We start from the raw sequence: 55463 nt of genomic DNA on the forward strand, positions 1-55463 counted from the left end.
CTTCGACATGTACCACCGGATCACCGACGAGGATCCGTACGAGGTGCCGATGCGGATCTACCCGGCCGTGCACTACACGATGGGCGGCCTGTGGGTCGACTACGACCTCCAGACCACCGTCCCCGGCCTGTTCGCGATCGGCGAGGCCAACTTCTCCGACCACGGCGCCAACCGGCTCGGCGCCTCCGCGCTGATGCAGGGCCTGGCCGACGGATACTTCGTGCTGCCGGCGACCATCAACGACTACCTGGCCCGCAACCCGCACCAGGAGGCCGTGACCGCCGAACACCCCGCCGTCCAGGAGGTGCTGGCCGAGACCGAGGACCGCATCAACCTGCTGCTGGCCGTGGACGGCGACCGTACGCCGGACTCCTTCCACCGTGAACTCGGCGAGCTGATGTGGGAGTTCTGCGGCATGGCCCGCACCGACTCCGGGCTGCGCAAGGCCCTGGAGCGCATCCCGCAGATCCGCGACGAGTTCTGGCGGCGGATCAAGGTGCCCGGCACCGGCGAGGAGTTCAACCAGTCGCTGGAGAAGGCCAACCGCATCGTCGACTACCTGGAACTCGCCGAGCTGATGTGCCTCGACGCGCTGCACCGCACCGAGTCCTGCGGCGGCCACTTCCGCGAGGAGTCCCAGACCCCGGACGGCGAAGCGGCCCGCCGCGACGAGGAGTTCGCCTACGCGGCCGCCTGGGAGTTCTCCGGCACCGGCGAGGCCCCCGTCCTGCACAAGGAAGACCTGGTCTTCGAGTACGTCCACCCCACCCAGCGGAGCTACGCATGAAGCTCACCCTGCGCGTCTGGCGGCAGAAGAACGCCGGCGCCGAAGGAGCGATGTCCACCTACGAGGTGGACGACATCTCGCCCGACATGTCCTTCCTGGAGATGCTGGACGTCCTCAACGAACAGCTCATCCTCTCCGGCGAGGAGCCGGTCGCCTTCGACCACGACTGCCGCGAGGGCATCTGCGGCGCCTGCTCGCTGGTCATCAACGGCGACGCGCACGGGCCGGAGCGCACCACCACCTGCCAGCTGCACATGCGGTCCTTCCGGGACGGCGACACGATCGACATCGAGCCGTGGCGGGCGTCCGCGTTCCCGGTGATCAAGGACCTCGTGGTGGACCGGTCGGCGTTCGACCGGATCATCCAGGCCGGCGGCTACGTCACCGCGCCGACCGGGTCCGCGCCGGAGGCCCACGCCACGCCGGTACCGAAGGCCGACGCCGACTTCGCGTTCGAGCACGCGGAGTGCATCGGATGCGGTGCGTGCGTGGCCGCCTGCCCCAACGGGGCGGCGATGCTCTTCACCTCCGCCAAGGTCAACCACCTGAACGTGCTGCCCCAGGGTGCGCCCGAGCGGGAGACGCGGGTGCTGGACATGGTGGCGCAGATGGACGCGGAGGGCTTCGGCGGCTGCACGCTGGCCGGTGAGTGCGCGACCGCCTGCCCGAAGGGGATCCCGCTGGTGTCGATCACCGGAATGAACAAGGAGTGGCTGCGGGCCACCCGCAAGGCGGGGAAGCGCTGATCGCCGCACGCGATCGCGAGAGCGCGGTGGTCGCTCGCGCCGTTCCCGGCACCCCCACGGGGTGCCGCGACTGAGCGTTCGTCCGTGAAGGGGCGGGCGGGCGGGGCCGGGAGTGGTGCTCATCCCCGGCCCCGTCTGGTTTCCCGGCCCCGTCCGGTTTCCCGCCGCTGTGGTATCCGCCCGTGATCTTCGGTCGGGTGGGCCGGGCGGCGGCCGTGGCCTGGCTCACCCTGCCCCGGTGGGAGCGGGCCGGCGTCGCCATGCTCAACCGCGCCGCCGTCCGCACCACCCTCGACCCGGACAGCGGCGTACGGCTGCTCGCCGGGTGCGTGACCGAGGACGGCTGATCCCGCCGTTCAGCATCCCCACATCCGCTCTCCTGGCACAGGTCACGCACCGGCCAACCGGCGTCGGAAGAACTGGAGCGGCGGGCCGTGGCACCGGGCCCGCCGCCCCCGCCGAACCGGCCCGTGACCAGGAGAGAGCCATGACCGGCGTTTCCACCCTCGACCGTCCACCGCAGCCCGCGGCACCCACTCGCTACACCGTCACCCTCGCCCGGGACGAGGCCGACGTGCGGGCCGCGCAGCGGCTGCGGCACGATGTCTTCGCCGGGGAGATGGGCGCCCTGCTGGCCACCGCGGAGCCGGGACACGACGTCGACGCCTTCGACGCGTACTGCGACCACCTCCTCGTGCACGACACGGCGACCGGACAGGTCGTCGGCACCTACCGGCTGCTCCCGCCGGAGCGGGCCGCGGTCGCCGGCCGCCTCTACTCGGAGAGCGAGTTCGACCTCGGCGCGCTCGACGCGATCCGGCCCGGCCTGGTCGAGGTCGGCCGCTCCTGCGTCCACCCCGACCACCGCGACGGCGCCGTCATCGGCCTGATCTGGGCCGGCATCGCCCGCTACATGACCGACCGGGGCCACGAGTGGCTGGCGGGCTGCTGCTCCGTGCCGCTCGCCGACGGCGGCGCCCTCGCCACCGGCACCTGGGAGCGGGTCCGCGCCAGGCACCTGGCTCCGGAGGAGTTCCGGGTCCGGCCGCTGCTGCCGTGGGTCCCGGCCGCCGAGGCCCCGGCCGACCGCACCGAGCTGCCCGCCCTGCTGCGCGGCTATCTCCGGCTCGGTGCCTGGGTCTGCGGCGAACCCGCGCACGACCCCGGCTTCGGGGTCGCCGACCTGTACGTGCTGCTGTCGATGCGCCGGGTCGACCCGCGCTATCTGCGGCACTTCCTCTCCCTCGTCCCGGCCTGATGAGCGTCTGGCTGCCCACGGCGCCCTGCACCCCGGGCGGCTGCGTGGAACCTGCCCGGGCCGCCGCGGCCGTACCCCGTGCCGTGCTGCGGCTGACCGCGGTCACGGTCCTGTTGCTGGCCGGGACCATGCTGTCCCCACTCGGCGGGTCGATCCCCGCCGAGTGGGTCAGGCGGTGGTGCCGGACGATCGTCCGGGCGATGGGGGTCCGGGTCCGCGTCACCGGCGCCGCCGCGCCGGCCGGCGGGCTGCTGCTGGTCGCTAACCACGTCTCCTGGCTCGACATCCCGCTGCTCGCCGCCGTCCGCCCCGCCCGCATGCTCGCCAAGACCGAGGTCCGGCAGTGGCCCGTGGCGGGCGCGCTCGCCGCGCGCGGCGGGGCCCTGTTCATCGAACGGGACCGGCTGCGCGCCCTGCCCGGCACGGTCGCCCGGATCGCCGACGCCCTGCGCGCGGGCGCGGCCGTGACCGCCTTCCCCGAGGGCAGTACCTGGTGCGGGCGTGCGCAGGGCAGGTTCCGCCGGGCCGTCTTCCAGGCCGCGCTGGACGCGGGCGTGCCCGTCCAGCCGGTCGCCCTGCGCTACCGGCAGGAGGGCGGCGGCTCCGGCACCGCGGCGGCCTTCGTCGGTGAGGACACCCTGCTGGCCTCGCTGTGGCGGGTCGCCCGGGCCCGGGGGCTGGTCGTCGAGGTGGAGATCCGGCCGGTGATCCCGCCGGGCACCCACCCCGACCGCCGCGCCCTCGCCCACGCGGCCCAGCCGGCCGCGCCCGAGCCCACGTGGACCCACGCGGCCCTGGTCGGTCAGGGCAGCACCCGGGCCAGATAGGGGGCCGTGGCACTGGCCTGCGCACGGGCGACCCGGTCCGGCGGGCCCGCCGCCACGATCCGGCCGCCGCGGTCGCCGCCGCCCGGGCCCAGGTCGATCACCCAGTCGGCGCCGGCGACCACCGTCATGTCGTGCTCGACCACCACGACCGTGTGCCCGGCGTCGACCAGCCCGTGCAGCCGGTCCATCAGCACCTCCACATCGGCCGGGTGCAGTCCGGTCGTCGGCTCGTCCAGCAGGTAGAGGGTGTGGCCACGGCGCCCGCGCTGGAGTTCGCTCGCCAGCTTGATCCGCTGCGCCTCCCCGCCGGACAGCTCGGTCGCGGGCTGTCCGAGCCGCAGATAGCCGAGGCCCACGTCGAGCAGGGTGCCCAGGCTCCGGGCGGCGGCCGGGGTGTCCGCGAAGAAGTCCCCGGCGGCCTCCACGGTCAGGTCGAGGACCTCGGCGATGCTCCGCCCCCGGTACGTCACCCGGAGCGTCTCGGGGTTGTAGCGGGCGCCCCCGCAGTCCGGGCAGGGCGCGTAGGTGCTGGGCAGGAACAGCAGCTCCACACTGACGAACCCCTCGCCCTGGCAGGTCTCGCAGCGTCCGCCCGCCACGTTGAAGGAGAACCGCCCGACGCCGTACCCGCGCGCCCGCGCCTCTTCCGTGCCGGCGAACACCTTCCGTACGACGTCGAACAGGCCCGTGTAGGTGGCGAGGTTGGACCGCGGGGTGCGCCCGATGGGCCTCTGGTCGACCCGGACCAGCCGTTCCACCCCTTCCAGTTCCTCCGTCAGCTCGCCGATGAGCGTGGACTTCCCGGAGCCGGAGACACCGGTGACGGCGGTGAACGCACCGAGCGGGAACCCGGCCGTCACCGCACGCAGGTTGTGCCGGGTGACCGGGCCCACCGTCAGCCAGCCGCGTGGCTCGCGGACCTCGCGGGCCGGACCGGGCGACTCGTCGAAGAGGTACACGGCCGTCGCCGACTCCTCCACCGACGCCAGCTCGGCCACCGGCCCGCTGTACAGCACCCGCCCGCCGTGCTCCCCGGCCCCGGGGCCCACGTCGACCAGCCAGTCCGCCCCGCGCACCACCTCCAGGTGATGCTCGACGACGAACACCGAGTTGCCCGCGGCCTTCAGCCGGTCCAGCACGGTCAGCAGCGCCTCGGTGTCCGCGGGGTGCAGGCCGGCCGACGGCTCGTCCAGCACGTACACCACGCCGAACAACCCCGAGCGCAACTGGGTGGCGAGCCGCAGCCGTTGCAGCTCGCCCGCCGACAGGGTGGGGGTGGCCCGGTCCAGGCTGAGGTAGCCGAGGCCCAGCTCGACCACCGGTGCGATCCGGGACTTCAGGTCGGCCGTGAGCACCCGGGCGGTCTCGGTGCCGCCGTCGAGCAGCCCCACGAGATCGGTCAGCGGCAGCGCGGCCAGCTCGGCGATGGTCCGGTCGCCGAAGGTCACCGCGAGCGCCTCGGGACGCAGCCGGCCGCCGCCGCACACCGGGCACGGAGCGGCGGCCAGGAACCGCTCCGCCTTCGCCCGCAGGGTGGCCGACTTGGTGTCGGAGAACGTCTTCAGCACATACCGGCGGGCGCTCATGTACGTGCCCTGGTAGGGCCGTTGGATGCGGTCCGCGTCCCGTACCGGGTGCACGGTGACGACCGGCTGCTCGTCGGTGAACAGGATCCACTCGCGCTGCCCGGCGGGCAGTTCGCGCCAGGGCCGGTCCACGTCGTACCCGAGCGTGTCCAGGATGTCCCGCAGGTTCTTGCCCTGCCAGGCCCCCGGCCAGGCCGCGACGGCGCCCTCGCGGACGCTCAGCGACGGGTCTGGAACCAGCAGTTCCTCGGTGGTCTCGTGCACCTGCCCGAGACCGTGGCAGCCGGGACAGGCGCCGGCCGCCGTGTTCGGCGAAAACGCGTCCGAATCGAGCCGCTGCGCGCCGGGCGGGTAGGTGCCGGCACGCGAGAAGAGCATGCGCAGCGAGTTGGAGAGGTTGGTGACCGTGCCCACCGAGGAGCGAGCGGTGGGGGCCGCGCGGCGCTGCTGGAGCGAGACCGCGGGCGGCAGCCCGGTGATCTCACCGACCTTGGGTGCCCCGACCTGGTGGATCAGCCTGCGCGCGTACGGGGCGACCGACTCGAAGTACCGCCGCTGCGCCTCGGCGTAGACGGTGCCGAACGCCAGGGACGACTTGCCCGAGCCGGAGACGCCGGTGAACACGGCCAGCACGTCCCGCGGGATGTCCACGTCGACGCCCTTGAGGTTGTGCTCGCGGGCGCCACGGACGCGGACGTACGGGTCATGGGGGTGGTGCATCCGTGGAACTCTAGCCGCCCCCGGGTCCTACGACTGCGGAGGGTTGCCCCGGTCCTGCCGGGTTCCGAACTCGTCCCTCAGCTTGTCCTGACCGGTGTCGACCTGCGACCGGTACTTGTTCCCGGTGTGCTGGTCGAGGTAGTCACCGCCCTTGTCGATGCCCTTGTCGGCCGCGCCCTCGTGGCCCTTGAGCATGCCCTTGATCTTGTCCATGAAGGACATGGCAGCCCTCCTCGTCGGTTCCAGGCTTGCCTTCCCAGGGTCACCGGCCGGGACGGGGTTCGCATCTTGATCAGCTCACCGGCCCGGGGCGAAGAGCGCGGCGAGCCGCCGGTAGGAGTCCAGCAGGGCCGGGCGGTCGTAGCTGCTGGTGGTGACGAGGACCTCCTCGGCGCCCGTCTCCTTCAGGACGGTCTCCAGCTCGTGGGCGACCTGGTCCCCGGTGCCGGCGAGGTTCCCGGTGAGGCCCGACTCGTAGAAGCCGCGCTCCTTCGCGGTCATCGGGCGGGCCTCGACCGACTCTGCGGGGGCGAGGGGCGGGAAGGTGCCGTGGGTGCGGGAGTACGCCATCGACCAGGCCTCGGGAACCAGCAGGCGCCGCGCCTCGGCCTCGGTGCCGGCGACGGCGATCGTGCCGGAGATCACGACGTACGGCTCGGCCGCCCAGGGCGAGGGCCGGAACAGGGTGCGGTACCGGTCGACGCCGCGCAGCAGCCTCTCGCGGTTGCGCAGGTCACCGATGACCATGGGCAGGCCGGCGCGGGCGGCGATCTCCGCGCCCTCGCCCATGGCCAGCACGAACGGCGGCACCGTCAGCCCCTCCGACGGGCGCGCGTGCACCCCGGTCGGTGAGCTGCCCGTGAACCAGTCCAGCAGCTCGCCGAGCTGCGCCGCGAAGTCCTCGGCGTCGCCCTTGTCCCGGCCGAGGGCCCTGCGCACCCCGTCCGTGAAGCCCACCGAGCGTCCGAGCCCCATGTCGACACGCCCCGGAAACAGTGCCTCCAGAACCCCGAACTGCTCGGCGACGACCAGCGGCCGGTGGTTGGGCAGCATGACCCCGCCGGTGCCGACCCGGATGGTGCGGGTGGCCGAGGCGACCGCGGCGGCGAGCACGGTCGGTGCGGAGCCGGCGACCCCCGGTACGCCGTGGTGCTCGGACACCCAGAACCGGTGGTAGCCGAGCGCCTCGGCCTCCCGGGCCAGCGCGACGGTGTCCCGCAGCGCCTCCGCGGGCGGGTGGCCCTCCCGGGTCCGGGAGCGGTCCAGGACGGAGAACCGGGTTTGGGCGATCACTGTGCTGCTCACGCACGGTTCAACACCCTCACGGGCCGGGCATTCCCGCGGTCCGTCCGGCGGCGCGCGAACGGGGCGCGCCTGCCGGGGGTGTGGGAGCCGCGGTGGCCTGCCGGTGTGGCCGTGGACGTGGCCGAGACGGCGAGGCGGTATGGCCGAGACGGCGAGGCGGTATGGCCGGGGTGGACGGGTGGGCTGGCTAGGGTGGCCGGGTGACCGACAGCAGCCGATCTCCGATCGCCGTGTTCGACCTCGACAACACACTCGCCGACACCGCCCACCGCCAGCACTTCCTGGAGGGCCGGCCGCGGAACTGGGCGGCGTTCTTCGCCGCCGCGCCCCACGACCCGCCGATCGCCGAGGGTGTCACGCTTGCCGTGGAGAGCGCCCGCACGTGCGAGGTCGTCTACCTCACCGGCCGCCCCGAGCGGTGCCGCCGCGACACGCTGGAGTGGCTCGCGGCCCACGGCCTCCCCGAGGGGCGGGTGTACATGCGGAGCAACGCCGACCGCAGGCCGGCCCGGTTCACCAAGCTGGAGATCCTGCGCCGACTCGCCCAGAACCGTGAGGTCCGGATGCTCGTGGACGACGACGAGCTGGTGTGCGACGACGCCGAGCGCGCCGGGTTCACCGTCGTACGGGCCCGCTGGGCCGCGAAGTCGGCCGCACTGGAGGAGGCGCAGGAGCGGGAGGGGCGTACCTGACGCCGAACGGAGGACCGGTGCGGGGCGGCCGGCTCAGTCGCCGTCCTCGATGCGGAAGCCGACCTTCAGACCTACCTGGTAGTGCTCGATCCGGCCGTTCTCGATCTGGCCGCGGACCTGGGTCACCTCGAACCAGTCCAGATTGCGCAGAGTCTGGCCGGCCCGGGCGATGCCGTTGCGGATGGCCTGGTCGACACCCTCGTGCGAGGTGCCGACGATCTCGGTGACCCGGTAGGTGTGGTTCGACATGCGGGTGCTCCTCTCGTCTCACGCCGAACTCCACCGTGCCGTATGAGCGCTCCGTCCGCACGCCGTCACACATCCGTGGCCCGGAGCGCTTGACCTCCGCATTGGTCCATACCAAAATCCCAGGACACCCGTACGAGCCGCGCGCTCGTCCCCCCACGTCGGGCCCCCACCCCCTGTCCCAGCACCTTTGCCAGACAGAACAGGACCCCTCGTGAGACGTCGTCTGCTCGCCCTCATCTGCGTCACCGGCTCCCTCGTCACCGGCTGCGGGATGCTCCCCGGCGACCACGAGCGCAAGACCGTCACCGTGTGGCTGATGAAGGACAGCGCCTCCCGGGAGTTCGTACAGCGCTTCACCGAGGACTTCGAGCGCACCCACGAGGACCTGCGCCTCGACATCCGCGTCCAGCAGTGGACCGGCATCGTGGAGAAGGTCCGCGCCGCGCTCGCGGCGGACTCCGGCGACGGCCCGGACGTCATCGAGGTCGGCAACACCCAGGTTCCGCTGTACGCCGACGGCGGCCGGCTCGTGGACCTCTCCCTGGAGTCCATGCGGGACTGGGACGAGGACAAGTGGCTGCCCGGCCTCGCCCAGCCCGGCAAGGACGGCAACCAGCAGTACGGCATCCCCTGGTACGCGGCCAGCCGCGTCGTCATCTACCGCAAGGACCTGTTCGAGCAGGCCGGTATCAGCCGCCCGCCGAAGACCCGCGACGAATGGCTCGCCGACACGGAGAAGCTGAACTCCGGCGGCAACCAGGGCATTTACCTCGCCGGGCAGGACTGGTACACGCTCTCCGGCTTCATCTGGGACGAGGGCGGTGAACTCGCCGAGGAGGAGGACCACGAGTGGCGGGGCACCCTGGACAGCCCCGCCGCGCTGCGCGGCATGGACTTCTACCGGCGGCTCCAGGCGCTGGGGGAGGGGCCCGTCGACGCCGACGAGGAACACCCGCCCCAGGCCGGGGTGTTCGCCGGCGGCAAGGTCGCGCAGATCATCGCCGTACCCGGGCTCGCTCGTTCGATCCTCCAGAAGAACCCGGGCCTGAAGGACAAGCTCGGCTACTTCCCCGTGCCCGGCCGCACCGCCGGGCGGCCCGGCGCCGTCTTCACCGGCGGCTCCGACCTGGTCATCCCGGAGAACACCGACGACCAGTTCGCCGCGGCCACCGTCGTCGGGGCGCTCGCCGGGGCCAAGTGGGACACCGAGCTGGCCCGCACGATGAACTACGTGCCCAACAAGACCACGCTGGCCGGCGCGGTCGCGGGCGAGGAGGGGGTCGCCGCCATGGCCGCGGGCGCGGCGCACGGCCGGGCGACCCCCAGCACCCCTCAGTGGGCCGACGTCGAGGCCGACAACCCGATCAAGGAGTACATGACCCGGGTGCTGGGCGGTGCGGACCCGGCGGCCGAGGCGCGCCGCGCGTCCCGGAAGATCACCGAGGCGCTCGCCCCGGACGTCGGCTGAGCCGCCGTGCCCGGGTCACCGCGCCACGCTCGACGACGGTGCGGACCGGCCCTGTTCGTGTGCCCAGGTCACCGCGCCACGCTCAACGACAGCGCGAACCGGCCCTGTTCGTCCGTCCACCAGTGGGACAGTTCGAGTCCGGCCGCGGCCAGTTCGGTGGTCACCCCCTCCCGCCGGAACTTGGCCGACACCTCGGTGCGCAGGTCCTCGCCCGCCGCGAAGTCCACGGCGAGGTTCAGCGCGGGCACCTTCACGGTCTGGGCCGTACGGGAGCGCAGCCGCATCTCGATCCACTCCCGCTCGGCGTCCCACACGGCCACGTGGTCGAACGCGTCCGGGTCGAAGTCCGCGCCCAGTTCGCGGTCGACCACGGCCAGCACGTTCTTGTTGAACGCGGCCGTCACCCCGGCCGCGTCGTCGTACGCCCGGACCAGCACCCGCTCGTCCTTGACCAGGTCGGTGCCGAGCAGGAGCCCGTCGCCGGGGGCGAGCAGGGAGCGCACGGAGGCCAGGAACCGGGCACGCTCGGCGGGCAGCAGGTTGCCGAGCGTGCCGCCGAGGAACGCCACCAGCCGGGGCCCGGGCGTGGCGGGCAGGGTCAGCGGGGCGGTGAAGTCGGCGATCAGGGCGTGCACGTCGAGGTCCGGGCGCTCCTCCACGAGGGCCCGTCCGGCCTGGACCAGGGCGCTCTCGCTGACGTCCACCGGGATGTAGGCCTCGAGCGAGCCGAGCGCCTCGATCAGATATCGCGTCTTCTCCGAGGAACCCGAGCCCAGTTCCACCAGCGTGCGGGCGCCGCTGGCGGCGGCGATCTCACCGGACCGGGTGGCGAGGATCTCCCGCTCGGCACGCGTGGGGTAGTACTCGGGCAGCTCGGTGATCTGCTCGAACAGCTCGCTGCCACGGGCGTCGTAGAACCACTTGGGCGGCAGCCACTTGGGTGTGACGGTGAGGCCGTTCAGGACGTCGGCGCGCAGCGCGGCGTCCGTGGCGTCCTCGGGGAGGGTGCGGGTGACGTGGAGGGGGCTCAACGGCAGGGCTCCTTCGGGGGTACGGCCGCCGGATCCTCCAGCGGGTCGAGCAGCACACCGGCGCGGCTCGCGGTCAGCACGGTGCGGTCGGGAACCTCCTGCCAGAGCGGGTCGTCGTCGTACGGTTCGGAGGCGACGACCGTGCTGCGGCCGGGTTCCGTGCGGTACCACAGAGAGTCGCCCCAGGCGGTGGCGGCGATCGTGTCCCCGTCGGTCAGCAGCAGATTGAGGCGGGAGGCGGGCGCCGCCCGCGCCAGCAGGCGCACCGGTTCGGCCAGGGCCTGGTCCAGCGCGTCGCCCTCGCGCAGCCGGTGCAGGACCAGCGCCCAGATGAACGCCGAGTCGTTGCGGGCCTGGAGCGAGAGCAGTTCGACCGGTGGCAGCGCGGACACCAGGGGTGCCGCCGAGTCGGGCCAGCCCGCGATCACACCGTTGTGGCTGAACAGCCACCGCCCGGCCGCGAACGGCGCCGCCGCGGCCTCGGCGTCCGCCCCCGCGAGGGTGGCGTCCCGGACCGCCGCGAGCACGGTGCCCGAGCGCACCACCCGGGCCAGGTCGGCGAAGGACAGGTCGGCCCAGATCGGCCCGGCCCGCCGGTAGCGGGCCGGCGCCGGATCCTCCGGCGCGTACCAGCCGACCCCGAAGCCGTCGGCGTTGACCGTGCCGTACCGCTGCCGGCGCGGCGCCCACGACTGGCGGAACAGACTGTGCGGGGGCTCCACGAGGATCCGGCCCAGCGGTTCCTGCGGCCCCGTGTAGGCGAGGTGACGGCACATCAGACGGCCTCCGAGCGGGCGGTGCGGAACCCGGAGAAGATCTGCCGGCGGATCGGGTAGTCCCAGTTGCGGAACGTCCCCCGGCAGGCCACCTGGTCCACGGCGAACGAGCCGCCGCGCAGCACCTTGTACTCGGAACCGAAGAACACCTCGGAGTACTCCTTGTACGGGAAGGCCCTGAAGCCCGGGTAGGGCAGGAAGTCGCTCGCCGTCCACTCCCACACGTCACCGATCAACTGCCGCACCCCGAGCGGTGACTCGCCCGCCGGGTAGCTGCCGGCCGGGGCGGGACCGAGGTGCCGCTGACCCAGGTTGGCGTGTTCGGGCGCCGGATCGGCGTCACCCCACGGGTAGCGCCGCGAACGGCCGGTGACCGGGTCGAAACGGGCCGCCTTCTCCCACTCCGTCTCGGTGGGCAGCCGCCGCCCGGCCCAGCGGGCGTACGCGTCCGCCTCGTACCAGCACACGTGCAGCACCGGCTCGTCGGGCGGTACCGGCTCCGTGGCGCCGAACCGGCGCCGGAGCCACTGGCCGCCGTCCCGCCGCCAGAACAGCGGGGCGGTGACGGCGTGCTGCCTGATGTGCGCCCAGCCCTCCGGCGCCCACCAGCGCTCGGTGTCGTAGCCGCCGTCCTCGATGAACGCCTGGTACGCCGCGTTCGTCACCGGGGTCGTGTCGATCCAGAACGGCTCCACCTCCCGCGGGTGCGCCGGGCGTTCGTTGTCCAGCGCCCAGGGCTCCTCGGAGGTGCCCATCGTGAACGGCCCGCCGGGGACCAGTACTTCGGGCGGTCCGGTGAACGGCGGGGCGGCCTCCGGGTCCGGGGCGGTCAGGACCCGCGGCCCCTTCCTGAGCTGATGGGTGATCAGCATGGTCTCGTCGTGCTGCTGTTCGTGCTGGGCGATCATCCCGAACGCGAAACCGGACTCGGTCAGCCGGGTGCCGTCGAAGTCCGCCGCCTCCAGCAGGTCCAGCGCCCGGCCGCGCACCTCGGCCGCGTACCGCCGGGCCTCGGCGGGCGCCAGCAGCGGCAGCGAGGGACGCTCGGACCGAGGGTGCTCGAAGGCGTCGTAGAGGCTGTCGATCTCGGGCCGCATCGCCTCCCGGCCGCCGACCGCCCTGAGCAGCCACAGCTCCTCCTGGTTGCCGATGTGGGCGAGGTCCCACACCAGTGGGGACATCAGCGGGGAGTGCTGGGCGGTGAGGTCGGGTTCCTCGACACAGCTGGTCAGCAGCGTGGTGCGGGCACGGGCGGTGGTGAGGGAGGCCAGCGCGCGCTTCCGCAGGGCTTCGGTGTCCGTCTCGGTGGTCGTGGTGTCGGTCTCCGGGGCGGTCATGTGCGGATGTCCTTCCTCCGGCGGGCGGTGGGGTGGCCCCCGGTCGTACCGGGCCGGGACCGGTGCGGATCCGCGGCGGCCGGCCGGTCGAGCAGGTCGTCGGCCGGGCACCGGCCCCGGGCGACGTAGCGGTCCCGGTACGCGGCCACGGCGTCGGTGACCCGCGCGGTGGCGCCGAGCCGGGGCAGCGCCTGGAGGGCCGCCGCGAAGCAGCCGTCGGCGGCCTCGCGCAGCTCCGGGTCGGCGAGTCCGTGCCGGGCCGCGTCGACCCACAGCGGGTTGTGCGGGGCGGGCAGGTTGAGGGCCCGTTCCGCGAGTGGTTTCACGGTCCGGTAGGCGGTCTCGGCGGCCTCGGGGTCGTCGAACAGCGCCGCCGTCACCGCCAGCGGCACGATCCACCCGTCCTCGCCCGGTTGCGCGTCGATCATCCGCAACTCCAGATGGCCGCGCGGCCGGACCGGCGGGAACAGGGTGGTCATGTGGTAGTCGAGGTCCGCCCGGGTGGGCGGCCGGGGCGACCGGGAACGGGTCCACTCCCGGAAGGTGAGTCCCTCGGGCACCTCCCAGGGGCCGCTGTCGCGGCGGACGCACATCACCGGTGCGTCCAGCACGTGCCGGGCCCAGGCCTCCCGCGGTTCACTGTTCAGCGCAGGAGCGCCGGCCCGGCCGGCACCGATCTCCGTCCACATCAGCTGCCGGGTGGACTGCCAGCCCGTGGGCCGCCGGCCCAGCAGCGGCGAGTTGGCGAACGCGGCCACCAGGACCGCGCCCAGCTGGTGCGCCAGCCACCAGCGCCGGACGTGCCCCAGCGGGCCGGGCTCCTCGTCCCCGGCGTCCACGCAGACCTGGACGGAGGCCGAGGCGCACATCATGTGGCGGCCGGCCGGCCCGGTGCGGTCCAGGCAGGTCTCCATGGCGTCGTAGCGCGGCTCGTGCAGGAACCTGCGGGGCATGTGCCAGGGATCGTGTCCGATGCCGGCGAGACGGAGACCGTGCTCGGCCAGGACGGCCCGGACGGCGTCGAGATCGGCGGAGACGGTGTCGACGCACTCCATCAGGGAGGCTGCGGGCGGCGAACTCAGCTCCAGCTGGCCGCCGGGCTCGACGGTGAGCGCCGAACCCAGTCGTACGGCCCGCAACGTGGCGTAGACCGCTTCGAGTCGTTCGGGTGGGACCGGGAGCTGCGGCAGCTCCAGCGAGTGGACGAGCCACTCCAGCTCGACACCGAGCGTGCGGGGCGGTCCGGTCTTGAAGCAGATGCCCCGGACGAGGGCCTCCACCTCGGCCTCGGTGACGGCGGTGTGATGCCTCGTACAGTCACCACCGTCGCTGTGCGTAACGGACATGTCGGGATCCTCCTGAGGTTCCACCATGCCACCGACCCGGCGTGTCCGCCGGGCCGGCGCTCGTCCCACCCAAGACCCTTCCCTGGATTCGCACAAGAGTGCCACCACGGACGTTCCAGATCCGTCACTCCTGTTTCCTCGTGTGTTTCCGGACCGTTCCGGGGACGGGAAACTCCGTTGCACCGCATCATCAGCATCACGCAGGATGCCTGCATGAGCACGACGGGGGAGACCGCGCGGGACGTGGTCGTGGCGCCCACGGGGGTGGCGCCGTGAGCGCGCGCCTGCGCGGTGTCGCCGCTGAGACGGAACGGATCGTGGCCGCGGGCGGGTACCGGGCACCGGACGGCCGGGAGGTGCGGATCGCCGAAGCGGTCGAGGCCGCGCGGGCCGGCACCCGGATGTTCGGGCCCGCACCGGTGCCGGTGCCGCCGGCGTCCGCGGCCGGGGACGGAGCCGGAGCCGGGGACCGCACGGTCTTCGAGGTCACCGGCGAGAGCAGCCTGGAGGCGGCCCGCCGGCTGGCCGACGCCCCCGTCGCCGTCCTGAACTTCGCCTCGGCCCGCAACCCGGGCGGCGGCTATCTCAACGGCGCGCAGGCCCAGGAGGAGGCCCTGTGCCGCGCCTCCGCGCTGCACACCTGCCTGCTGACGGCCCGCGCCTTCTACGACCACCACCGCGCCGACCGCGATCCGTTCTACTCGCACCGGGTGATCCACTCACCGGCCGTCCCCGTCTTCCGTGACGACCGTGGCCGCCTGCTGGCCGAGCCGTACCGCGCGGGCTTCCTGACGGCCGCCGCCCCCAACGCGGGCGTGATACGGCGTACGGCACCGGAGCGGACCGCCGAGGTGCCCGGCGCGCTGGTGGCACGGGCCGAACGCGTACTGGAGACGGCCGCGGCCCACGGCTACCGGCGGCTGGTCCTGGGCGCCTGGGGCTGCGGTGTCTTCCAGAACGACCCGGTGCAGGTCGCGGGCGCCTTCCGGGCGGCGCTGGCGCCGGGCGGCCGGTTCGCGCACTCGTTCGACCACGTGGTCTTCGGGGTGCTGGACCGGACACCGGGGGAGACGGTGCGCCAGGCGTTCGCACGAGCGTTCCCAGAACCCAGAGCGGCCGACCACGCCCAGGTCACGGGGTCCGGTCAGGTCCAGCCGTAGCGTTGGTGCGGGCGGCCGGTCGGCGGGGACCCGACGCGAACCGTTCCGGGCGTCGTACTGGTGCGCGTGCCCGGTCCGGGGAGGCCGGGGCGACCCGCTTCGGACGTCGTGCCGGTGCGGGTGGCTGTCTCGGGTGCCGTGCCGGTGGGGGTGGCCGGGTTCGTGGGGTGCCGTCCGGTCAGGTCCAGCCGTAGCGTTGGTGCAGGCGCTGGCGGACCAGGTTGAACCGCATTCGGTCCAGCGCGCAGGCCTCCCGGCGCATGCCCTGCTCGTGCAGCCGCAGCACGCGGTCCACGTCCACCCACGAGTCCCGGCCCGAACGGTCCCAGGGCCCGCTGCCGATCGCCACCCACTCCCGGTCGCCGTCATGCCGCTTGCTGGAGAGCTGTACGGCCAGGAAGGTGCCGGCCGCCTCCCGGGCCACGACCAGCACCGGACGGTCCTTGCCCCGGCCGTCGTTCTCCTCGAACGGCACCCACGTCCACACGATCTCGCCGGGGTCCGGGTCGCCGTCGTGCGCCGGCGAGTACTCGGTGCGCACCCGGCCGACCTCGCGCGGGTCCGCCTCGGTGGTGGCGTGGGCGCCGCGCCGGCCGGGGACGTTCTCTTCGGTAAACGTGCTCACGGAGGCACCCTAGTCGTCCGGGAACTCGCGTCCGCGGCGGGTGGGTTACTCCGGTGCGATGGCGGGGTGGCCGGCGGTGCGTAGCCGGCACTGGGCGGGGTGTCCGGTCGGTGCGTCACTCCGGTGCGGTGCCGGGCTCTCCGGCCGGTGCGGTGCCGGGGCGGGTGCCGATCCGCATGCCGGGGCGCCGGTTGTGCACGGTCAGGTAGGTCAGACCCGACTCACCGGCGGTGATGCTGCGCGGAGCGCCGTGCGGCAGCCAGACCAGGGCACCCTCGGCGATCGGTTCCGCCGTGTCCGCGGGGCCCTTGCCGAGCACGCCGTCCCCGGCGACGACCAGGACCAGCACGTCGAGCTGTGCCTCGGTGTGGGAGGAGACCCGCCCGCCCGGGCCCAGCCGGACCACGTTCGCGTCGAGTTGCCGCCCGCTCTCGGCCAGCTTCCACAGCACACCGGCCGGTACCGGCGGCGCCTCGGCCAGCGCGCGGGTCTCGCACAGCACGCGCGGCTCCGTCGCCGGGCGGCCGGCCGATCCGGGGTCGGTCGCGGACGGCGAAGTCATCTGATCTTCTCCTCGGCTCCTGCGTCTGCCTGCTCACCTTGCCCACCCCACTTTACAATTAATACAAGTACGATTCGGGAAAAAGAGGCGCAGGTGGAGAGGGGTGTCCGGACGTGACCACGCGGGAGAGCCCGCGCCGCCGGGAGGTACTGGACGTGCTGCGCACGGCGCCGTCGCCGCTCGGGGTCGCGGAGGCGGCCGAGCGGATGGGGCTCCATCCCAACACCGTGCGGTTCCACCTGGACGCCCTGGTGGCCGGCGGGCTGGTGGAGCGCCGCACCGACAAGCCCTCGGGGCCCGGCCGGCCCCGTACCGTCTACACCGCGCGCCCCGGCATGGACCGCGGCGGCTTCCGCGACTACCGGCTGCTCGCCCGCATGCTGCTCGGCAGGTGGGCCGCTGCCGACCCGGCCGAGGCGCGGGCGGAGGCGAGGGAGGCCGGCCGCGCCTGGGGCCGGTTCCTGGTGGACCCGCTTCCGCCGTACGAGCCGCCGACGCCCGAGCGGTCGGCGGCCGGGCTGCTCGCCCTGCTGGACGGACTGGGCTTCGCGCCACGGCCGGAAGGAGACGGCGAGTCCGGGCGGCCGGAACGGATCAGGCTGCGGCACTGCCCCTTCCTCGAACTCGCCGAGGAACAGGGAGGGCTGGTGTGCTCGCTCCATCTGGGCCTGATGCAGGGAGCGTTGGCACAGCTGGGCGCGCCGCTCACGGCCACCGCGCTGGAACCTTTCGCCGAACCGGACTCCTGCGTCGCCCACTTGGCCGACGCCGCCGCCTGAACGCGGCGCTCCTCGTCGCCCAGCCGGCCGCCGTCCGCCGCCGGCTCAACCGGAGGCCGGACCGGGTCCTCGCGGGCGAGGACCTGCCCCGTTCGCGCGGGCACCTGTGGTACGTGGTGCTGGAGGTCCTGAAGACCGGAACCCTGGTCGCCCTGGGAATCGGCCTGTTCGCGGTGTGATCCCTCAGAGCGCGACCCGTCGGCGTCCGCCCCTTTCCTGGTGGACGACGAGCGTGTTCCGGACCACGAACCACGTGCCGCGGGCCCGGATCGCTCCTCGCGATCCGGGCCCGCGGTCCACGTGCTGTGTGGCCGTGCGGCCGGGTGGCCGTTGCGGCCCCGGCATCGTCAGACGGCGGGGTAGCCGCCGCCGTTCCGCACCTCGGACAGCGCCTTCTTGATGGTGACCTTCGCGAAGTAGCCGACACCGAAGAATATGCACTGGACGACGTACCAGAACTTCTCGGCCCCGGTCATCTCGACCAGCCCGTACTCGCTCAGCGCCTTCTTCACCGGGACCTTCTGGAAATAGGCCGCACCGAAGTAGATGCAACCCAGGACGTACCAGAACTTCTCCCAAGAAGTGTTGGTGCCCTGACCGAGGTACTGCCGTTCTGCCATGTCGTGCTCTGCCTTCCGATGACCGTGGGAATCCGGGGAAACGCGCCGACCCGGACCCTTGCGGGCAGCCTCGGACAGCAGTCGCGCACAGGCGCGAACGCCTGGCGGCACACTGCAGCACGAGTTGAGATGGCGTGGGTGATGCGGACTTGTCACGGTGCCAGTCGTCATGACGGCCAGCCGCCCCCGGATGTGCAAGCCGCAGCATAGGGCAAGAGACATTGATCGTCACCTCGGGTCTGCCGGAGCCGGAAGCGCAGCTCGTAGCCGGGTGGGGCGGCACAGCCGTCAGGGCAACGGCCTGGAGCCGGGCGGGACGGAGGGACCGCGGCCGCACCGGACCGATCGCCGTCAGCCCTCCCGGTCCACCGTCACCTTCTGCGGCGGGGGAGCCGCCACTCCGTTGGGCGTGGGAGAAGCGCCGTTCACCGCCTGCCCGTCGTCGCCCATCGTGGCGAGCAGCTTGCGGGCCAGCCCCAGCCCCGTGCCGCCCATGGTGAGCGCCTTGGCGAACAACTCGCCCATGCCGTCGGCGCCGTTGAGGAGCACCATGTTGTCGACGTTGCCGAACGCGGACGCGCCGGCCTGGACGATCTCCGGCCACCTCTCGGCGAGTTGCTGGGCGACGACCGCCTCCTGGTTCTCCGCGAGAGCGGCGGCCCGGGCCTTGATGGCCTCCGCCTCCGCCAGACCCTGGGCCCGCGTCGCCTCCGCCTCCGCCAGGCCCTTCGCCTGAGCGGCCGCGGCCTCGGCCTCACCGGTGGCCCGGGTGGCGGCGGCGGTCGCCGTACCGCGGGTCTTGGTCGCCTCGGCCTCGGCCCCCGCCGCGGTCTTCACCCGGGTCGCCTCGGCGGCCGCCGCCAGCTCCGTCTCCTTGGCCCGGGCCTCGGCCGCCGAGATCCGCGCGTCGCGCTCGGCCTCGGCCAGCGTCCGGGTCTCGTACGCCCTGGCGTCCGCCGGCTTGCGGACGTCCGCCTGGAGCTGCTGCTCACGCCGGTGCGCCTCCAGCTCGGCGACCCGCGTCTCCTGCACGACGACCTCCTGCCGGGCCCCGGCCGCGGCGAGCGGGCCGGCCTGCTGGGCCTTGGCCGCCGCCTTGTCCCGCTCGGCCTGGTAGCCGGCCTGGAGGATCTCGCTGTCCCGGGTGGCCTCCGCCATCCGCGCCATCGACTGCTGCTCGGCCTCGGTGGCCAGCCGGTTCGCCTCCGCCTGCGCGATGCGCGCGTCCCGCTGCACGGCCGCCGCGTGCGGCATCGCCAGGTTCTGGATGTAGCCGGTCGGGTCCTCGATCTCGTGGATCTGGAGCGAGTCCACTATCAGACCGAGCTTCTCCATCTCCGTACCGCAGGCCGCCCGCGTCTGGCCGGTCAGCTTCTCCCGGTCGCGGATCATGTCCTCGACCGTCAACCCGCCCACGATGGACCGCAGATGACCGGCGAAGACGTTGTGGACCCGCTCCGCCATCAGCCTCTGCTGGTCCAGGAAACGGCGGGCCGCGTTCGCGATCGACACGAAGTCGTCGCCCACCTTGAAGATGACCACGCCCCGCACCTTGAGCGGGATGCCCTGGTGTGTCACGCAGTCCACTTGCAGCTCTGTCTCGTTCAGGTCCAGCGAGAGCCTGCGCACCGCCTGGACACCGGGCAGCACCAGCGTGCCGCGCCCGGTGACGATGCGGAAGCCCATGCCCTCCTCGAGACCCTCGGTGCGGTGCTTGGACCCGGAGATGATGAGCGCCTCGTTCGGCTCGGCAACCCGCCACATCATCTTGAACAGACCGATCAGGACGAGAACGGCAACGACGACCGCCCCCGCAACGACGCCGATCATCATCGGCATGCGCCCCCTTTGCATGGTGCCCGTTCGGCACCGAACGAAGGGAGTGTGCGCCTGCCGGAGGCCTGGGTGAAGACGTCGGCGGATCCTTGTCGCAATCTTGACGCACACCGCCCTCACCTGGGACGGAGCATGCTCAACTGTCGTACGCCGCCGTGACGTAGACGGTCCTCGGCGGCAGGTGCTCCACCACCATCACCACCGTCCCGGTCGTGATCTGGGCGGCGCCGTCGGCCGGGTAAGCGAGGAAGTGCTCGGCGCCCCCGCGCACCCGCACGATCACCTCACCGACCAGACCGGGCCCCACCGTCCCCGTCACCCGCCCCATCAGCCCGACCATCGACGCGTCGCCCATGGGGACAGAGTAGGGTCCCGATGGCATGACCTGCACCGTTGAGGCGGCAGCAGCCGGCACGAAGGTGCCTTCCGGAGCCGAACCACCGTACGCATCCGTACGCTGCCGGCCACGCCCGGCTGGATATCCTCGGAACCGATCCAGGAATCACTGGCCGGACCGAAGCGTCAGGGGATGAGGCCGATGCCCAGCAGGGGCGGCGAGTCGGCGGCAGACATGCCGGATCTCACGGGACTGCCCCTGGAACGGATCCTGGAGGGTGCCGACTCCGCGTTGTCCGAGGCCCTGCGCCGCGTGCTGCGCCATGTGGCCGGTGAGGCGGCTCCGGTCGCCGCCTACGATTCCGGGGGCGATCTGTGCGAGGGGCCCGGCCGGGCCGGCAGCTCCGCCTCATGACCCGGCCGCCCGGCTCACCGGCGCCCCTGTGGCCCGGCGACCTCCTCGACGTCGCCGCCCTCCGCGCCGGGCGGCATACCGCCCGCCCCTTCCGCGAGTTCGTGCTGAAGGTGCACAGCCGCTGCAATCTCGCCTGCCGCTACTGCTATGTCTACGAAGGCACCGACCAGCTCTGGCGGACGCAGCCCCGCACCATGTCACGGGAGACGGCCGCACAGGTCTGCCGCCGGGTGGCCGAGCACGCCGAGCGCCACGGGCTGCGCTCCGTCCGCGTCCTTCTGCACGGCGGTGAACCGCTGCTCGCCGGCATCCCCTTCCTCCGGGACCTCGCCCGCACCCTGCGCGCCCGGCTGCCCGCCACCACCGCTGCCGAAGTACTCATCCAGACCAACGGCGTTCTCGTGGACGACGACACACTGCGCCTGTGTCACGAGGAGGACATCGCCCTCGCGGTCAGCCTGGACGGTCCGGCGGCCGTCCACGACCGGGTCCGCCGGGACCACGCGGGCCGCGGCAGCCACGCCGGCGTCGCGGCAGCCCTGCGACGGCTGCAACGCCCGTCCTGCACGACATGAGCACATGTCAGCACCCGCTCCCCCTCGACCAGGACACCCGATCCCGCCGGTGTGCCGTCCGCGGTCAGGATACGTATGCGCCAAGAGTCCTCGATCGGCTCCGCCACCCCGTGCCCCGTTCGCTCCGTCTCTCATGATGTTGGCAGAGAACCGCTGCCGCGGACAGCGGGCGGCGTGGATCGGTGGCTGCGCCTGCTCGTGGGTGCCGGGGCCTCAGCCGGCCTTCGTCGGTTCCGCCCGGCGCTGCGGCGGCCACTGCTCGTGCCAGCGCAGTTCCGCCTCCAGCTGCGCGGCCAGCGACACCAGGAGCGGCTCGCTGTCGGCCGGGCCGAGCAGCTGGGCGCCCACGGGCAGTCCGGGTCCGGCGAACCCGGCGGGCACGTTCACCCCCGGCCAGCCCAGTACGTTCCACGGCCAGGCGTACGGGCAGGCGGCGATGATGGCACGGTCCGTGGCCAGCCCGCCCAGCTCGGCGAAGGCGCCGATCCGGGGCGGGGGCAGGGCCGTCGTCGGGGCGAGGATCACGTCGTACGACCGGAAGAACGCGCCGATCCGCCGGTGCAGCACCGCCTCGGCGCGCCGGGCCGCCCGCAGCGGGGCCCCGCCCAGCAGCCGGCCGAGCCGGGCCGCCTCCCGGGTGCGCGGGTCGAGCAGCGCGGGGTCGGGGACCTCGCGGGCCCGTTCGGCGATCCCGGCGGTGGCCCGGGGCACGAAGGTCAGCCCGATCTGCCCGTACGGCGGATCGGCCTCCTCCACGACGTGCCCCAGCTCCGTGAGCCGGTCGGCGAGTTCGACGACCCTGGCGCGGATCTCCGGGTCCAGCCGGGCGGGCACGGCGGTGAACGGCGGCTTCAGGGACAGCGCGATGCGCAGCCGGCCCGGGTCGCGGCCGACCGCGTCCGCCACCTTCAGCACCGGTGGCCGGTGCGGGTCCCGGTCGTGGTTGCCGCTCGCCGCGTCCAGCAGCAGGGCCGCGTCGGCGACCGTACGGGCGAGGGTGCCGTTGACCGTGATGCCTTGGAAGGACTCGCCCCACGGCCAGGTCGAGATCCGGCCGCGCTGCGGCTTGATGCCGATCAGATGGGTCCAGGAGGCCGGGATGCGCACCGAACCGGCGCCGTCGGAGCCGAGCGCGGCCGGGACCAGTCCGGCGGCGACGGCGGCCGCCGAACCGCCGGAGGACCCGCCGGGCGTGTGCCCCGTGTCCCAGGGGTTGCGGGTCGCGCCGAACGCCGGCCCCTCGGTGAACGGCCACTGCCCCAGCTCGCAGGTGTTGGTCTTGCCGACGACGACCGCGCCGGCCGCGCGCAGCCGGCGTACCGCCTCGCCGTCCGCGGCCACCGGCGGGAAGTCCCCCGGACAGCCGAACGCCGTCGGCTCGCCCGCCACGTCCATGTCGTCCTTGACCGCCACCGGCACCCCGAGCAGCGGGCGCCGCTCACCGGCGGCCAACTCCCTGTCGGCGGCGTCGGCTTCGGCGAGGGCCGCCTCGGCACGGACGATCCGGAAGGCGTTCAGGGTCGGCTGTGCGGCCTCGATCCGGGCCAGGGTCCGCTCCACCAGCGCGCGCGAACTCACCTCCCCGTCGGCGAGGGCGCGTCGGGTCTCGGCGAGGCCTGCGGCACGGTCGGGCGTCATGGCGGGGTACCTCCGGAGGCTCCGGGCACGATGTCTACTGAACGGTAACGTCAGATGGGTTCCGTCGATACGGATTTCGCGCAGGCCGGGTGGGCCGACCGGCGGAACACGGATAGTGATCGCGTGGACTGCATCGGAGCATGGACCTGGGACTCCGATGCGTCGCCAGGAGGTGATCATGTGAAGACATCCCCAGGTCCCGAGCCGGGGCCCGAGCCCGGTCCTGAGCCGGGGCCCGGCTCCGGCTCGCACGTGATGGTTCGAGGGCACCTGCCGAAATCCAGGTGCTCGCGCGTGGAGATGGCAGGGGTCGTACTGGTCCTGCTCCTGACGGCGTTACCGGTGGGCTGGTGCGGCTTCCAGGACTTCAGCGAGGCTCTGACCTTCCCGGGGTGCGTCACCGGGGCGTTCATGATGGTGGCGGCCCTCATCATGCTCGTGGGTGTCGCCGCGGTCGTGGACTGCTGGCTCCGGGGGCCGATCTCCAACGTCGGAGTCATCGCGCTGATCGGCACCGCCGTGGCGTTGCTGACGAACGTCGTCCTCCTGTTCCAGACGTGGAAGAACGGGGAGAAACTCCGCTATCCGGTGCTTATCGGCTTGCTCGTGCTGGGCTCGCTCTGGGCCGTCGTCTCGGTGTGGCGGAGGCTGGAAGAGGTCCCCACTCCGAAGCGGGTGGGCCTGGCACTGATTCTGCCCGCGATTCTGGCGGCCGCCAATTTCAGCTACCAGTACCTCTACCAGCCGTCCCGGCGCGAGGCCGCACCCCTCGTGCAGTTGAGCGTGGGCAAGGCGATGCTCAGCGAGGACCGCAAGGCGTTCTCCGTGCCGGTCGACATCAAGGTCGTGAACCGCAGCGATGTCAGCTTCTACGTCCTGGGTGCCGAGTTCCATGCCATGGGCGACAACGTGGAGGTTCGCCGGGAGGACGTGCCCACTGTGAAATGGCGGGACGAAGCCGAGAAATGGGCCGGTGTGCGGGAGAAGCACCCGCTCTCCCGCCGGGAGGTCTACCAGCCCGGCCAGTTGGTGGCCGCGCAGCAGTGGATTCCCGCCGGGAACTGGGTCGAGGCGAACGACGAGTCGGTCACGCGATCCGTGGTTCAGCTCGCCATCGACACGCCGTACGACAAGCTGGCGTTCTACGCCACCCTGAACCTGGCGCGCAAAGACCGGCTCGTCGTGGGAGGTTTCGGCAAACCTTCCTACTCCTGGAAGGGCTTCAAGGTGCCCAAGTGGGTAGGGAAGCACGGGAGCGACGTCATCGTCCAATCGGCCGAGGTGCAGGAGAACAGCACGATCGACCGCCGTACGAGGAAGTCGCGCCGCGTCACCACCTATTGGCGTTTCAACCCGCATGGCGTAGACGTGTCGGCGGCCATCGCGCCGCTGGGTGAGGAGGAGCGCACACCCTCCGAACGGACGAACCGCGACGTGCGGAACCGCTACGGGCTGCTCGACGTCCCGGCGGGCCCCGTGGAACAGCCGCTGGGTGAGATCAAGAGCCGGCGCTGACCAGCCCCTCCAGCCACATCACCAGGGCGAGGGAGCTGTTCACGCGGTCCCAGGAGTACGCGTCCCCCATGCCGAGCCGAGCCTCCCGCACGGCGCGGCACAGCGTCTCGACGTCGAACATCTCCTCGACGAGCGGATGCCTCGCGGAGCGGCACAGGTCGACGAGTTCGTCGCCGTGTGCCCGCAGGCCACGGGCGTACAACTCGTTGAAGGGGATCTTGACCGCTCGGTCGTGGATACGGGCCGGCAGCAGATCCGCCATCGCCTCGCGCAGCACCGCCTTCGGACGTCCCGGACAGAACGTCGCCTCGGCGGGAAGGTGTCGCATCAGGGCGATGACCTCCCTGTCCAGGAAGGGGTGCGAGAGGAAGTACCCGTCCTGCCGTGCGCGGTGCCAGGACAGCGGGTCGGGCGCGGCGAGGTAGTTGGCCGCGTCGTAGAGCGACTGTTCCGGCGCTCGTCCGAAGACGAACCGGGTCTCCGCGACGCCGGCCGCACGGTAGCCGTGCGCCCGCGCGAATCCGGACCGCAGCCAGGGGGGACGGCCGAAGACGCCGAGACCGCCGAGCACCGATCCGCGGCGGGCGAGCATGCCGATCCGTTCGGCCGCCAGGGGAAGAGCCGGCCGCATGACGTAGGCCTGGACGATCTCCCGCACGCCCCGCTCGCTGCCCTGGGCCCAGGCGTGCGCCTGCCGTGACAGCTGCCGGAGCCGTCCCGTGCGGGCCAGCCGGTGCAGGTGGAATGGGTTGGCGTCCACGACCGGATCGGCCCCGCATCCGGTCAGGAGCGTGTCGCAGCCCAGTTCCGCCGCAGCGGCATGAAGTCTGCTCCAGAACGGGGCCCGGAAGGCGTGCGCGTGCGGTTCGTCGGAGCTTCCGGCATGGTGCCGGAAGTCGTCGAAGTCGGCCACGTCGCCGGCGTCGACGATCACCGGGCGGGCCGCCGGTGCGTGCCGGCGGATCTCCTCCACCGCCTCGTCCAGGTACGGCCGCTCCCCGGCCAGCTCCCCGCCGCCGAAGCACCCGGAGAGCAGGACGAGATCCCCGGGGCCGCCGCCCTCCGCGGCCAGGACCCGTGCGGCGAGCAACGCGACGCTGGTGGAGTCCGTGCCGCCGGAGACGTGACAGGCCGTCATCGTGCCCAACCGGCGGGCGACGGCGTCTTCGAGCGCCCGGCGCAAGTCCTTCGCCGCCGCGCCCGGGAGGCGCCCGCCCGACGCCGGCGGCGAGGGCTCGCGGACGGCGGGGACGCGCGGCGGAACGCGACCGCTCAGCCGACCGGTCCGGGACAGCTCCACCACCTCACCGCCCAGGATCCGGTGTACGCCGGTGAACGGGGTGAGTTCCGTGTGCTGCTGCGCCATGTTCCCGGTCAGGTAGCGGCAGAAGTAGCGCCGCTCCAGCTCCGCGCCGTCGCCGAGACGACGTGCCGAGGTGCTCACCGCGGTCACCCGGCCGTCGGACTCCCGGTAGAACAGGGGGATGCGCGCGGACTCGTCCCGCATCAGCAGAATGCGGTCGCGGTAGGCGAGGACGGCCGCGTAATCGCCACTCGGCGGACGCGGTACGGTCCCCGGTCGGGCGAAGGCGTCGAGGAGGCGGTGCGCACCCGCGACGCGGTCCCGGAACGAGCCGACCCAGCCGACGACCGTCGCGGTGCCGGCCCCGGAGGAGACCGTCGTCACCAGACCCCGGCCCGCCATGTCCTTTGCCACCCTGAGTTCCGGCGCGCCCCCGGCCCACCCGAGGCGGACCGCTTCCATGTCACCGCCCTCCGCGGTCGATGGAGAGAATCGGCGCGAACGTGTGCCCGCGCGGCTCGGCGTCGGGGATGCACAGACCCGCCGCGGACGTCCAGGCGTGCAGGGCGAACGGATGCTCGCGCACGCCGACGTGCAGCGCGGCCTGGAGGCCGGACCGACGCAGCAGGACGAAGGCCGTCACGGCCTCGGCCTTGCAGTCGTCGTCGACGAACCAGCTGGTGCGGCCGTGCGACTGCACCGCCCGCTTGAGCCGCGCCACGACCTCGGTCTCGGGAGGCTCCGCACGGGCGTAGTCCGGGGCCGCCAGGGGGAGGAGCCGCAGGACGCGTCCGAACCCCACGGTCCGGATCATCAGGTGCACTCCGCGGAGCCACCGTCCGATCTCGACGTCCGCGTACTCCCCCCGGCGGACCGCCGCGCACCCGGCACGGGCGAGGGCCGCGACGAGTTCCGCGCGCTCCTCGGCGGTCCCGTCGGCGAACTTCCTGACGTCCGCCGTCGTCATGCCGAGGAAGCGGGGCCGCCGCCAGTCCGCGATCAGGGCTCCGTCGGACAGCTGGACTACGCGGCAGTACGGCGACAGGATCCGCCGCACCGCAACCAGGGCCTCGGTGTCGTCTGCCACCGCGCATCCTCCCGTACGACCGGTGGGCGGTGTCAGGACTGGTACCCGTGTCCGTCGTACATGCCGCCGCTGAAGCCGCGGATCAGACGGCCATTGCCGAGAAGGAGAAGCCTCCGCGGCGCACGACGCCGGCGCAGTAGTCGGAGAAACATCGCCTACCTCCAGAGATGAGGACGCAACGGTCGATTCCAGGCTACTCTGCGCCGAAATGCCCGCAAATCGGGGATTCCGCCCCGCTGGCCCGCCGCAGGACACACGGCTGATCAGTGGTCAGATGGCGTGGATACCGGGGCATTTGTGTTCAAGGAGGCGTCAAGAGGTCGGCGCACTGCGGGCGTCGAGGTGTCCTGTCGGCACAACAGCCTTCTCAGCCAGTCCAGATGGGACGCACGGGCCGTCCGGGACAGGGCCGCGTGCGGTACGAAGCCGTCGAAGCCGTGGAATCCGCCGGGCCAGACGTGCAGTTCGGCCACGCCGCCGCACCGCCAGATGCGGGAGGCGTAGTCCACGACCTCGTCGCGGAACGTCTCGGCGGAGCCGACGTCGAGGAAGGCGGGAGGCAGGCCGGACAGGTCGGTCGCGCGGGCGGGAGCGGCGTAGGGGGAGACGTCGGGGCCGCCCCGGCGGTCGCCGAGCAGAGCCGTCCAGCCGGTCTCGTTGGCGGTGCGGTCCCAGGCACCGACACCCGCCATCTGGTGGGCGGAGACGGTGTCGTTGCGGTCGTCGAGCATCGGGTACATCAGGAGCTGGCCGATGACCGGCGGTCCCTGGCGGTCCCGCAGGAGGAGGGCGAGCGCCGCGGTCAGGCCGCCGCCGGCGCTGGCGCCCGCGATGACGATCCGGTCCGGGTCGCCACCGATCTCCTCGGCATGGCCCGCCGTCCAGAGAAGACCGGCGTACACGTCGTCGACCGGCGCCGGGTGCGGGTGTTCGGGCGCGAGGCGGTACTCCACCGACACCACCACCGCGCCCAGCTCGCGCGCCCAGGCCAGCGGGCCGTCCACGCCGGCCCGGTTGTTGCCGTGGAACATGCCGCCGCCGTGCGTGTGGTAGATCACCGGCAGCGGGACGGCGGGGTCGGTGAAGGTGGGGCGGCAGATGAGGAGCGAGACGTCCGGGGCGCCCTCCGGGCCCGGTACCGTGCGGTCCTCCACCTCGAAGGCGCCGCCCATCGTGAGGTCGAGCAGTTCGAGCAGTTCGAGGCACGCGCCCTGCCGGACGGCGGGTATCTCCTCCGCGGTGAGGCCGGGCCTGAGCACCTCCCCGGCCGGCTCCAGCACTGCGGCGAGTTCCGGATCGAACGGGGGCGGTGGCGGGGGCGGGACCGGGGGCATGGCTCCTCCTGACCTGACTCGTCCGGCTGATCTGGCTCATCCGGCGGCGTGTAACGCGTACCCCGACGCTCATGACCCGTGTCGCTCGTTCGAGTCGTGAGCGCCCGGCGCGCGGCTGCCGTATGTGCGGCCACCACCGCGTACCCCGTCGGCGGCCGGAGACGACAGACGGCGGAGCCGCCGGCCGGTCCCGGTGTGAGCCGGGCCCAGGGGGAGTCGGAGCCGGGTGAAGCCGGGGTCACGTGAAGGCGGGGTCGGGTGATGCCGGGGCCGGGCGTACGGAAGGGGCTGGGGTCGGGAGAAGCCGGGGTCGGGAGGAGCCGGGGTCGGGAGGAGCCGGGTCGGGTGAAGCCGGGGCTGGGCGTACGGAGGGCCGGGCCGGGCGTACGGAAGGGGCCGGAGCCTGCCGGCTCCGGCCCCTTCCTTGCGCGTACGGATCAGGCGGCCGTGGTCTCGCCCACGTTGCCGTGCAGACGGGCCACGACCTCGGTCAGCTGCGCGGCGACCTCGGCGTCGTCGACCGGGTGGGTGTCGGCGAAGCGGGTCACGGAGCCGGGGATGGACAGCTTGATGTCCTCGATCACCTTGCCGCCGGCGATGCCCACGGCCTTGCGGGCGTCGTCCTGGGCCCACACGCCGCCGTACTGGCCGAAGGCGGTGCCGATCACGGCGACGGGCTTGCCGGTGAAGGCGCCGGCGCCGTACGGGCGGGACAGCCAGTCGATGGCGTTCTTCAGCACGGCCGGGATCGTACCGTTGTACTCGGGGGAGAAGAGGAGGAAGGCGTCGGCGGCGCGGGCGGCCTCGCGCAGCGCCACCGCGGCGGCCGGGACGCTGCCTTCCACGTCGATGTCCTCGTTGTAGAACGGGACGTCGGCCAGGCCCTCGAACAGCTCGACCTCGGCGCCCTCCGGGGCGAGCTTCACGGCGGCCTCGGCGAGCTGGCGGTTGTGCGAACCGGCGCGAAGGCTGCCGACGAGCGCCAGGATGCGAACAGACATGGGTGACTCCAAGGGGCTGAAACTCACTGTCACGATCCGGACCGAGGTCCGCTTTAGGTTTGTATCACTACAAGCGGACCGCGGTCCACTTCTATTCCCCATGCTTTACGCTGTGTTCATGTCCAGCGCTCTGCCGCCCTTCCCGAAGCCTGAAGAGCCTCTAGACACGCCCCGGCTGCTGGAGGTCGGGACGGCTGCCGAGGAGCCGTGCCTGCGGGCCGACGCGGCGCGGAACCGGGCACGGCTGCTGGAGGCCGCGGCCCGGCTGATCGCGGAGCACGGGGTGGCCGGGGTCACGATGGAGGCGGTGGCCGCCGCGGCCGAGGTGGGCAAGGGCACCGTCTTCCGCCGCTTCGGGGACCGCACCGGGCTGCTGACGGCCCTGCTCGACCACTCGGCCCGGCAGCTCCAGGCCGACTTCATGGGCGGGCCCCCGCCGCTGGGCCCCGGTTCGCCGCCCCTGGAGCGGCTGCGGGCGTTCGGTGTGGCGGTGCTGTACCGCTCGGCCGAGCAGCTGGATCTCCAGCTGGCCGCCCAGCCGGAGCCGACCCGCCGGTTCTCCCACCCCGCGGTCGGGTCGCTGCGCGCGCACGTCACGATGCTGCTGCGGCAGATCGTGCCCGACGGCGACTGCGACCTGCTGGCCCACACGCTGCTGGCCTCGCTGGACCCGGCGCTGATCCACCACCTGACCAGGCAGTGCGGGATGCCCATGGAGCGGCTGGAGGCGGGCTGGCTCGACCTGGTCGCCCGGCTGACGGGTACGGAGCCGCAGCGGTGAGGCGCAGCCTCCGCAGGTACCCGGGCGAGCGCGAGGTGTGGAAGGTTCGAGCAGCCCACCGGTGCCAAGGGACGGAACGTCCCGACGCACGGGGACGCTCCCGGTTCGTCGAACCCTGAACCAGGGCGCCCCGCCCGCCGAGGGACCCCGGTCCTCTGCCAAGATGCGGTCTGTCATGGTGCAGATACCGAACACGCCCACGAGTGCCGATGTGGCCCGCCTGGCGGGGGTCTCGCGCGCGACCGTCTCCTACGTCCTCAACAACACGAGCGCGGTACGGATCAGCGAAGCGACACGCCGGCGCGTGCGCGAGGCCGCCCAGGAACTGGGATACGTCCCGCACGCCGCCGCCCGCAGCCTGCGCGCCGGACACAGCCGCCTGGTCCTGATGCCCGCCCCGGCCATCCCGGTGGGCCACCTCTACGGCAGGTTCCTCAACGAACTCCAGTGGGCCCTCGGCCGTCTCGACTACACCGTCGTCCAGTACGGCAGCGTGGGCCTGCAAGGCGACGAGGCAGCCCGCGCCTGGGCAGAGCTGCGGCCCGTGGCCGTGCTGGTGCCCGGCGCGGGCCTAGGCCCCGAGGGCGTCGCCGTCCTCAAGCGCTCCGGCGCCCGGGCCGTGGTCACCGTCGGCCCCGGCCGCGTCGAGGGAGCGCACGCCCTGCTGATGGACCACGACGCCGTCGGCCACTGCGCGGGCGCCCACCTGTACGCCCGGGGCCGCCGCCGGATCGGTGTCGTCATGCCGCAGGAGCCCGGGCTCGACGACTACGCACTGCCCCGGCTGGCCGGCGTGCGCGAGGCGCTGCGCGGCACGGACGCCACCGTGACGGAGCTGCCGCTCGCCTACACCGAGGATTCCGCCGCCGAACTGGCCTCCCGCTGGCCGGGCTCGGGCCCGGACGGGGTGTTCGCCTACAACGACGAGTACGCGATGCTGCTGATGCGCGCCCTTCAGGACGAGGGCGTACGGGTTCCGGAGGACGTCGCCCTGATCGGCGCCGACGACCTGATGCTCGGCCGGCTGCTGCGGCCCCGGCTCAGCACGGTGCGCATCGAGCTGCCGTCGGGCCGCGACCTCGCCGAACTGGTCGACCGCGCGGTACGCGACCCCGGCGGTGAGCCCGAGGTGCACGCCGTGCTGGCGGCCTCGGTGGTGCGGCGCGAATCCAGCTGAACCGGCCCCGCGCCCGTCGCCTCCCGAAACCCCGCACGGCACCACCGTCTCCGGCCCGGCACGTCACCCTTGACCTGGGCTTCAAGGGCCACGGCGTGACCGGCAGCGTGCGTCACCGCCGTGCCCGGCAGGCGTGGGCGCCACCGCCGTGCCCGGCGGCCGTACGGGTCACCGCCCCGGCCCGCCGTACGGGTCACCACCGTGCCCCGCCGCCGTGCGCGTCACCGTCCCGGCCCGCCGTACGGTTCACCGCCGCGCGTCACTGCTGGGTCTGGCCCTCCTGGGCGGCGATGCTCTTGCGCACCTCGTCCATGTCGAGCTTGCGGGCCTGCCCGATGAGGTCCTGGAGGACCGGCGCGGGCAGGGCGCCCGGCTGGGAGTAGACCGCGACCTGGTCCCGGACGATCATCAGCGTCGGGATCGACGAGATGCCGAAGGCCGCGGCCAGCTCCGGCTGCGCCTCCGTGTCCACCTTGCCGAACATCAGGTCCGGGTTCTCCTCGGCGGCCTTCTCGTACACCGGGGCGAACTGCTTGCACGGACCGCACCAGGACGCCCAGAAGTCGATGAGGACGAACTCGTTCTCGGAGACCAACTGGTCGAAGTTGTCCTTGGTCAGCTCCACGGTGCTGCTCATGGCGTGATTCCCTCTTCCTGGTGTGGGGTGTGCCGACGGCGGAAACACGGCCGCCGGGCCGCCTATTCCACCCGTGCACGCCTGTGTTCCGCGCGCGTACCCATGTGGCCAGGGCGCACACCACCCACCAGACTGACCCCATGACGGAAACGGAATCCATCGCGTACGACGTCGTGGTGATCGGGGGCGGCCCGGTGGGGGAGAACGTCGCCGACCGCACCCGCGCGGCCGGCCTGACCACCGCGGTCGTGGAGAGCGAACTGCTCGGCGGCGAGTGCTCGTACTGGGCGTGCATGCCCAGCAAGGCCCTGCTCCGGCCGGTCATCGCCCAGGCCGACGCCCGGCGCCTGCCCGGCCTCGCCCCGGCCGTCCAGGGCCCCCTCGACACCCCGGCCGTGCTGGCCCGCAGGGACGACTACACCTCCCACTGGAAGGACGACGGTCAGGCCGCCTGGCTGGAGGGCACCGGCGCCGACCTGTACCGCGGTCACGGACGCCTGGCGGGCCCCCGTACGGTCACCGTCACCGGTCCCGACGGCACGGTCACCACCCTCACCGCCCGGCACGCCGTCGCCGTCTCCACCGGCACCCGCGCCCAGCTGCCCGACCTGCCCGGACTCGCCGAGGTGCGGCCCTGGACCAGCCGCGAGGCGACCAGCGCCAAGGCGGCCCCCGGCCGGCTGGTCGTCGTCGGCGGTGGTGTCGTCGCCACCGAGATGGCCACCGCCTGGCAGGCCCTCGGCTCCCGGGTCACCCTGCTGGTCCGCGGCAAGGGCCTGCTGAACCGCATGGAGCCGTTCGCCGGGGAACTGGTCGCCGAGGCCCTCGCCGAAGCGGGCGTCGACCTCCGCACCGGCACCTCCGTGGAGTCCGTCACCCGCGAGAACGGCACGGTCGTGGCCGTCACCTCGGCCGGCGACCGGATCGAGGCCGACGAGATCCTCTTCGCCACCGGCCGCGTCCCGCACACCGACGACCTCGGCCTGGAGACCGTCGGCCTGGAACCCGGTTCCTGGCTGGACGTCGACGACAGCCTCCGCGTCACCGGCACCGACTGGCTGTACGGGGTCGGCGACGTCAACCACCGGGCCCTCCTCACGCACCAGGGCAAGTACCAGGCCCGCATCGCGGGCGCCGCCATCGCCGCACGCGCCGCCGGCAGCCACCTCCCGGACGAACCCTGGGGCGCCCACGCCGCCACCGCCGACCACGACGCCGTGCCCCAGGTCGTCTTCACCGAACCGGAGGCCGCCGCGGTCGGACTCTCCCTCGCCGAGGCCGAACAGGCCGGCCACCGGGTCCGCGCCGTCGACGTCGAGTTCTCCTCCGTCGCCGGGGCCGGCCTGTACGGCGACGGCTACAAGGGCCGCGCCCGCATGGTCGTGGACCTGGAGGACGAGATCCTGCGCGGGGTCACCTTCGTCGGCCCGGGCGTCGGAGAACTCATCCACTCGGCCACCGTCGCGGTCGCCGGCCGCGTCCCCGTCGGCCGGCTGTGGCACGCCGTCCCGTCGTACCCGACGCTGAGCGAGGTGTGGCTGCGGCTGCTGGAGGCCTACCGGGACAACTGAACCCGGACTACGGCAGTTCGAAGCCCAGGGCCGCGGCCGCCGCATCCGGCGCCGGCTGGGCCCACAGGGCCGCCACCGCCTCGTTGGTCGACAGCGAGCGCGGCTCCGCGCGGTCCAGGTAGAGCGTGCCGTCGAGGTGGTCCGTCTCGTGCTGGACGATCCGGGCCGGCCAGCCCGTGAACACCTCGTCCAGCGGGCGGCCGTGCTCGTCCTCGCCGCGCAGCCGCACCTCGGCGTGCCGGCCCACCACCGCCTGCCACCCCGGCACGCTCAGACACCCCTCGAAGAACGCCGCCCGGGCGGTGCCGACCGGCTCGTACACCGGGTTGACCAGCACCCGGAACGGCTGCGGGACCCGGCCCCGGGCCGCCGCCACCTCCGCCGGCACCGGCGCCGGGTCCTCGATGACCGCGATCCTGAGCGGCACCCCGACCTGCGGCGCGGCGAGGCCGACCCCGGGGGCCGCGTGCATGGTGGTGCGCAGGGCCTCGACGAACCGGGCGAGCAGCGCGGGGCCGAGCTGGCCCTCGTACGGCTCGGTGCCGCGCCGCAGCACCGGCCGGCCGGCCGCGACGATGGGCAAGGGGCCGCCGGCGGCGAGGAGTTCCTCGACCCGCTCGGCGAGCGGTGTGTCATCACGGGAAGGTGCCATCGCGTCAGCATGCCACGCCCACCCGCCGCCACCCGTGGCGCACCGGCGCGGCGCCGCGGCCACGGAGCGTCGGCGGGGTGAAGTAGCGTAGGACGACACGCCGAAGGGCGCGTCGGAGGGCGAGCCGCGGGAAAACAGGAACGAGGAGACGGGGCGATGGCGCTTGAAGGCGGCCGGGCCCGGCGGCGCGGCCAGGGAGAACTGGAGGGCCAGGTGCTCGGCGCGCTGCGGGAGGCGGACGGGCCGGTCACCGCGGCGTGGGTGCAGGAACGCCTAGGCGGCGACCTCGCCTACACCACCGTCGTCACCATCCTGACCCGGCTGCTCGCCAAGGACGTCGTCTCCCGCGAGCGGCACGGCCGGTCCTTCCTGTGGACGCCGACGGCCGACGTGGCACGGCTGGCCGCCCTGCGCATGCGCCGCCTGCTGGACGGCGAACGGGACCGCGAGGCGGTCCTGGCCAGCTTCGTCACCGCCCTGCCGCCCGGCGACGAGCAGGTGCTGCGGGCGCTGCTCGACATCCCGGGCACGGACCCCGGCGGTACGGAAGACTGACCGCTCATGGGGGTCTTCGTCTTCCTGCCGCTGGTGCTGCCGCTGTCCGCGTGGCCGGTCGCCCGGCTCGCCGAGACACGGCTGCACCCGCGCACCGCCACCCGGCTGCTGACCGCGGTCGCCGTCGTCATGGCCGTGTGCAGCGCACTGTGCCTGGCCCTGCTCATGGTGGTCGGCACCGCCCAACTGCCCGGCAACCCGCTGCCGGACGGCTGGTCCGACCCCCAGGTGCGGGCCGCCGTGCCGTACGACGAGGTGGCGGGCCGGGCCGCCATCCCGGCGCTCGCCGTGGTGGCCGCCGCCTGTGCCCGCACCCTGTGGCGGCACCGCCGGGTCACCCGCGGCGCCCGCCGGGCCCTGGCCGGGGTGCCGGGGCGCACGGTAGCGGTCCTGCCCGACACCGTGCCGTACGCCTACGCGCTCCCGGGCGGCCGGGGCCGGATCGTCGTCAGCACGGCGCTGCTGGCCGGTCTGGCCCCCGCCGAGCGGCGCGCGCTGTTCGCGCACGAGCGCGCCCACCTGGCCGCCCGGCACCACCGCCATCTCCTCGCCGCGCAGCTGGCCGCCCGCGCCAACCCCTTCCTGCGTCCGCTGCGTACCGCCGTCGTCTACGCGGCAGAGCGGTGGGCGGACGAGGACGCGGCCCGTGCGGTGGGCGACCGGCGTACGGTCGCCCGCGCCATCGGCAAGGCGGCCCTGCTGTCCCCGCGCGCCCCGGCGCCGACCCTGGCGGCGCTGGCCGTGACCGGTCCCGTGCCGCGCCGGGTGGCGGCGCTGCTGGCCCCCGCGCCGGTGGCGCGTACCTTTCCGTCGGCGTTCACCTCGGTCGGCCTGGCCGCGTGGGCCGCCGCCGCCGGGGCGCTGGTGTCCGCGATGTCGTCGGCGAACTCCGCCGTCACCCTGTTCCTGATCCTGCACGCCGCGACCCCCCTGTGAGGCGGGGGGCCGGCTCGGAACGTAGGGCTCACTCCCGAGGGAAGTCACCCGCGAACGCCGAGGCGATTCGCAGGTGCTGTTCCGCCTCCTCGTGGCGGGCTTGCCGCTGGAGCGTGCGGCCCAGCATCAGCCGGGCGTAGTGCTCCACCGGGTCCCGTTCCACGATGGCCCGCAGCTCCGCTTCGGCGCGGCCCAGCTGGGCCGAGTGGTAGTAGGCGCGGGCCAGCAGCAGCCGGGGTCCGGTCTGCTCCGGCACCTCCTCGACCAGCCCGGCCAGCACCCGCGCCGCACCCGCGTAGTCCTTCGCGTCGAAGAACAGCCGCGCGCGCTCCCAGCGCTCGGCGGCCGTGCCGTGGTCGTAGTACGTGGTCTGAACCTGCGTCTCCACTCGTGACCTCCTTCGGCGGCCACAACCGAAGGAGGTTGTTCAATATTCCACTACTGGTCCGTGGCCGGCGGGGTGCCGTCGGCGGTGGCGGACGGATCGAGGGGCGCGTCGAGCAGGGCCGTCAGGTCGTGGGTGAACTCCTGGGCGCGCGGGCTGTCGGGTCCGCCGAGCGGGGCCAGCAGCTGTCGCAGCAGCCCCTGGACGATGTCGATCGCCCTGCGGGTGGTCTCGCGGCCCTCCTCGGTGAGGGCGAGCTGGACAGCGCGGGGATCGGCCGGATCCCGGGTGCGTTCGAGGAGGCCGGCCGCCTCCAGGCCGCGGGCCAGCTTGGAGACGTAGAGGGCCTCCAGGCCGGTGTGGTCGGCGAGGCGGCGCTGGCTGGGGCGGAGCCCGGAGCGCTGCATGCCGTGGAGCGACGCCACCAGCGAGTACTGCGCGTGGGTCAGCCCGAGCGGCGCCACCGCCCGGTCCACCGCGACCCGCCACTTCATCGACAGCCGCCACACCAGGAAACCGGGCGTGGCCTGTTCGGAGAGGTTGCTCATGGTGAATACGGTACATGGACATTGTATCCATGGCTGCTATCCGAGAGGGGTGCTCGCCCTGGCCCACGGCGGTACTACCGGACCGGCTGCGCGGCCGGTGCCGCCATCGCGCGGCGCACGGGACGCCAGGTGGCGACGAGTGCCGCCGCCAGGAGGAGTTCGGCGATGTCGCCGCCGTAGTACATGATCTCCGCGCCGCCCTGCACCTCGGGGACGGGCGCGTGGACGTCCACCCAGAAGCCGCCGTACATCAGCTGCGCGGTGACCGCGTGCACGGCGATGGCGCACCCGAGACAGACGAGCCGGGCACGCACGCCGGGTCGGCCCGGGGCGGGATCGGGCCCGGCGACGGAGTGCGCGAAAAGGCACCCCGCCAGCAGGAAGTGCGCGTGCAGCAGCCAGTGACCGGCCTGCTGATCCATGACGGTCTCGTACAGCGGGGTGAAGTACAGGACCGGCAGGGTGCCCGCCGACAGCAGCAGGGCGACGGCCGGGTGCGCGAGCAGGCGGGCCGGGCCGCCGTGCAGCACGGTGGTGAGCCGGCGGGCGCGGGGCGCGGGAAGGGTGCGCAGCAGAAGGGTGACCGGGGCGCCGAGCACCAGGGCGAGCGGCGCGTACATCCCGATGAGCATGTGCTGGACCATGTGACCGCGGAAGTCGCGGTGCGCGAAGGGTGCGACAGGGGGCAGCAGCGCCACTGCCAGCAGGCCGACACCCGCGCAGAAGGCGACGGTCCGCCACGCGTGCCAGGATCGCGCCGGATTGCGGCGGTGAGCCCTGCGTGCCAGCAGCAGATAGCCGCCCGCGCACACCGACAGCACCAGGACCGGCAGCACGAACCCCACGACACCGGCGCTCTCCGGGTGCGGGGAGTGGGACATGTCGTGGTCCATCAGCCGGTGCGTCCGTCGCGGCCGGTGCCGGGGGCCGCCGGGTCGAACGCCCGTCCGCTGCGCTGAAGCAGCAGGCCGCCGGCCAGGAGCAGCGCGCCGAGGGCGAGGAAGCCGAGGTCCCACCAGACCTGGTACGGCCCGCCGTGGACGTGGTGGATGCCGAGGACGTGATGGTCCAGCACGCCCTCCACGAGGTTGAACAGTCCCCACCCGGCCAGGATCCACCCCCACAGCACCCGTGAGGCCCACACCCGGCGCCGGCCCGTGGTCACCCGGGCGTACAGGACGGCGAGCCCGGTGAGGACGGCGAGCCAGCAGACGGTGTGGAAGACGCCGTCCCACACGGTGTTCATCCGCAGCCCGGAGACGCTGTGCGGGTCGTAGTACTTGACCCCGATGTGGTCGTGGTCGGTGCTGGTGAGCATGTGGTGCCACTGAAGGAGCTGGTGCAGCAGGATCCCGTCGACGAATCCGCCGAGTCCCACTCCCAGGAGAATCCCGGGCAGTTGCAGACCGGCGGGCGCAGTCTCGGCCCTGCTGTCTCGTACGGTGGTTGCCATCGCTCCTCGTCTCGGTCGGTTCCCGGGTCGGAATTCCCGGATCGATCGGTTCCGGCGGCGGTCGCCCTACCGAGAGCTATCAGTTGTCCGGCTCCACCGCTGCGGCACGCTCGGCCATCTGTACGGGGCGGTACGGGCCCACCCGGCGCGCTGACTCACCCTTCTTGCCTGGCAAAAGGATGAAAAACCATAACTTGTTGGGTTTCACATGCGTTTTGCCGGGCGCGGGTGAGTGCCCGCGACCGTGTCTGGAAGGGCAGGGAACCCAATGAAACGGGCTACCCGAAACAGTGTGATCGCCATTGCCGTCGCCTCCGGTGCGATGGCCGTCGCGGCGCCGGTGTACGCCGACTCCGCCGCCGACGGTTCCGCGAGCGGATCGCCCGGGGTCATCTCCGGCAACGACATCCAGTTGCCGGTGCATCTCCCGGTGAGCGTGTGCGGGAACACCGTGAACGTGGTCGGTCTGCTCAACCCCGCGATGGGCAACCGCTGCGCCAATGTGGGCGACGACACCGGCAAGGCCACCGGTGCGAAAGGGGCCACGGCTGACAAGGGGGCCACCTCGGGCGGGGCCACCTCGGCCGGGGCCACCTCGGGCGGGGCCAAGACCCCGGGCGGGGCCGAGGCGGTGGGCAGCGCTCAGGGCTCGCCGGGCGTCCTCTCCGGCAACGGCATCCAGCTCCCGGTCCATCTGCCCGTGAACATCAGCGGCAACTCCGTCAACGTGGTGGGCGTGGGCAACCCCGTCTTCGGCAACGAGTCCGTGAACGCCTCGGACGACCACCCCGAAGAACCCAAGTCGCCCACGACGCCCTCGCCTGAACCGCCCACGCGGGTCACGCCGCCGGTTCGCCACCTCCCGCCCGCCACCCACCCGGCCGCGCCGAAGCCGTCGCCCGTCGTCGTCCGGCAGCGGACGGCCGGGACACTCGCCCACACCGGAGGGGACGCCGCCTGGGCGGCGGCCGGCGCGAGCGTGGCGTCGCTGATGGGCGGGACGGTGCTGTACCGCCGCTTCCGTTCGCGGCCGGCCGGCCGGGAAGGCTGACCCGGAACGGCACGAGGCGGCCCGGCCGGCCCGGTCCCGAGGTGGGACCACCGGCCGGGCCGCATGAGACGGCCCGGCCGGGAGCGGCCGGGCTCACCACCCGGTGAACAGCAGATGGTTCAGCGCCAGGGCGAGCACCGCCTGCGCGGCGAGCCAGATCCGCGGCCGGGGCAGGAACGCGCAGGCCGGCAGCAGCCACATCGCGAAGGGCAGCCAGATCCGCTCCGTCTCCGCCTTGCTCATCCCGGACAGATCGGCGGCCAGCAGAGCGAGCAGCGCCGCCGCCACGAGGAGGGCGAGCCGGACCTCGGCCGGGATCGCCGTCCGGCGGCGGGCGAGCAGGGAGCCGGCCCGCCCCAGCCCCACCGCGGTGGCCACACCGGTGATCAGCACCGAGCAGGCCAGGTTGGCCCACACCCAGTAGCCGTAGGGCCGGATGCCGCCCACACCCTCGTAGTAGCGCGTGACCAGCAGCCGGTACCCCTCCCACCAGTCGAACCCGGCGAGCGTGAACGCCACCGGGACGACCGCCGCCCCGGCCAGGAACAGCACCGGCAGCAGCACCGGCCGCTCGCGGACCCGGCGCCGCCCCAGCACCAGCACCGCCGCCCCGATCAGCGCGAACAGCGTGAGACCGTACGAGAGATAGCAGGTCAGGCCGAACAGCAGTCCGCTGCCCGCCGCCCAGGCCACGGACCGCCCGGTGACCGCGAGAGCCAGCAGCGCCATGGACCAGGCGGCGACCGCCGCGAAGTACCCGTCGGCCGAGGCACCCACCCACACCGCGGCCGGGGCCAGTGTCAGGAACGGCGCCGCCCGCCGGGCCAGGCGCTCGTCGGCCAGTGCCCTCACCGCCACCAGCACCGCCGCACATGCGGTCGCCCCGACGGTGATGCACCAGGCACCGGCCCAGCCGCCGCCCCGCAGACCGATCCGGTCCAGGAGGACGAACGTGAGGGTGGCCGCCGGCGGGTGCCCGGCGATGTGGGCGGGCCAGGGCGCGGGGGAGCCGCTCACGATGTGGTGGGTGAAGTCGTGCAGGGTGGCCGGGATGTCGTGGAAGCGGCCGATGACCGAGAGGTACTCGTTGCGGGTGGTGAGCCGGCCCGCCACGCCCCGCCGCCAGCCGTCGACCAGCGCCAGCGACCACGTCCAGGCCAGCGCCGCCGCCCAGGCCGCCGGGAGCAGCCACCGCCACGGCAGCCGCGCGGCGACGGACGGCCCGTAGGCCACCACGGCGACCGCCACCAGCACGGCGGCCGGCGTGCCCGGGCCCACGTGCGGGTCCCAGTCGGCGAACAGCGGCGGCCAGTGGACGAAGAGGTTGCGATAGCCGTCCTGGAGGTGCCGGCCGACGAGCACGGCGACGAGGACGAGCAGCACGGCCGCCGAGGCGGCACTGAGATCGGCATATCGGCTACGGCGGGTCACACCGGAACGCTAGGTCGGCGACCGGGCGAATGACTGGATCAACGGCCTGACGTCAGACTTTCGTCATGGGTCGCGCGCCTGCCGCCGGGGCGCTCCCGGCCTACCGTCGGATCATGCGAGACGACGACCCCCGGCTTCCCTCCTCGCCCGGCTTCTGGCGCAGCCCGCTGCGCGGCACCTGGTTCACCTCGGTGCTCGGGCTCGTGCTGCTCGTCGGCATCACCGTGCTGTTCGTGACGGGCCTGGTGTCGTACGCCGCCTACAACCCGGACCTCTCACCGGTGAACGACCAGACCCCGGGCAAGGGGATCCTCGGCTTCTACCTCTTCTCCTGGCCGACCGACCCGCACTGGCTGTACCGGTTCACCCAGGGCCTGCACGTCACCCTCGGCATCACCCTGATCCCGGTCCTGCTGGCCAAGCTCTGGTCGGTGGTGCCCAGGCTGTTCGCCCTGCCCCCGGCCCGCTCGCTCGCCCACGCGCTGGAGCGGATCTCCCTGTTGCTGCTCGTCGGCGGCGGGCTGTTCGAATTCACGACCGGCGTCCTCAACGTCCAGCTCGACTACGTCTTCCCCGGCTCCTTCTACCCGCTGCACTTCTACGGCGCCTGGGTGTTCTTCGCCGCGTTCGTCGCGCATGCGGTGCTGAAGGTGCCGACCGCCCTGCGCGCCGTTCGCCGACGGCAGGACGAACGGGACGGTCGTGAACAGGGCGGTCGTGAACGGGACGGTCGTGAACAGGGCGGTCGTGAACGGGACGGTCGTGAGCAGGGCGGTCGTGAACTGGGCGGTCGTGAACTGGGCGGCCGTGAACGGGACGGCCGCGGACAGGGCGGTCGTGAGCAGGGCGGTCTCGTCACGCCTCGGCCCGTTGCGCCCACCGTCTCCCGGCGCGGGGCACTGTGGTTCGTCGGCGGCGCCTCACTGCTGCTCCTGGCCACGACCGTGGGCCAGAGCATCGGGGGCGCGCTGCGGCGCACCGCCCTCCTCGCGCCGCACGGCGGCACCGACCCGGGCGCCGGACCGAACGGCTTCCAGATCAACAAGACGGCCGCGTACGCCGGGATCGACCCCAGGGAGACCGGTGCGCAGGCGTGGCGGCTCGTCGTCACCGGGCGCGGCGGAACCGTCCGCCTCAGCCGCGACCAGCTGCTCCGCATGCCGCTGCACAGCTCTGCGCTGCCCATCGCCTGCGTCGAGGGCTGGTCCACGGCGGACCAGTGGTGGCGCGGGGTGCGGCTGCGCGACCTCGCGGCGCTCGTCGGCCACGACGGCGACCCGCCGGACCTGTTCGTGGAGTCGCTCCAGCGGCACGGCGCCTTCCGCCGCGCCGCCCTGCGCGCCAACCAGGTGGCCGACCCCCGCTCCCTGCTCGCCCTGTACGTCAACGGCGAGGATCTGTCCCCCGACCACGGCTACCCGGCACGGATCATCGTGCCCGCCGCCCCCGGTGTGCTCAACACCAAGTGGGTGGCCCGGCTCACCTTCGGAGACCTGTGATGCGCCTGCGCCCACCGCTCGGCAGCCCCTTCCAGATCCTGCTGCTGGCCTGCTCGTTCGCGCTGGCCGGCTATGCCGGGGCGCGGTTGTTCGCGGACGACTGGCGGGGGGTGGCGCTGTGGCTGGTGGGGGCGGCCCTGCTGCACGACCTGGTGCTGCTGCCGCTGTACGCGCTGGCGGACCGGGCGCTCGTGCGGGGGCTCGGGTCCGCCGGACGCCGGGAGTGGACCATGTACGTCCGTGTCCCGGCGGCCCTGTCCGCGCTGCTCCTGCTCGTGTGGTTCCCGCTGATCAGCGGGATGGTCGACCAGCGCTACCGGTCCGCCACCGGCCTGTCGGCGGACGGCTTCCTCGCCCGCTGGCTGCTGATCACGGCGGTGCTGTTCGGCGGCTCGGCGCTGCTGCTGGCGATCAGGCTCTCCCCGCCGACGCGTATGCGAGAGCGGGGGAGGCTGCGCAGGGCGACGAAACGGCGGCCGCCCCCCGTCCACTGACCGTCGGCGCCCCAGCCCGCCCGGGCCGCGTACCGCAGCAGGGCCGGGGTGCCCAGCCGCGCCCACGGGAACGCGCCGCCGCCCGTCCGGCCCTCGGCGCCGTCGACGACCTGCACCTCGGACCGTTCGTCGACGTCCACCGCCACCGTCTCGGCGATCAGCAGGCCACCGGGGCACAGGAGCCGGTTCACCCGGTCCAGCAGGGCGCGCGGGTCGCCGCCGATGCCGACGTTGCCGTCCATGAGCAGCACGGTGCCCCAGCGTCCCTCGCCGGGCAGCGGCTCGAACACCGAGCGCCGCAGGGCCTGGCCGCCGAGCCGCCCGGTGTGGTCGACCGCCGCCTCGTTGACGTCGATCCCGAGGACGGTGCGGCCCCGGCCGGCGAGTTCCGCCACCAGCCGGCCCGGCCCGCAGCCGACGTCGAGCACGGCACCCTCGCACCGGTCCAGCACCGCACGGTCGACCGCGTCCGCCCGCGCGCACCACCGCTCGACCTCCAGGGGCAGCAGCCATCCGTCGCTACGGCGCAGGAACAGCGGACCGCGCCCGGTGCGCAGGGCGGTGGCGTAGGGGTCGGCGACGGCCCAGGCGGCGGCCCGCGACGCGCTCATCGGCCGGTCCCGTGCCCGGTGTGCGCGGCGCACCCGGCCAGCCGGGCGGCGAACCGGCCGTGCGGCGTCAGCGAGGCGACCGCCGCCGCGTCGGCCGCGGTGTCCACGTCCCGCAGCCGGGGCAGGTCGCGCACCCTCAGCCCCGCGGCCACCAGCCGCCGCCGCTGGACGGCGCCCGTCTCCGGCGTGGACATGGGCACGCCCCGCAGCAGGGCCGGGTCGGGCCGGGCCAGCCCCAGCGCCCAGAAGCCGCCGTCCTCCGCCGGACCGAAGCAGGCGTCGTACCCGGCGAAGTCCACGTCGAGCAGCGCCGGGGTCACCTGCGGGGTGTCCATCCCGATGAGCAGGGCGGGCCCGTCGCACCGCGCGAACGCGTCGGCCAGCCGCAGGTCCAGACCGCCCGCGCACTGCGGTACGACGTCGAAACCGGGCGGCAGCCAGGGGCCGGGCGTTCCCTCGAGCACCAGGACGCGCCGGTCGGCGGGGGCGGCCGCGACGGCCAGCAGGGTGTCGGCGAGCGCCGCCTCGGCGAGCGCGGCCGCCTCGGCGGGGCTGAACGGCGGGACGAGCCGGGTCTTGACCCGCCCCGGCAGCGGTTCCTTGGCGATGACGAGCAGCGTGGTCACCGTACGGTCCTCCCGCCGGTCGGGGGCTCGGCCAGGACACGGCTCATGTCCCGAACCGCCTGCCAGGTGCCGCGCCAGGTGCCCGTCACCTTGGAGGTGCCGGTGCGTGGCAGATACGGCACGTCGTGCTCCGCGATCCGCCAGCCCGCGTCGGCCGCGCGGACCACCATCTCCAGCGGGTACCCGCTGCGCCGGTCGCTGAGACCGAGCGCGAGCAGCGGCTCCCGGCGGGCGGCGCGCAGCGGCCCGAGGTCGTGCAGGCGCAGGCCGGTACGGCGGCGCAGCAGCCGCGCGAGCGCGAGGTTGCCGGCCCGGGCGTGCGCGGGCCAGGCCCCGCGGGCCCGGGCCCGCCGTCGTCCCAGGACCAGGTCGGCCTCGCCGTCGAGTACCTCCCGCACGAACGGGACGAGGAGCGAGGGGTCCAGCGAGGCGTCGCAGTCGCAGAAACAGACGACGTCGGCGGTGGCGGCGGTCAGCCCGGCATGGCAGGCGGCCCCGAAACCGCGGTGCGGCTCGTGGACCACGGTCGCGCCCAGGGCGCGGGCGACGTCGGCCGAACCGTCGGTGGAGCCGTTGTCGACCACGAGGGGGCGCCAGCCCGCCGGGATCCGGGCGAGTACCCACGGCAGGGCCTCGGCCTCGTCCAGGCAGGGCAGCACCACGTCCACGCCCGCCGGTGATGATGGTGTCGAGGGGATCACGGCGTTCACCCTACGAACCACAAGCGGGCATATCGGACTCCCGCTCCTTACGAAACGCGGACGTCGGGGCCGGGACCCGGTAGCGGGTGCGACACCCGCGGCGGCCCGGTGCGAGGCTGGACGCATGCAGCAGCCGCACGTGCCCACGCCGGGCAGAGCCACCGGCGCGACCGCGCCCGACACCGCGGAACCCGCCGTCCCGCCCGCTCCCGGGGCCGCCAGGATCCTGGTCGTCGACGACGACGCGACCGTCGCCGAGATCGTCGCCGGATACCTCGGCCGCGCCGGCTACACCGTCGACCGGGCCGACGACGGCCCCAGCGCGCTGGCCCGCGCCGCCGCCGGCCGGCCGGACCTGGTGGTGCTCGACCTGATGCTGCCCGGCATGGACGGCCTGGAGGTCTGCCGGCGGCTGCGCGCCACGGCCCCCGTTCCCGTGGTCATGCTCACCGCCCGAGGCGACGAGGACGACCGCATCCTGGGCCTGGAGGTCGGCGCCGACGACTACGTGACCAAGCCGTTCAGCCCCCGCGAGCTGGTCCTGCGGGTGCGCTCGGTGCTGCGCCGCACGCTTCCCGCCGCGGACGCCCGCCCGCTGACCGCGGCCGGACTGGCCGTCGACCCCGGCGCCCGCCGCGCCACCCGGGACGGCACCGAACTCGCCCTCACCCTGCGGGAGTTCGACCTCCTCGCCTTCTTCCTCGGGCACCCGGGCAAGGCGTACAGCCGGGAGGACCTGATGCGCGAGGTGTGGGGCTGGGACTTCGGCGACCTCTCCACCGTGACGGTCCACGTCCGCCGGCTGCGCGGCAAGATCGAGCACGACCCGGCGCGGCCGCGACTGATCCAGACCGTGTGGGGCGTGGGCTACCGCTTCGACCCGAGCGGCCTCGAAGGGACGGGCTGACGTGCGCGACACCCTGCTCATCGCCCTGTACGCCTTCGCCGGTGCCGCCGTCACGGGCCTGACGGGAGCGGCCGCGCTGCGGCTCCTGCGGCGCCGCTCGCTCACCGTGTCCCTCGCGGTGGTCGCCGCGGTCGGCGTCGGCGGCGTGCTCACGGGCACCCTCGCGGTCGCATGGGCGATGTTCCTGTCCCCGCACGACCTGACGGTGGTGACGACGGTCGTCGCCATGGCGGCCGTGGTCTCTCTGGCGACCGCGCTGATACTGGGCCGCTGGGTCGTCGCCCGCAGCCGCGAACTCGCCATGGCGGCCCGCTCGTTCGGCGACGGCGGCGACTTCGCCGCGCCCGAGGCCCCGGCCACCGCGGAACTGGCCGAGGTGAGCCGCGAGTTGGCGGCCACCAGTGCCAGACTCGCCGAATCCCGGGAACGGGAGCGCCTGCTGGAGACCTCACGCCGGGAACTCGTCGCCTGGATCTCCCACGACCTGCGCACCCCGCTCGCCGGTCTGCGCGCCATGGCCGAGGCCCTGGAGGACGGCGTCGCCGACGATCCCGACCGCTATCTGAAGCAGATCCGCACCGAGGTGGAGCGCCTCGACGGCATGGTCGGCGACCTCTTCGAACTCTCCCGCATCCACGCCGGCACCCTCCCCCTGGTCCCGTCCCGGATCTCCCTCTACGACCTCGTCGGGGACGCCCTCGCCGGAGCCGGCCCCCTCGCCCACGCCCACGGCGTGCGGCTGGTCGGCGACCGGGTGGCGCCGGTACCGGTCGAGGTCGACGCCAAGGAGATGAGCCGTGTGCTGGGCAACCTGCTGGTCAACGCTATCCGCCGGACACCCGCCGACGGCACCGTCGCCGTGGCCGCCGAGCCGTCGGCCGACGGTGTCGTCCTGTCCGTGACGGACGGCTGCGGCGGCATCCCCGAGGAGGACCTGCCGCGCGTCTTCGACACCGGCTGGCGCGGCACCGACGCCCGCACCCCTCCGGCCGGCGCGGGCCTGGGCCTGGCCATCGTGCGGGGCATCGTCGAGGCCCACCGGGGCCGGGCCACCGTGCACAACATCCCGGGCGGCTGCCGTTTCGAGGTGACGCTGCCCGCGGCACCGTAGCCCGGTCGGTGGCTCGGTGGCTCGGTGGCTCGGTGGCTCGGTGGCTCGGTGCCGGTGGGCCGGCGGGCCGGCGGGCCGGCGGGCCGGCGGGTAGGGCGGGGCAGCGGATGGGCAGGGCTGATGGGCAGCGGCAGGGGCAGCCGGTCACGCTGCCCGCGGCGCCGCAACCCGGCAGCCCGGTCAGTCGTGGGAGGCGAACTCGCGCATTCCCTCCGCGAACCCGACCTCCGGCTTCCAGCCCAGTTCGGCCCGCAGCCGCGAGGAGTCGGCCGTGATGTGCCGTACGTCCCCCAGCCGGTACTCCGCGGTGACGACGGGCGCGGGCCCGCCGTGGGCGTCGGCCAGCGCACGGGCCATCTCCCCGACGGTGTGCGGCTCCCCGCTGCCGGTGTTGTACGCGGTGAGCGCGCCCGGCGCGGACCGCGCCTCCAGCGCCACGACGTTGGCCGCCGCCACGTCCCGCACATGCACGAAGTCCCGGCGCTGCCGCCCGTCCTCGAACACGCGGGGCGCCTCGCCCCGGGCGAGCGCGGACCGGAAGAAGGAGGCGACGCCGGCGTAGGGGGTGTCACGCGGCATCCGGGGCCCGTACACGTTGTGGTAGCGCAGCGAGACGGCGGAGCCGCCCGTCGACCGGGCCCAGGCCGCGGCCAGGTGCTCCTGGGCGAGCTTGGTCGTGGCGTACACGTTGCGCGGATCGGCCGGCGCGTCCTCGCCGACCAGCGCGGGCGAGAGCGCGGTGCCGCACACCGGACACCTCGGCTCGAACCGCCCCGCCTCCAGATCGGCGACCGCCCGCGGCCCCGGCCGTACGACCCCGTCGCGCGGACACGCGTACCGCCCCTCCCCGTACACGACCATCGACCCGGCCAGTACTAGGTGCCGTACGCCCGCCTCGGCCATGCCGGCGAGGAGGACGGCGGTCCCCAGGTCGTTGCGGGAGACGTACTCGGCCGCGTCCCCGAACCCCACCCCGAGGCCGACCATCGCGGCCTGATGGCAGACGGCGTCCACGCCGGCCACGGCCCGCGCGACGGCCGCGGGATCGCGGACGTCGGCGGCCGGATCCGCGCGCACGTCGAATACGACCGCCTCGTGTCCGCGCGCCGTCAGCGCCTCGACGACGTGGGAGCCGATGAACCCGGCACCGCCGGTGACCAGTACTCGCATACGCCCACGCTAGGTCCGCCGGGGCGGCGCACCGGAAGGGCGCGCCCGCACGTCACGACTCCGTAAGACCCGGAGCCCGTGCCGTGCCCCGGGCCGGCGGGGGCCGGGGGGGCGAGGGCAGGGCCCGAGGGCAGGGTCGGCGGGGGATGGCGTCGGCGGTCGCGAGTCCGGCCCGGGAGCGGTGTCGGCTTGTGCAGGGCCGGCCGGAGGACAGGCCTGGGGCAGGGCCGATGGTGGGCACGGTGGGGCGTAGGTCCGGTCGGGGCCCGGTGGGGAACTGGGCCGGTGAGGGGTGGTCGGCGGGTGGTGGGTGGCTCAGCGGCGTAGGGCGGTCTCGTGGTCCATACGGGACAGCTTGTCGGGGTTGCGGACGGCGTAGAGCCCGGTGATGCGGCCGTCGGCGATGTGCACCGCGATGACGGTGTCGACCCTTCCGCCGAGCCGGAGGACCAGCGCCGGGTACCCGTTGACCTGCGCCGGCCTCAGCGCCGTCGGACCGAACCTGCTCAACCCGGCGGCCACAGGAGCCACTTGCCCGGCACCCACGAGGGGCGCAAGGGCGGCCTGGGCGACCCCGCCGCCGTCGCCCAGGAAGACGACGTCGGGCGCGAGGAGGTCGAGCAGGCCCTGGAGGTCGCCCGTCTCGACCGCCTGCTGGAACGCCCCCAGCACGGCACGGGTCTCGGCCGCGGAGACGGCTCCACGCGGCCGGCGGGCGGCGACGTGGGCACGTGCCCGGTGGGTGATCTGGCGGACCGCGGCCTGGCTCTTGCCGACGGCTTCGGCGATCTCCTGGTACTCCAGGCCGAACACCTCGCGCAGCACGAACACCGCCCGTTCGGTCGGCGCGAGCGTCTCCAGCACCAGCATCATCGCCATCGAGACGCTGTCGGCCAGCTCGACGTCCTCGGCCACGTCGGGCGCGGTCAGCAGCGGCTCCGGCAGCCAGGGACCGACGTAGGACTCCCTGCGCCGGGCGAGCGTACGGAGCCGGGCCAGCGCCTGGCGCGTGGTGATCCGGACCAGGTACGCCCGCTGGTTGCGCACCGCCTGCTGGTCGACGTCCGCCCACCGCAGCCAGGTCTCCTGGAGCACGTCCTCGGCGTCGGCGGCCGAACCGAGCATCTCGTAGGCCACCGTGAACAGCAGGCTGCGATGGGCGACGAACGCCTCGGTGGCGGAGTCCGCGCGCTTCCCGGGCGATTCGGCCACATCCGTCTCGCGCTCGCTCATACCGTGCTCCCGCCTGTTCGCTCCCGACCCTGCCACACCCACGAGATGCCGGTGCCCGACGCCGTGTGACACCCACGGCCGGTGGCGTGGGTCACACCGGAGGCGGCCGGTCCTTCGTGGCCGTCGGGCTGCGGACGCGGTCGCTGCGGCCGAGCACCGCGACCACCGGCCCCTGCCGGTACCGCTGCTCTCTGGGGCGGGTGCCAAGGCCGGGCGGGAAGGGCGCCGAACGGACGGAGAAACTCCGCGCCCCGGCAACCGGTGGCGGCACAGGGACCGCCCGTACCGGAGGGAGCCGGGCCGTGCCCCTGCGAGGCGTGGACGGCACCGGTCCGGTCGGACAGCGCTCGGAGCACTACCCCCGAGCGCTGTCCGAGGGAGGGCCGGCGACCCGCCGCTCCGTGTCGTACGGACTCACCAGACGACCGGCAGGCGCAGCGGGAAGCGGCGGATCGTCCCGGTGTCCCACTCGACTTCCTCGGGGGCGACGGCGAGGCGAAGGTCGGGGAAGCGGGTCAGCAGGCCGGTGACCGCGCTGTCCAGCTCCGCCCGCGCGAGCGGGGCGGCGAGGCAGTGGTGCCCGCCCCAGCCGAACGTCATGTGCGGGTGCACCGGCCGTTCGAGGTCGAGCGTGTGCGGGTCGGTGAAGACGGCCGGGTCGCGGTTGGCCGCCAGGTAGGAGACGTGCACGTAGTCACCGGCGCTGATGGCGGTTCCCTCGATCTCCGCGTCCTCCAGCGCGATCCGCGGGATGCCCACGCCCTTGCGGAACGGGATGAACCGCAGCAGTTCCTCCAGCGCGCCGGGGAGCCGGCCGAGGTCGCGCGCCAGCGCGGCACGGTCCTCGGGCCGGGTCAGCAGCAGATAGGCGATGTTGCTGATCTGGCAGGTCGCCGTGTCGTTGCCGCTGAGGATGAGCGTCACGGCCAGGACCGCCAACTCGTCGTCGCTCAGGGGTTCCTCGCCCTCCGGTACGGGGGCGGTGGCCAGCGCGCTGAGCAGGTCGTCGCCCGGTGTGGCGCGCCGGTCCGGGACCTGCTTCGCGAAGTAGGCCCGCAGTTCGGCCTTGGCGTCGGCCGCGTCCTGCCGGGCGTCGGGCGAGGTGGCAAGGAGCCGCATGGTGAGCGTGCGCAGATGGTCGCGGTCCGTCTCCGGGACGGCGAGCAGCTCGCAGATCGTCAGGTGGGGGAGCGGCACCGACAGGTGGGTCACCAGGTCCGCGGGCGGCCCCGCCTCGGCCATCGCCGTGAGCAGCCCGGTCACCACCTTGTCCACCGCCGGCCGCATGCCTGCCACCCGCTCCCGGGTGAACGCCTGGGCCGCCACGTGCCGCAGCCGGGTGGCGTGCGGCGGGTCCGTCACGTTGATCGACTCCGGTGACACGATGGGCTCGGGCGTCATCCTCGGATAGTCCCGGCCGACGATCGCCGCACGGCTGAACCGCGGGTCGCACGTCACCTGACGCACTCCGGCGAAGCTGGTCACCAGCCACGCCTCGGCCTCGCCGTAGGGCAGCCGGATCCGGCTGACCGGGCCGCGCCCCGCCAGCGAGGCCAGCGAGGGGTCGAACTCCAGCGCGTCGGCGAAGTCGAAGGGGCAGTCGGGCACTGCCGGGTCGTGGAGCGACATACAGCCTCCTTTGTGCGCCGCGGCGTCGTTGCGGCGCAGGCCTGGGCCGGCGTTGTTTCGGGCAGCCGCGGAAGTCGGGGTCGACGGGGCGACGGCACCGGCGCCGGGCCGCCCATCACCCGCCGGGTCGAAGACGCTGCCGTTCAGACCCGGTTCGTGCCGGCCGACCTGGTACGAGAGCCGTGCGGTGCGACCTCGTCCCTGGGAAAGGTCACCTCGTTCACTATGAGGTACCGCGGCAGCTCTCGCAGAACAGGCACTACCGGCGACGACCCGGTTCCGCCTGCGGGAACCGGGTCCCGCCGGGTCCCCGTACGTCACGAGCGATCCGCCCTCACCTCAGGGTCGTTACGTCGTTCGGGTGAGCCGGGACGGCCGGGACGGCCGGGATGTGCTCGTTGCGTCGTTCGGGTGAGCCGGGGCGGCCGGGGCGTGCTTCTGCGGGGCCGGGAGCCGGGAGCCGGGAGCCGGGTGCGGGGTTCCGGGTATGGGGCGTCGGCGGCCCAGATACTAGAAGGTTCAACAGTTGTGGGTGGAGGGGGCGGGTGTGTCCGCACAAGGGGCGGCGTTCGGCGCGCTGCTGCGGGAACTGCGGCTGGCGAAGTCGTTGACGATCGAGGCCCTGGCGGAAGCCTCCGGTGTCAGCGTGCGCGGCATCGGCGATCTGGAACGCGGACGTCGTGCCGCACCGCAACGGCGGACCGTGGCCGCGCTCGCTGACGGGCTCGCTCTCGACGCCGCCGACCGGGAGCGGCTGCTCGCCGACGAGCGGGCCGAACGCACCCCCGGCTACAACCCCGTCGGTGTCCGTTCCGTCCCGCGCGGCATAGACGACTTCGTGACTGCCGGACCACAGCGGCCTCCTGCCGGACGGTATGTCGCCCAGTGGCCGCCGGCGGGCCTGCCGTTCCTCCCCGGACGACGCCGGCCGGGATGTCCGACCGGTCCGAACTGTGCAGGCAGGGGTAAGAACCAGTGCACCCGCGCCTCCCGCACCCCGCTCGCCTCGGCCTAGTCTGGTCACCCGTGCCGGTGGAGCCGCCGCCGGCGCCCCGCGCCTGCCTGTCCCGGCCGCGGGGGGTGTCAGCAGCTCGCCCGACGATCCGTTCCCCGCGCAGGAGTTCTCGTGCAACACGACGTACCGGCTCCTTGGACCGCGCCTGTTCTGGAGCGGCTGACCCGTGCCTTCGTCGACACGTACACCCTGCCCGACACCTCGGACACGGGCCCGGACACGACCACCGCCAAGGAACGGATGGCGTCGCTGTGGACCGGTGACGGCCGTGACGAGCCCGACGTGGAGGAGGAGTGGCTGGCGCTGCCGGGAAGCGGCGGCAACCGGATCCGGGTGCGGATACTGCGCCCCGCCGGCAGCGACGAGGCCCTGCCGGTCGTGCTGTACCTGCACGGGCTGGGCTGGATGCTGACCGACGCGTACGCGCACCAGAACCTGGTGAACGACCTCGTCCTGGGCGCCGACGCCGCCGTCGTCGTCCCGGAGTACGACGGGCCGGACGACGCCCGCCACCCGGGGGCCGTCGAGCGGGCGTACACGGTCGCGCGCTGGATCGCCGAGCACGGCAGGGAATGCCGGCTGGACGGAAACAGGATGGCCGTCGTCGGGGCCAGTGCGGGCGCCCAGCAGGCGGCCGCGCTCACCCTGGTGGCGCGGCAGCGCGGTGGTCCCGGCTTCCGGCACCAGGTGCTGCTGTGTCCCGTGACCGACGCGGCGATGGACACGCCCTCCTACCACCAGTTCGCCGAGGGCTACTTCCTGAACCGGGCCGCCATGCGGGACTACTGGCAGCGGTACGCCCCGGACCCGCGGACCCGGACGGACGAGACCGTCTCCCCGCTGCGCGCCCCCGCCCGCATCCTCCGGGGCCTGCCGCCCGCGCTCGTCCTCACCGCGGAGGCGGACGTGCTTCGCGACGAGGGCGAGGCGTACGCCGCGCTGCTGCGGGAAGCGGACGTACCCGTCGTGTCGATCCGCTACCACGGAACGATCCACGCCTTCATCCTCTTCGACATGCTCCGCCGCACGGACGCGTCCCGGGCCGCGCGGATCCAGGTGACGGACACCCTGCACACCGCCCTGCACCTCGCCTGAACCCGGCACCGCGAGCCGCGCCCGAATCCCCTCTCGCCGCCGACGGCTTCGCCAGGAGGACCCTTGACCTACATAGATACCCGGACCCGCGCGAACGCCGCGGAGAGCGGTGTTCCGCACGCTCCGGAAGAAGTCATCGCCGAGTGGCACGCGCTGGCGGAGACGGTATGCGGAGAGCTGCGGCACGCGGGTCTCCCCGCCTACGTGGTACACCCCGGCGCCCCGGCCGACAGGCGAGCCGGCGCGTGCGTCTCCGTCGACACGCTGGACGGTCCGGCAGGCGGCGTCCACGTCGACTGGAACCCCGGCGACTCCCTGACCGACGCCGCCCTGGGATGCATGGAGCCCGGCCGGTCCCAGCTCCTGGAACCGGTGATCGAGCACTATGTGCGGGTCGGTTCGCTCATGGACGAGACGATCAGAAGCGTGCTCACGCTGGCCGGCTTCCGCACCCGTGACGCGGTCGAACTCGACGACCTGTCCTCGGGGACCCATGTCGCGGGCCGGCAGCCGAGGCAGTGGTACCTCGAGTACATCCTCACGGAGGGAGTGCTCGGCCTCATCGCCGCCCTGCGCTCCTACCGACCGAGCGGTGACGATCCCGCTGAGCCGGCCGGTGCCGGCGCGGAGGGCACGGCCCGGATCGCGGGACGCGGCATCCGGATCGTGCAGGACGGTCGGCACCGGCTGACGGACGACGACCGGCGGGAACTCGACCGCGTTCTCCGCAGGCTCGCCGGGGCGATGCACAGCCAGGACATGGCGCACAAGGGCTTCTGGAAGGCCGACCGGTCGCTGCTGGAACTCCCCGACGAACTCTGCCTCCCCGCACGGCAATCGCCGGCGCGCGTTCTCACGGCCGCCTACCTGGCGCTGCTCGGCAGCATCGAGTCGGCCGGCGAGGACACCGTCGACGACGATGACGCCGTCGAGATCACCGAAGCGTCGACGGGCACCCTGCTGAGGCGGCTGGACCAGGCACCCGACGAGGACAGGCGGGAGCTGATCCGTCTCTTCCGGGAGGCGGCCCGCGACGAGACCGACCCCGACCTCAAATCGTTCGCCACCGGTTTCCCGGAGGCCATCGGCCTGGCCGACGAGGACGAGTGAGCGCCGGCTACTGGATGGGCCCGGCCTGCCCCTGCGCCTGGTCGAGTCGGCCCGCCAGGTCGGTCCAGCGCAGTCCGGCTCGCGTTGGAGAGCCCGATCAGTGGGAACCGCTCGGCGAGCCGGGCGAGCCCTCCCTCTCGCACATGCGTGCCGATTGGGTCACCGCGAGTCAAACCGCGATCAGCGGCCGGGTCCCAGGCGCGGTATCCACGAACCCCCCGCCCCAGAGGGCCGTTGCTCCTGTGGGATGCTCCGAACCCCACCCGGAGAGGTCGCTTCCGCAAAGTCGAGACCCCAGGACCCATGGCTCGCGCGGCCGCTGGACCTTGCTACAAGCGTTGCCCTGAAATCGCCGTCCCACTCTGGTTGTTACGTCGATGGCACCGGCCCGGCCGGTACGGTCTACTGCGCGACGTGAAGAGGATCCTGCTGATCGAAGCGCTCGCGAACTCGGGCTCCTACGTGCTGGACGCCACTCCGCACTCGACGCACGCGTCTTCGTCGCCACCCACGAGGACGTCTACGAGAGCTACCCCGCGACTCTGCGTGACAAGATCCACGGCGCGGTGTTCACCGCCCCCACGCCCGCACAGGTAACGCCGGCGCCGCCCGCGCACTCGCCCGCACCCGCGTAGAAGTGAGCTGACATGCAGCGAATCGCCTTCCTCCGGTCCGCCGACATCCAGCGCGCCGACCCGTACATCCACGGCATCGCCCCCGTGCTGGCGCGTCTCGGCGCCGAGGCCCGGCTCTTCCACACCCACGGCGGCGACTGCGGCCCGGAACTCTTCCCCGGGACCAGCGAACGGCTCGACCCGGCCGCGACGCCGGACGAGTTCGTCGAGCGGGTGCGCGCCTGGGGTGCCGACGCGGCCGTGTCGATCTCCCTGCCCGACGAGAACGCCCTGCGCGACGCCGTCGTCAAGACCAGACTCGAAGCCCTCGGCATCAGAACCGTCATGACACCGCTCGCCGCCACCCGCGTCCTGTGCGACAAATGGGAGACCAAGCGGGTGTTGGAGGCGCACGGCATCACCACCCCGCCCGCCGTCCTCGTCGACAGCGACCTCCTCAACGACCGGGCGCTGTCCGTCCCTGCCTACCCGGACGCCGTCCGCCTCGCCGCCCGGGACATCGGGTTCCCCCTGATGGCCAAGCCGCTGTGGGACTCCACCAGCATGGGCATCGAGTTCATCCCGGACCCGGCCGCCCTCGACCGCTACCTGGCGGCACGCCCCGCGGCCCACGCCGTCCTGGAGAAGTGCCTCGGCGGACGGCTCTGCTCGGTCGACATCGTCGGGGCCGGCGGCCACTACACCGTCATGCCCCTCATCCGCACCGGCACCGCGGGCGGCCCTCCCGCCTTCACCTTCGACGACCTGCGCTATGCCCGCCCCGCCCCGGACGACGACTTCGCGCCCACCGCGCGGCGCCTGGTGGACCTGTGCACGGAACTCGGAGTCGAAGGATCCGCCAACGTCGACATGATCCACGCCGACGGCGTCTACCACGTTCTGGAGATCAACCCCCGCATCGGCGGCGCCACCACCCTGTCCATCGCCGCCGGCGGACTCAACACCTTCACCGCACTGCTCGACATCCTGGACGGCACCTGGCCGACCAGGACCAGCGCTCCGGCCGACCGGTTCGCCATCGAGTGCCTCACCGCGAACCCCACCCCCGCGCTGCTCGCCGAACTCCGCACCCTTGTCGACCTCGTCACCTGCCACGACCTGATCATCGACGGCCACGACCACGGCGGCATCCTCACGTTCACCGTGGAACCGGGCGACGAACAGCGGGTGGCGAAGGAACTCGCCGAGTGGTGCGCGCGGACCGGCTTCATCCCGGACCCCATGCTCGACAAGATCCACCGCCTGCTGGCCTCCGCCGGCCGGTGACCCCCCGACCGGCGGGCGACCGGCGGGCCGCGGTGACCTGCCGTTCCGCAGCCGCAGCCGCAGCCGCAGCCGCAGCCGCAGCCGCAGCCACGGCCGCAGCCACGGCCGCAGCCGCAGGCTCAGGGGCGCTGCCGCGCGCCAAGTCCCTCCGGGGAGCGGTCGCTTCCCCGCTCTGAGTGATCGAGGGGCCCCCGGCCGGCCCCGGTTCCGGGTCGCTCGGCGGTAGGCCCCGTGTCAGTCGGACTGACCGAGACGACAGGGCGCTCTCGG

General features: G+C 73.5%; 56 protein-coding genes (1 of these 56 only partly in view). 25 read left to right on the forward strand and 31 right to left on the reverse strand.

Annotated elements, in window-relative coordinates:
- The 5 genes from JK361_RS04310 to JK361_RS04330 all read left to right on the forward strand — a co-directional run.
- A protein-coding gene (locus JK361_RS04310; RefSeq protein ID WP_201814306.1) for a fumarate reductase/succinate dehydrogenase flavoprotein subunit crosses the window boundary here: on the forward strand, positions 1–787 show its 3' portion. It extends 1160 nt beyond the left edge of the window; the window shows 787 of its 1947 coding nt (coding positions 1161–1947); its start codon lies beyond the left edge, outside the window; it ends in the stop codon at positions 785–787.
- Complete coding sequence (locus JK361_RS04315; protein ID WP_201814307.1) at positions 784–1533, forward strand: succinate dehydrogenase/fumarate reductase iron-sulfur subunit; 750 nt, start codon at positions 784–786, stop codon at positions 1531–1533. Before JK361_RS04310 ends, JK361_RS04315 begins: the two co-directional genes overlap by 4 nt.
- A gap of 182 nt (positions 1534–1715) precedes the next feature.
- Positions 1716–1880: a hypothetical protein gene (locus JK361_RS04320; protein WP_201814308.1), complete on the forward strand. Its 165-nt coding sequence runs from the start codon at positions 1716–1718 to the stop codon at positions 1878–1880.
- A gap of 140 nt (positions 1881–2020) precedes the next feature.
- Positions 2021–2791 (forward strand): GNAT family N-acetyltransferase, encoded by a 771-nt coding sequence (locus tag JK361_RS04325; protein ID WP_201814309.1) that lies wholly within the window; start codon positions 2021–2023, stop codon positions 2789–2791.
- Entirely contained in the window at positions 2791–3618 is an 828-nt protein-coding gene (locus tag JK361_RS04330) for a lysophospholipid acyltransferase family protein (RefSeq protein WP_201814310.1), read from the forward strand. The genes JK361_RS04325 and JK361_RS04330 overlap by 1 nt, the downstream gene beginning before the upstream one ends.
- Here JK361_RS04330 and JK361_RS04335 read toward each other — a convergent pair.
- The 3 genes from JK361_RS04335 to JK361_RS04345 all read right to left on the reverse strand — a co-directional run bounded on the left by JK361_RS04335 (position 3594) and on the right by JK361_RS04345 (position 7229).
- Entirely contained in the window at positions 3594–5924 is a 2331-nt protein-coding gene (locus JK361_RS04335) for an ATP-binding cassette domain-containing protein (protein ID WP_201814311.1), read from the reverse strand. The genes JK361_RS04330 and JK361_RS04335 overlap by 25 nt on opposite strands.
- Positions 5925–5951: 27 nt before the next feature.
- A complete protein-coding gene (locus JK361_RS04340) occupies positions 5952–6146 on the reverse strand; it encodes an antitoxin (RefSeq protein WP_201814312.1) in 195 nt (64 codons plus the stop codon).
- Positions 6147–6221: 75 nt separating this feature from the next.
- Positions 6222–7229 carry an LLM class flavin-dependent oxidoreductase gene (locus JK361_RS04345; RefSeq protein ID WP_201814313.1) on the reverse strand — a complete coding sequence of 336 codons (1008 nt, stop codon included), beginning with the start codon at positions 7227–7229 and terminating at the stop codon, positions 6222–6224.
- Positions 7230–7429: 200 nt separating this feature from the next.
- On the opposite strand from JK361_RS04345, the gene JK361_RS04350 reads away from it, so the two are divergent.
- Positions 7430–7921, forward strand: a complete 492-nt coding sequence (locus tag JK361_RS04350) for a phosphatase domain-containing protein (RefSeq protein ID WP_201814314.1) — start codon at positions 7430–7432, stop codon at positions 7919–7921.
- Positions 7922–7954: 33 nt separating this feature from the next.
- Here JK361_RS04350 and JK361_RS04355 read toward each other — a convergent pair whose 3' ends face one another.
- Entirely contained in the window at positions 7955–8170 is a 216-nt protein-coding gene (locus JK361_RS04355; protein WP_201814315.1) for a dodecin, read from the reverse strand.
- Between the two features lie 211 nt (positions 8171–8381).
- On the opposite strand from JK361_RS04355, the gene JK361_RS04360 reads away from it, so the two are divergent.
- A complete protein-coding gene (locus tag JK361_RS04360) occupies positions 8382–9638 on the forward strand; it encodes an extracellular solute-binding protein (protein WP_201814316.1) in 1257 nt (418 codons plus the stop codon).
- A gap of 68 nt (positions 9639–9706) precedes the next feature.
- On the opposite strand, the gene egtD is transcribed toward JK361_RS04360, so the two are convergent.
- Genes egtD through egtA form a run of 4 tightly spaced genes read right to left on the reverse strand, consistent with a single transcriptional unit; the run spans position 9707 to position 14128 of the window.
- On the reverse strand, positions 9707–10669 hold the full coding sequence (gene egtD, locus JK361_RS04365; protein ID WP_201814317.1) for an L-histidine N(alpha)-methyltransferase: 963 nt from the start codon (positions 10667–10669) through the stop codon (positions 9707–9709).
- Positions 10666–11445 (reverse strand): ergothioneine biosynthesis protein EgtC, encoded by a 780-nt coding sequence (egtC, locus tag JK361_RS04370; RefSeq protein WP_201814318.1) that lies wholly within the window; start codon positions 11443–11445, stop codon positions 10666–10668. The genes egtD and egtC overlap by 4 nt, the downstream gene beginning before the upstream one ends.
- Positions 11445–12782, reverse strand: coding sequence for an ergothioneine biosynthesis protein EgtB (egtB, locus tag JK361_RS04375; protein WP_201814319.1), 1338 nt, complete (start codon positions 12780–12782; stop codon positions 11445–11447). The genes egtC and egtB overlap by 1 nt, the downstream gene beginning before the upstream one ends.
- On the reverse strand, positions 12779–14128 hold the full coding sequence (gene egtA, locus JK361_RS04380; protein WP_201814320.1) for an ergothioneine biosynthesis glutamate--cysteine ligase EgtA: 1350 nt from the start codon (positions 14126–14128) through the stop codon (positions 12779–12781). The genes egtB and egtA overlap by 4 nt, the downstream gene beginning before the upstream one ends.
- A 272-nt stretch (positions 14129–14400) precedes the next feature.
- Here egtA and JK361_RS04385 point away from each other — a divergent pair, with 272 nt between their 5' ends.
- A complete protein-coding gene (locus JK361_RS04385) occupies positions 14401–15288 on the forward strand; it encodes a TIGR02452 family protein (RefSeq protein ID WP_201814321.1) in 888 nt (295 codons plus the stop codon).
- Positions 15289–15466: 178 nt separating this feature from the next.
- Here JK361_RS04385 and JK361_RS04390 read toward each other — a convergent pair whose 3' ends face one another.
- Both JK361_RS04390 and JK361_RS04395 read right to left on the reverse strand, forming a co-directional pair.
- Entirely contained in the window at positions 15467–15913 is a 447-nt protein-coding gene (locus JK361_RS04390; protein ID WP_201814322.1) for a type II toxin-antitoxin system PemK/MazF family toxin, read from the reverse strand.
- Between the two features lie 115 nt (positions 15914–16028).
- On the reverse strand, positions 16029–16475 hold the full coding sequence (locus JK361_RS04395) for a cupin domain-containing protein (RefSeq protein WP_201814323.1): 447 nt from the start codon (positions 16473–16475) through the stop codon (positions 16029–16031).
- Positions 16476–16588: 113 nt separating this feature from the next.
- Here JK361_RS04395 and JK361_RS04400 point away from each other — a divergent pair, with 113 nt between their 5' ends.
- Complete coding sequence (locus tag JK361_RS04400) at positions 16589–17254, forward strand: helix-turn-helix transcriptional regulator (RefSeq protein WP_201814324.1); 666 nt, start codon at positions 16589–16591, stop codon at positions 17252–17254.
- Positions 17255–17601: 347 nt separating this feature from the next.
- On the opposite strand, the gene JK361_RS04405 is transcribed toward JK361_RS04400, so the two are convergent.
- The 3 genes from JK361_RS04405 to JK361_RS04415 form a co-directional block, all read right to left on the reverse strand.
- Complete coding sequence (locus JK361_RS04405; RefSeq protein ID WP_201814325.1) at positions 17602–17874, reverse strand: hypothetical protein; 273 nt, start codon at positions 17872–17874, stop codon at positions 17602–17604.
- A 351-nt stretch (positions 17875–18225) separates the two neighbouring features.
- Positions 18226–19713 (reverse strand): SPFH domain-containing protein, encoded by a 1488-nt coding sequence (locus JK361_RS04410; RefSeq protein WP_201814326.1) that lies wholly within the window; start codon positions 19711–19713, stop codon positions 18226–18228.
- Positions 19714–19846: 133 nt separating this feature from the next.
- On the reverse strand, positions 19847–20065 hold the full coding sequence (locus JK361_RS04415) for an NfeD C-terminal domain-containing protein (protein ID WP_201814327.1): 219 nt from the start codon (positions 20063–20065) through the stop codon (positions 19847–19849).
- A 183-nt stretch (positions 20066–20248) separates the two neighbouring features.
- On the opposite strand from JK361_RS04415, the gene fxsA reads away from it, so the two are divergent.
- Positions 20249–20461, forward strand: coding sequence for an FxSxx-COOH cyclophane-containing RiPP peptide (fxsA, locus tag JK361_RS04420; RefSeq protein ID WP_201814328.1), 213 nt, complete (start codon positions 20249–20251; stop codon positions 20459–20461).
- A complete protein-coding gene (locus tag JK361_RS04425) occupies positions 20458–21036 on the forward strand; it encodes a radical SAM protein (RefSeq protein WP_201814329.1) in 579 nt (192 codons plus the stop codon). Before fxsA ends, JK361_RS04425 begins: the two co-directional genes overlap by 4 nt.
- Positions 21037–21249: 213 nt before the next feature.
- On the opposite strand, the gene JK361_RS04430 is transcribed toward JK361_RS04425, so the two are convergent.
- Positions 21250–22674 (reverse strand): amidase, encoded by a 1425-nt coding sequence (locus JK361_RS04430; protein WP_201814330.1) that lies wholly within the window; start codon positions 22672–22674, stop codon positions 21250–21252.
- A gap of 294 nt (positions 22675–22968) precedes the next feature.
- Here JK361_RS04430 and JK361_RS04435 point away from each other — a divergent pair, with 294 nt between their 5' ends.
- The gene (locus tag JK361_RS04435; protein WP_201814331.1) at positions 22969–24189 is read left to right on the forward strand and encodes a cytochrome b family protein; all 1221 of its coding nucleotides are present in this window, start codon (positions 22969–22971) and stop codon (positions 24187–24189) included.
- Here the strand turns inward: JK361_RS04435 and JK361_RS04440 are convergent.
- From JK361_RS04440 to JK361_RS04455, 4 genes are all read right to left on the reverse strand, one after another.
- On the reverse strand, positions 24173–25954 hold the full coding sequence (locus JK361_RS04440; protein ID WP_201814332.1) for an asparagine synthase-related protein: 1782 nt from the start codon (positions 25952–25954) through the stop codon (positions 24173–24175). The genes JK361_RS04435 and JK361_RS04440 overlap by 17 nt on opposite strands.
- A gap of 1 nt (position 25955) precedes the next feature.
- Positions 25956–26579, reverse strand: a complete 624-nt coding sequence (locus JK361_RS04445; protein ID WP_201814333.1) for a lasso peptide biosynthesis B2 protein — start codon at positions 26577–26579, stop codon at positions 25956–25958.
- 263 nt (positions 26580–26842) lie between these two features.
- Entirely contained in the window at positions 26843–27913 is a 1071-nt protein-coding gene (locus tag JK361_RS04450) for an alpha/beta hydrolase (protein ID WP_201814334.1), read from the reverse strand.
- Between the two features lie 437 nt (positions 27914–28350).
- Positions 28351–28914, reverse strand: a complete 564-nt coding sequence (locus JK361_RS04455; RefSeq protein ID WP_201814335.1) for an NAD(P)H-dependent oxidoreductase — start codon at positions 28912–28914, stop codon at positions 28351–28353.
- Positions 28915–29014: 100 nt separating this feature from the next.
- Between JK361_RS04455 and JK361_RS04460 the strand changes: the two genes are divergently transcribed.
- Positions 29015–29695: a TetR/AcrR family transcriptional regulator gene (locus tag JK361_RS04460; RefSeq protein WP_201814336.1), complete on the forward strand. Its 681-nt coding sequence runs from the start codon at positions 29015–29017 to the stop codon at positions 29693–29695.
- Positions 29696–29858: 163 nt separating this feature from the next.
- The gene (locus JK361_RS04465) at positions 29859–30872 is read left to right on the forward strand and encodes a LacI family DNA-binding transcriptional regulator (RefSeq protein WP_201814337.1); all 1014 of its coding nucleotides are present in this window, start codon (positions 29859–29861) and stop codon (positions 30870–30872) included.
- Positions 30873–31131: 259 nt separating this feature from the next.
- On the opposite strand, the gene trxA is transcribed toward JK361_RS04465, so the two are convergent.
- On the reverse strand, positions 31132–31509 hold the full coding sequence (trxA, locus tag JK361_RS04470) for a thioredoxin (RefSeq protein ID WP_201814338.1): 378 nt from the start codon (positions 31507–31509) through the stop codon (positions 31132–31134).
- Positions 31510–31649: 140 nt separating this feature from the next.
- On the opposite strand from trxA, the gene JK361_RS04475 reads away from it, so the two are divergent.
- On the forward strand, positions 31650–33080 hold the full coding sequence (locus JK361_RS04475) for a dihydrolipoyl dehydrogenase family protein (RefSeq protein ID WP_201814339.1): 1431 nt from the start codon (positions 31650–31652) through the stop codon (positions 33078–33080).
- 7 nt (positions 33081–33087) lie between these two features.
- Here the strand turns inward: JK361_RS04475 and JK361_RS04480 are convergent, their stop codons facing one another.
- Positions 33088–33732: a peptide deformylase gene (locus JK361_RS04480; protein WP_201814340.1), complete on the reverse strand. Its 645-nt coding sequence runs from the start codon at positions 33730–33732 to the stop codon at positions 33088–33090.
- 156 nt (positions 33733–33888) lie between these two features.
- Between JK361_RS04480 and JK361_RS04485 the strand changes: the two genes are divergently transcribed.
- Together JK361_RS04485 and JK361_RS04490 are read left to right on the forward strand one after the other, a co-directional pair.
- Entirely contained in the window at positions 33889–34287 is a 399-nt protein-coding gene (locus JK361_RS04485) for a BlaI/MecI/CopY family transcriptional regulator (protein ID WP_201814341.1), read from the forward strand.
- Positions 34288–34293: 6 nt separating this feature from the next.
- Positions 34294–35223: a M56 family metallopeptidase gene (locus JK361_RS04490; protein ID WP_201814342.1), complete on the forward strand. Its 930-nt coding sequence runs from the start codon at positions 34294–34296 to the stop codon at positions 35221–35223.
- A 28-nt stretch (positions 35224–35251) separates the two neighbouring features.
- Here the strand turns inward: JK361_RS04490 and JK361_RS04495 are convergent, their stop codons facing one another.
- From JK361_RS04495 to JK361_RS04510, 4 genes are all read right to left on the reverse strand, one after another.
- On the reverse strand, positions 35252–35611 hold the full coding sequence (locus JK361_RS04495; RefSeq protein WP_201814343.1) for a tetratricopeptide repeat protein: 360 nt from the start codon (positions 35609–35611) through the stop codon (positions 35252–35254).
- Between the two features lie 50 nt (positions 35612–35661).
- A complete protein-coding gene (locus JK361_RS04500) occupies positions 35662–36156 on the reverse strand; it encodes a MarR family winged helix-turn-helix transcriptional regulator (protein WP_201814344.1) in 495 nt (164 codons plus the stop codon).
- 74 nt (positions 36157–36230) lie between these two features.
- Positions 36231–37049, reverse strand: a complete 819-nt coding sequence (locus JK361_RS04505; RefSeq protein WP_236052487.1) for a cytochrome c oxidase assembly protein — start codon at positions 37047–37049, stop codon at positions 36231–36233.
- Positions 37049–37609, reverse strand: a complete 561-nt coding sequence (locus JK361_RS04510; protein WP_201814345.1) for a DUF2243 domain-containing protein — start codon at positions 37607–37609, stop codon at positions 37049–37051. Before JK361_RS04510 ends, JK361_RS04505 begins: the two co-directional genes overlap by 1 nt.
- 292 nt (positions 37610–37901) lie before the next feature.
- Here JK361_RS04510 and JK361_RS42330 point away from each other — a divergent pair, with 292 nt between their 5' ends.
- Positions 37902–38660: a chaplin gene (locus JK361_RS42330; RefSeq protein WP_201814346.1), complete on the forward strand. Its 759-nt coding sequence runs from the start codon at positions 37902–37904 to the stop codon at positions 38658–38660.
- A gap of 93 nt (positions 38661–38753) precedes the next feature.
- Here the strand turns inward: JK361_RS42330 and JK361_RS04520 are convergent, their stop codons facing one another.
- A complete protein-coding gene (locus JK361_RS04520) occupies positions 38754–40091 on the reverse strand; it encodes a hypothetical protein (protein WP_201814347.1) in 1338 nt (445 codons plus the stop codon).
- A gap of 113 nt (positions 40092–40204) precedes the next feature.
- Between JK361_RS04520 and JK361_RS04525 the strand changes: the two genes are divergently transcribed.
- The gene (locus tag JK361_RS04525; protein WP_201814348.1) at positions 40205–41590 is read left to right on the forward strand and encodes a molybdopterin-dependent oxidoreductase; all 1386 of its coding nucleotides are present in this window, start codon (positions 40205–40207) and stop codon (positions 41588–41590) included.
- Positions 41591–41903: 313 nt separating this feature from the next.
- Here the strand turns inward: JK361_RS04525 and JK361_RS04535 are convergent, their stop codons facing one another.
- Genes JK361_RS04535 through JK361_RS04545 form a run of 3 tightly spaced genes read right to left on the reverse strand, consistent with a single transcriptional unit; the run spans position 41904 to position 44031 of the window.
- Positions 41904–42695: a class I SAM-dependent methyltransferase gene (locus JK361_RS04535; RefSeq protein ID WP_201814349.1), complete on the reverse strand. Its 792-nt coding sequence runs from the start codon at positions 42693–42695 to the stop codon at positions 41904–41906.
- Positions 42692–43321, reverse strand: a complete 630-nt coding sequence (locus JK361_RS04540) for a TIGR04282 family arsenosugar biosynthesis glycosyltransferase (RefSeq protein ID WP_201814350.1) — start codon at positions 43319–43321, stop codon at positions 42692–42694. Before JK361_RS04540 ends, JK361_RS04535 begins: the two co-directional genes overlap by 4 nt.
- Positions 43318–44031 (reverse strand): glycosyltransferase family 2 protein, encoded by a 714-nt coding sequence (locus JK361_RS04545; protein ID WP_372448681.1) that lies wholly within the window; start codon positions 44029–44031, stop codon positions 43318–43320. Before JK361_RS04545 ends, JK361_RS04540 begins: the two co-directional genes overlap by 4 nt.
- A 115-nt stretch (positions 44032–44146) precedes the next feature.
- Here JK361_RS04545 and JK361_RS04550 point away from each other — a divergent pair, with 115 nt between their 5' ends.
- Together JK361_RS04550 and JK361_RS04555 are read left to right on the forward strand one after the other, a co-directional pair.
- Positions 44147–44929, forward strand: a complete 783-nt coding sequence (locus JK361_RS04550; protein WP_201814351.1) for a response regulator transcription factor — start codon at positions 44147–44149, stop codon at positions 44927–44929.
- 1 nt (position 44930) lies between these two features.
- Positions 44931–46040 (forward strand): sensor histidine kinase, encoded by a 1110-nt coding sequence (locus JK361_RS04555; RefSeq protein WP_201814352.1) that lies wholly within the window; start codon positions 44931–44933, stop codon positions 46038–46040.
- 180 nt (positions 46041–46220) lie between these two features.
- On the opposite strand, the gene JK361_RS04560 is transcribed toward JK361_RS04555, so the two are convergent.
- From JK361_RS04560 to JK361_RS04570, 3 genes are all read right to left on the reverse strand, one after another.
- The gene (locus JK361_RS04560) at positions 46221–47210 is read right to left on the reverse strand and encodes an NAD-dependent epimerase/dehydratase family protein (RefSeq protein ID WP_201814353.1); all 990 of its coding nucleotides are present in this window, start codon (positions 47208–47210) and stop codon (positions 46221–46223) included.
- Positions 47211–47525: 315 nt separating this feature from the next.
- Positions 47526–48443, reverse strand: a complete 918-nt coding sequence (locus JK361_RS04565; RefSeq protein ID WP_201814354.1) for an RNA polymerase sigma-70 factor — start codon at positions 48441–48443, stop codon at positions 47526–47528.
- A gap of 414 nt (positions 48444–48857) precedes the next feature.
- Positions 48858–50072, reverse strand: coding sequence for a cytochrome P450 (locus JK361_RS04570; protein ID WP_201814355.1), 1215 nt, complete (start codon positions 50070–50072; stop codon positions 48858–48860).
- Between the two features lie 547 nt (positions 50073–50619).
- Here JK361_RS04570 and JK361_RS42580 point away from each other — a divergent pair.
- The 4 genes from JK361_RS42580 to JK361_RS04590 all read left to right on the forward strand — a co-directional run bounded on the left by JK361_RS42580 (position 50620) and on the right by JK361_RS04590 (position 55193).
- On the forward strand, positions 50620–51087 hold the full coding sequence (locus tag JK361_RS42580) for a helix-turn-helix domain-containing protein (RefSeq protein WP_372448682.1): 468 nt from the start codon (positions 50620–50622) through the stop codon (positions 51085–51087).
- Positions 51088–51198: 111 nt separating this feature from the next.
- Positions 51199–52182, forward strand: a complete 984-nt coding sequence (locus JK361_RS04580; RefSeq protein WP_201814356.1) for an alpha/beta hydrolase — start codon at positions 51199–51201, stop codon at positions 52180–52182.
- Positions 52183–52245: 63 nt separating this feature from the next.
- Entirely contained in the window at positions 52246–53292 is a 1047-nt protein-coding gene (locus JK361_RS04585) for a hypothetical protein (protein ID WP_201814357.1), read from the forward strand.
- Between the two features lie 647 nt (positions 53293–53939).
- Positions 53940–55193: an ATP-grasp domain-containing protein gene (locus tag JK361_RS04590; protein WP_201814358.1), complete on the forward strand. Its 1254-nt coding sequence runs from the start codon at positions 53940–53942 to the stop codon at positions 55191–55193.
- The last annotated feature ends 270 nt before the right edge of the window (positions 55194–55463 follow it).

This window comes from Streptomyces musisoli, assembly GCF_016741855.1.
GTDB classification, from domain to species: domain Bacteria; phylum Actinomycetota; class Actinomycetes; order Streptomycetales; family Streptomycetaceae; genus Streptomyces; species Streptomyces musisoli.

Bases quoted from the DNA above. Each gene is read 5' to 3' on its own strand.
- JK361_RS04315 (WP_201814307.1), top strand. From the start codon at position 784: ATGAAGCTCACCCTGCGCGTCTGGCGGCAGAAGAACGCCGGCGCCGAA.
- JK361_RS04325 (WP_201814309.1), top strand. From the start codon at position 2,021: ATGACCGGCGTTTCCACCCTCGACCGTCCACCGCAGCCCGCGGCACCC.
- JK361_RS04330 (WP_201814310.1), top strand. From the start codon at position 2,791: ATGAGCGTCTGGCTGCCCACGGCGCCCTGCACCCCGGGCGGCTGCGTG.
- JK361_RS04335 (WP_201814311.1), bottom strand. From the start codon at position 5,924: ATGCACCACCCCCATGACCCGTACGTCCGCGTCCGTGGCGCCCGCGAG.
- JK361_RS04340 (WP_201814312.1), bottom strand. From the start codon at position 6,146: ATGTCCTTCATGGACAAGATCAAGGGCATGCTCAAGGGCCACGAGGGC.
- JK361_RS04355 (WP_201814315.1), bottom strand. From the start codon at position 8,170: ATGTCGAACCACACCTACCGGGTCACCGAGATCGTCGGCACCTCGCAC.
- egtC (WP_201814318.1), bottom strand. From the start codon at position 11,445: ATGTGCCGTCACCTCGCCTACACGGGGCCGCAGGAACCGCTGGGCCGG.
- egtB (WP_201814319.1), bottom strand. From the start codon at position 12,782: ATGACCGCCCCGGAGACCGACACCACGACCACCGAGACGGACACCGAA.
- egtA (WP_201814320.1), bottom strand. From the start codon at position 14,128: ATGTCCGTTACGCACAGCGACGGTGGTGACTGTACGAGGCATCACACC.
- JK361_RS04395 (WP_201814323.1), bottom strand. From the start codon at position 16,475: ATGACTTCGCCGTCCGCGACCGACCCCGGATCGGCCGGCCGCCCGGCG.
- JK361_RS04405 (WP_201814325.1), bottom strand. From the start codon at position 17,874: ATGGCAGAACGGCAGTACCTCGGTCAGGGCACCAACACTTCTTGGGAG.
- JK361_RS04410 (WP_201814326.1), bottom strand. From the start codon at position 19,713: ATGCCGATGATGATCGGCGTCGTTGCGGGGGCGGTCGTCGTTGCCGTT.
- JK361_RS04415 (WP_201814327.1), bottom strand. From the start codon at position 20,065: ATGGGCGACGCGTCGATGGTCGGGCTGATGGGGCGGGTGACGGGGACG.
- fxsA (WP_201814328.1), top strand. From the start codon at position 20,249: ATGCCCAGCAGGGGCGGCGAGTCGGCGGCAGACATGCCGGATCTCACG.
- JK361_RS04425 (WP_201814329.1), top strand. From the start codon at position 20,458: ATGACCCGGCCGCCCGGCTCACCGGCGCCCCTGTGGCCCGGCGACCTC.
- JK361_RS04430 (WP_201814330.1), bottom strand. From the start codon at position 22,674: ATGACGCCCGACCGTGCCGCAGGCCTCGCCGAGACCCGACGCGCCCTC.
- JK361_RS04440 (WP_201814332.1), bottom strand. From the start codon at position 25,954: ATGGAAGCGGTCCGCCTCGGGTGGGCCGGGGGCGCGCCGGAACTCAGG.
- JK361_RS04450 (WP_201814334.1), bottom strand. From the start codon at position 27,913: ATGCCCCCGGTCCCGCCCCCGCCACCGCCCCCGTTCGATCCGGAACTC.
- JK361_RS04455 (WP_201814335.1), bottom strand. From the start codon at position 28,914: ATGTCTGTTCGCATCCTGGCGCTCGTCGGCAGCCTTCGCGCCGGTTCG.
- JK361_RS04460 (WP_201814336.1), top strand. From the start codon at position 29,015: ATGCTTTACGCTGTGTTCATGTCCAGCGCTCTGCCGCCCTTCCCGAAG.
- JK361_RS04465 (WP_201814337.1), top strand. From the start codon at position 29,859: ATGCGGTCTGTCATGGTGCAGATACCGAACACGCCCACGAGTGCCGAT.
- trxA (WP_201814338.1), bottom strand. From the start codon at position 31,509: ATGAGCAGCACCGTGGAGCTGACCAAGGACAACTTCGACCAGTTGGTC.
- JK361_RS04475 (WP_201814339.1), top strand. From the start codon at position 31,650: ATGACGGAAACGGAATCCATCGCGTACGACGTCGTGGTGATCGGGGGC.
- JK361_RS04480 (WP_201814340.1), bottom strand. From the start codon at position 33,732: ATGGCACCTTCCCGTGATGACACACCGCTCGCCGAGCGGGTCGAGGAA.
- JK361_RS04485 (WP_201814341.1), top strand. From the start codon at position 33,889: ATGGCGCTTGAAGGCGGCCGGGCCCGGCGGCGCGGCCAGGGAGAACTG.
- JK361_RS04490 (WP_201814342.1), top strand. From the start codon at position 34,294: ATGGGGGTCTTCGTCTTCCTGCCGCTGGTGCTGCCGCTGTCCGCGTGG.
- JK361_RS04500 (WP_201814344.1), bottom strand. From the start codon at position 36,156: ATGAGCAACCTCTCCGAACAGGCCACGCCCGGTTTCCTGGTGTGGCGG.
- JK361_RS04505 (WP_236052487.1), bottom strand. From the start codon at position 37,049: ATGGACCACGACATGTCCCACTCCCCGCACCCGGAGAGCGCCGGTGTC.
- JK361_RS04510 (WP_201814345.1), bottom strand. From the start codon at position 37,609: ATGGCAACCACCGTACGAGACAGCAGGGCCGAGACTGCGCCCGCCGGT.
- JK361_RS04525 (WP_201814348.1), top strand. From the start codon at position 40,205: ATGCGAGACGACGACCCCCGGCTTCCCTCCTCGCCCGGCTTCTGGCGC.
- JK361_RS04535 (WP_201814349.1), bottom strand. From the start codon at position 42,695: ATGAGCGCGTCGCGGGCCGCCGCCTGGGCCGTCGCCGACCCCTACGCC.
- JK361_RS04550 (WP_201814351.1), top strand. From the start codon at position 44,147: ATGCAGCAGCCGCACGTGCCCACGCCGGGCAGAGCCACCGGCGCGACC.
- JK361_RS04560 (WP_201814353.1), bottom strand. From the start codon at position 47,210: ATGCGAGTACTGGTCACCGGCGGTGCCGGGTTCATCGGCTCCCACGTC.
- JK361_RS04565 (WP_201814354.1), bottom strand. From the start codon at position 48,443: ATGAGCGAGCGCGAGACGGATGTGGCCGAATCGCCCGGGAAGCGCGCG.
- JK361_RS04570 (WP_201814355.1), bottom strand. From the start codon at position 50,072: ATGTCGCTCCACGACCCGGCAGTGCCCGACTGCCCCTTCGACTTCGCC.
- JK361_RS04590 (WP_201814358.1), top strand. From the start codon at position 53,940: ATGCAGCGAATCGCCTTCCTCCGGTCCGCCGACATCCAGCGCGCCGAC.